The organism is Primorskyibacter marinus, assembly GCF_003313245.1.
Classification (GTDB): domain Bacteria; phylum Pseudomonadota; class Alphaproteobacteria; order Rhodobacterales; family Rhodobacteraceae; genus Primorskyibacter; species Primorskyibacter marinus.
The window spans coordinates 7,501-63,305 of the sequence record NZ_QJSD01000014.1 but is presented as its reverse complement, the minus strand read 5'-3'; the positions used below and the strand labels follow the sequence as shown (position 1 = coordinate 63,305).

Annotated in this window: 56 protein-coding genes and 1 tRNA gene (2 of these 57 only partly in view); 27 read left to right on the top strand and 30 right to left on the bottom strand. The window is 61.0% G+C overall.

All coding sequences use genetic code 11. The annotated features are described in order from the left end of the window. Window positions 1–686, top strand: the final stretch of a protein-coding gene (locus tag DMZ65_RS15025) for a chloride channel protein (protein ID WP_116599688.1). 952 nt of this gene lie to the left of the window's left edge; only the last 686 of its 1,638 coding nucleotides appear in the window; its start codon lies beyond the left edge, outside the window; it ends in the stop codon at window positions 684–686. Here DMZ65_RS15025 and DMZ65_RS15020 read toward each other — a convergent pair. Then, the gene (locus DMZ65_RS15020; protein ID WP_116599687.1) at window positions 683–1,207 is read right to left on the bottom strand and encodes a glutathione peroxidase; all 525 of its coding nucleotides are present in this window, start codon (window positions 1,205–1,207) and stop codon (window positions 683–685) included. The two genes, DMZ65_RS15025 and DMZ65_RS15020, sit on opposite strands and share 4 nt — an antisense overlap. A gap of 119 nt (window positions 1,208–1,326) precedes the next feature. Here DMZ65_RS15020 and DMZ65_RS15015 point away from each other — a divergent pair, with 119 nt between their 5' ends. Together DMZ65_RS15015 and ftsY are read left to right on the top strand one after the other, a co-directional pair. Further along, the gene (locus DMZ65_RS15015; RefSeq protein ID WP_084353382.1) at window positions 1,327–1,596 is read left to right on the top strand and encodes a DksA/TraR family C4-type zinc finger protein; all 270 of its coding nucleotides are present in this window, start codon (window positions 1,327–1,329) and stop codon (window positions 1,594–1,596) included. Window positions 1,597–1,940: 344 nt separating this feature from the next. Further along, window positions 1,941–3,326, top strand: coding sequence for a signal recognition particle-docking protein FtsY (gene ftsY / locus DMZ65_RS15010; protein ID WP_116599686.1), 1,386 nt, complete (start codon window positions 1,941–1,943; stop codon window positions 3,324–3,326). 52 nt (window positions 3,327–3,378) lie between these two features. Here the strand turns inward: ftsY and DMZ65_RS15005 are convergent, their stop codons facing one another. Next, complete coding sequence (locus DMZ65_RS15005; protein ID WP_116599727.1) at window positions 3,379–3,858, bottom strand: MgtC/SapB family protein; 480 nt, start codon at window positions 3,856–3,858, stop codon at window positions 3,379–3,381. Window positions 3,859–3,942: 84 nt separating this feature from the next. Here DMZ65_RS15005 and DMZ65_RS15000 point away from each other — a divergent pair, with 84 nt between their 5' ends. The 5 genes from DMZ65_RS15000 (at window position 3,943) to DMZ65_RS14980 (ending at window position 9,725) form a co-directional block, all read left to right on the top strand. After that, a complete protein-coding gene (locus DMZ65_RS15000; RefSeq protein WP_116599685.1) occupies window positions 3,943–4,845 on the top strand; it encodes an EamA family transporter in 903 nt (300 codons plus the stop codon). Between the two features lie 28 nt (window positions 4,846–4,873). Next, window positions 4,874–5,473 carry an inner membrane-spanning protein YciB gene (locus tag DMZ65_RS14995; protein ID WP_116599726.1) on the top strand — a complete coding sequence of 200 codons (600 nt, stop codon included), beginning with the start codon at window positions 4,874–4,876 and terminating at the stop codon, window positions 5,471–5,473. Window positions 5,474–5,692: 219 nt separating this feature from the next. Continuing rightward, window positions 5,693–7,990: a xanthine dehydrogenase family protein molybdopterin-binding subunit gene (locus tag DMZ65_RS14990; RefSeq protein ID WP_116599684.1), complete on the top strand. Its 2,298-nt coding sequence runs from the start codon at window positions 5,693–5,695 to the stop codon at window positions 7,988–7,990. Then, a complete protein-coding gene (locus tag DMZ65_RS14985; RefSeq protein WP_116599683.1) occupies window positions 7,968–9,029 on the top strand; it encodes a T6SS phospholipase effector Tle1-like catalytic domain-containing protein in 1,062 nt (353 codons plus the stop codon). The genes DMZ65_RS14990 and DMZ65_RS14985 overlap by 23 nt, the downstream gene beginning before the upstream one ends. A gap of 219 nt (window positions 9,030–9,248) precedes the next feature. Beyond that, the gene (locus tag DMZ65_RS14980; protein WP_116599682.1) at window positions 9,249–9,725 is read left to right on the top strand and encodes a CoA-binding protein; all 477 of its coding nucleotides are present in this window, start codon (window positions 9,249–9,251) and stop codon (window positions 9,723–9,725) included. A gap of 60 nt (window positions 9,726–9,785) precedes the next feature. Here DMZ65_RS14980 and DMZ65_RS14975 read toward each other — a convergent pair whose 3' ends face one another. Both DMZ65_RS14975 and hisF read right to left on the bottom strand, forming a co-directional pair. Next, window positions 9,786–10,097, bottom strand: a complete 312-nt coding sequence (locus DMZ65_RS14975; protein ID WP_116599681.1) for a phosphoribosyl-ATP diphosphatase — start codon at window positions 10,095–10,097, stop codon at window positions 9,786–9,788. Further along, window positions 10,094–10,855: an imidazole glycerol phosphate synthase subunit HisF gene (hisF, locus tag DMZ65_RS14970; protein WP_116599725.1), complete on the bottom strand. Its 762-nt coding sequence runs from the start codon at window positions 10,853–10,855 to the stop codon at window positions 10,094–10,096. Before hisF ends, DMZ65_RS14975 begins: the two co-directional genes overlap by 4 nt. A 161-nt stretch (window positions 10,856–11,016) precedes the next feature. Between hisF and DMZ65_RS14965 the strand changes: the two genes are divergently transcribed. Both DMZ65_RS14965 and DMZ65_RS14960 read left to right on the top strand, forming a co-directional pair. Then, window positions 11,017–12,126, top strand: coding sequence for a THUMP domain-containing class I SAM-dependent RNA methyltransferase (locus tag DMZ65_RS14965; protein WP_116599724.1), 1,110 nt, complete (start codon window positions 11,017–11,019; stop codon window positions 12,124–12,126). Window positions 12,127–12,225: 99 nt separating this feature from the next. Beyond that, entirely contained in the window at window positions 12,226–12,675 is a 450-nt protein-coding gene (locus DMZ65_RS14960; RefSeq protein WP_116599680.1) for a DUF302 domain-containing protein, read from the top strand. Here DMZ65_RS14960 and hisA read toward each other — a convergent pair. Further along, entirely contained in the window at window positions 12,672–13,394 is a 723-nt protein-coding gene (gene hisA / locus DMZ65_RS14955) for a 1-(5-phosphoribosyl)-5-[(5-phosphoribosylamino)methylideneamino]imidazole-4-carboxamide isomerase (RefSeq protein ID WP_116599723.1), read from the bottom strand. The genes DMZ65_RS14960 and hisA overlap by 4 nt on opposite strands. Window positions 13,395–13,531: 137 nt before the next feature. Here hisA and DMZ65_RS14950 point away from each other — a divergent pair, with 137 nt between their 5' ends. Further along, entirely contained in the window at window positions 13,532–13,918 is a 387-nt protein-coding gene (locus DMZ65_RS14950) for a DUF2147 domain-containing protein (protein WP_116599679.1), read from the top strand. Window positions 13,919–14,220: 302 nt separating this feature from the next. Here the strand turns inward: DMZ65_RS14950 and DMZ65_RS14945 are convergent. From DMZ65_RS14945 to DMZ65_RS14925, 5 genes are all read right to left on the bottom strand, one after another. Beyond that, window positions 14,221–14,297 (bottom strand) — tRNA-Met (locus tag DMZ65_RS14945). 328 nt (window positions 14,298–14,625) lie between these two features. Continuing rightward, window positions 14,626–15,585, bottom strand: a complete 960-nt coding sequence (locus DMZ65_RS14940) for a hypothetical protein (RefSeq protein ID WP_157960639.1) — start codon at window positions 15,583–15,585, stop codon at window positions 14,626–14,628. A 52-nt stretch (window positions 15,586–15,637) separates the two neighbouring features. After that, window positions 15,638–17,053 (bottom strand): FAD-binding oxidoreductase, encoded by a 1,416-nt coding sequence (locus tag DMZ65_RS14935; RefSeq protein ID WP_116599677.1) that lies wholly within the window; start codon window positions 17,051–17,053, stop codon window positions 15,638–15,640. Window positions 17,054–17,399: 346 nt separating this feature from the next. Beyond that, window positions 17,400–17,867 (bottom strand): DUF411 domain-containing protein, encoded by a 468-nt coding sequence (locus tag DMZ65_RS14930; RefSeq protein WP_116599676.1) that lies wholly within the window; start codon window positions 17,865–17,867, stop codon window positions 17,400–17,402. Further along, window positions 17,864–20,167, bottom strand: a complete 2,304-nt coding sequence (locus tag DMZ65_RS14925) for a heavy metal translocating P-type ATPase (protein ID WP_232825012.1) — start codon at window positions 20,165–20,167, stop codon at window positions 17,864–17,866. Before DMZ65_RS14925 ends, DMZ65_RS14930 begins: the two co-directional genes overlap by 4 nt. 407 nt (window positions 20,168–20,574) lie before the next feature. On the opposite strand from DMZ65_RS14925, the gene DMZ65_RS14920 reads away from it, so the two are divergent. Together DMZ65_RS14920 and DMZ65_RS14915 are read left to right on the top strand one after the other, a co-directional pair. After that, window positions 20,575–21,003 (top strand): MerR family transcriptional regulator, encoded by a 429-nt coding sequence (locus tag DMZ65_RS14920; protein ID WP_116599675.1) that lies wholly within the window; start codon window positions 20,575–20,577, stop codon window positions 21,001–21,003. Next, window positions 20,970–21,329 carry a YnfA family protein gene (locus DMZ65_RS14915; RefSeq protein ID WP_116599674.1) on the top strand — a complete coding sequence of 120 codons (360 nt, stop codon included), beginning with the start codon at window positions 20,970–20,972 and terminating at the stop codon, window positions 21,327–21,329. The genes DMZ65_RS14920 and DMZ65_RS14915 overlap by 34 nt, the downstream gene beginning before the upstream one ends. A 240-nt stretch (window positions 21,330–21,569) precedes the next feature. Here the strand turns inward: DMZ65_RS14915 and DMZ65_RS14910 are convergent, their stop codons facing one another. The 9 genes from DMZ65_RS14910 to coxB all read right to left on the bottom strand — a co-directional run bounded on the left by DMZ65_RS14910 (window position 21,570) and on the right by coxB (window position 29,055). After that, entirely contained in the window at window positions 21,570–22,154 is a 585-nt protein-coding gene (locus DMZ65_RS14910) for a GNAT family N-acetyltransferase (RefSeq protein WP_084353347.1), read from the bottom strand. Next, on the bottom strand, window positions 22,154–23,416 hold the full coding sequence (locus DMZ65_RS14905; RefSeq protein WP_116599673.1) for a M16 family metallopeptidase: 1,263 nt from the start codon (window positions 23,414–23,416) through the stop codon (window positions 22,154–22,156). The genes DMZ65_RS14910 and DMZ65_RS14905 overlap by 1 nt, the downstream gene beginning before the upstream one ends. Next, window positions 23,413–24,801 carry a threonine synthase gene (thrC, locus tag DMZ65_RS14900; RefSeq protein ID WP_116599672.1) on the bottom strand — a complete coding sequence of 463 codons (1,389 nt, stop codon included), beginning with the start codon at window positions 24,799–24,801 and terminating at the stop codon, window positions 23,413–23,415. Before thrC ends, DMZ65_RS14905 begins: the two co-directional genes overlap by 4 nt. Next, window positions 24,798–25,484 (bottom strand): SURF1 family protein, encoded by a 687-nt coding sequence (locus tag DMZ65_RS14895; RefSeq protein WP_232825011.1) that lies wholly within the window; start codon window positions 25,482–25,484, stop codon window positions 24,798–24,800. The genes thrC and DMZ65_RS14895 overlap by 4 nt, the downstream gene beginning before the upstream one ends. A 99-nt stretch (window positions 25,485–25,583) precedes the next feature. Beyond that, complete coding sequence (locus DMZ65_RS14890) at window positions 25,584–26,384, bottom strand: cytochrome c oxidase subunit 3 (RefSeq protein WP_116599671.1); 801 nt, start codon at window positions 26,382–26,384, stop codon at window positions 25,584–25,586. 22 nt (window positions 26,385–26,406) lie between these two features. Next, on the bottom strand, window positions 26,407–26,991 hold the full coding sequence (locus tag DMZ65_RS14885) for a cytochrome c oxidase assembly protein (protein WP_116599670.1): 585 nt from the start codon (window positions 26,989–26,991) through the stop codon (window positions 26,407–26,409). Further along, a complete protein-coding gene (locus DMZ65_RS19730) occupies window positions 26,991–27,152 on the bottom strand; it encodes a cytochrome c oxidase system small membrane protein (protein WP_179141489.1) in 162 nt (53 codons plus the stop codon). The genes DMZ65_RS14885 and DMZ65_RS19730 overlap by 1 nt, the downstream gene beginning before the upstream one ends. After that, window positions 27,149–28,090 carry a heme o synthase gene (cyoE, locus tag DMZ65_RS14880; RefSeq protein WP_116599669.1) on the bottom strand — a complete coding sequence of 314 codons (942 nt, stop codon included), beginning with the start codon at window positions 28,088–28,090 and terminating at the stop codon, window positions 27,149–27,151. Before cyoE ends, DMZ65_RS19730 begins: the two co-directional genes overlap by 4 nt. Window positions 28,091–28,170: 80 nt before the next feature. Then, window positions 28,171–29,055 (bottom strand): cytochrome c oxidase subunit II, encoded by an 885-nt coding sequence (gene coxB, locus DMZ65_RS14875; protein ID WP_116599668.1) that lies wholly within the window; start codon window positions 29,053–29,055, stop codon window positions 28,171–28,173. Window positions 29,056–29,234: 179 nt separating this feature from the next. On the opposite strand from coxB, the gene tldD reads away from it, so the two are divergent. From tldD to DMZ65_RS14840, 7 genes are all read left to right on the top strand, one after another. Then, window positions 29,235–30,656 carry a metalloprotease TldD gene (gene tldD / locus DMZ65_RS14870; protein ID WP_116599667.1) on the top strand — a complete coding sequence of 474 codons (1,422 nt, stop codon included), beginning with the start codon at window positions 29,235–29,237 and terminating at the stop codon, window positions 30,654–30,656. Between the two features lie 225 nt (window positions 30,657–30,881). Then, window positions 30,882–32,075: a DNA-processing protein DprA gene (gene dprA / locus DMZ65_RS14865; RefSeq protein ID WP_116599721.1), complete on the top strand. Its 1,194-nt coding sequence runs from the start codon at window positions 30,882–30,884 to the stop codon at window positions 32,073–32,075. A 157-nt stretch (window positions 32,076–32,232) separates the two neighbouring features. Beyond that, a complete protein-coding gene (topA, locus tag DMZ65_RS14860) occupies window positions 32,233–34,968 on the top strand; it encodes a type I DNA topoisomerase (RefSeq protein WP_116599666.1) in 2,736 nt (911 codons plus the stop codon). A 125-nt stretch (window positions 34,969–35,093) separates the two neighbouring features. Next, window positions 35,094–35,651, top strand: a complete 558-nt coding sequence (locus DMZ65_RS14855) for a L,D-transpeptidase (protein WP_116599665.1) — start codon at window positions 35,094–35,096, stop codon at window positions 35,649–35,651. A gap of 99 nt (window positions 35,652–35,750) precedes the next feature. Beyond that, the gene (locus tag DMZ65_RS14850) at window positions 35,751–36,455 is read left to right on the top strand and encodes a CoA transferase subunit A (RefSeq protein WP_116599664.1); all 705 of its coding nucleotides are present in this window, start codon (window positions 35,751–35,753) and stop codon (window positions 36,453–36,455) included. Next, window positions 36,455–37,081 (top strand): 3-oxoacid CoA-transferase subunit B, encoded by a 627-nt coding sequence (locus DMZ65_RS14845; protein ID WP_116599663.1) that lies wholly within the window; start codon window positions 36,455–36,457, stop codon window positions 37,079–37,081. Before DMZ65_RS14850 ends, DMZ65_RS14845 begins: the two co-directional genes overlap by 1 nt. A gap of 712 nt (window positions 37,082–37,793) precedes the next feature. Beyond that, a complete protein-coding gene (locus DMZ65_RS14840) occupies window positions 37,794–39,428 on the top strand; it encodes a SulP family inorganic anion transporter (RefSeq protein WP_116599662.1) in 1,635 nt (544 codons plus the stop codon). A 173-nt stretch (window positions 39,429–39,601) separates the two neighbouring features. Here DMZ65_RS14840 and DMZ65_RS14835 read toward each other — a convergent pair whose 3' ends face one another. Continuing rightward, window positions 39,602–40,207, bottom strand: a complete 606-nt coding sequence (locus tag DMZ65_RS14835) for a flavin reductase family protein (RefSeq protein ID WP_116599720.1) — start codon at window positions 40,205–40,207, stop codon at window positions 39,602–39,604. A 75-nt stretch (window positions 40,208–40,282) separates the two neighbouring features. On the opposite strand from DMZ65_RS14835, the gene DMZ65_RS14830 reads away from it, so the two are divergent. Together DMZ65_RS14830 and DMZ65_RS14825 are read left to right on the top strand one after the other, a co-directional pair. Next, entirely contained in the window at window positions 40,283–40,768 is a 486-nt protein-coding gene (locus DMZ65_RS14830; RefSeq protein WP_116599661.1) for a GNAT family N-acetyltransferase, read from the top strand. A gap of 49 nt (window positions 40,769–40,817) precedes the next feature. Next, complete coding sequence (locus DMZ65_RS14825; RefSeq protein WP_116599660.1) at window positions 40,818–41,558, top strand: EcsC family protein; 741 nt, start codon at window positions 40,818–40,820, stop codon at window positions 41,556–41,558. 6 nt (window positions 41,559–41,564) lie between these two features. Here DMZ65_RS14825 and ptsP read toward each other — a convergent pair whose 3' ends face one another. The 5 genes from ptsP to DMZ65_RS14800 all read right to left on the bottom strand — a co-directional run bounded on the left by ptsP (window position 41,565) and on the right by DMZ65_RS14800 (window position 47,652). Next, complete coding sequence (gene ptsP / locus DMZ65_RS14820; RefSeq protein ID WP_116599659.1) at window positions 41,565–43,805, bottom strand: phosphoenolpyruvate--protein phosphotransferase; 2,241 nt, start codon at window positions 43,803–43,805, stop codon at window positions 41,565–41,567. Window positions 43,806–43,928: 123 nt separating this feature from the next. Then, the gene (locus DMZ65_RS14815; RefSeq protein WP_116599658.1) at window positions 43,929–45,164 is read right to left on the bottom strand and encodes an aspartate kinase; all 1,236 of its coding nucleotides are present in this window, start codon (window positions 45,162–45,164) and stop codon (window positions 43,929–43,931) included. 220 nt (window positions 45,165–45,384) lie between these two features. Then, window positions 45,385–45,819, bottom strand: coding sequence for a DUF1178 family protein (locus DMZ65_RS14810; protein WP_116599657.1), 435 nt, complete (start codon window positions 45,817–45,819; stop codon window positions 45,385–45,387). A gap of 61 nt (window positions 45,820–45,880) precedes the next feature. Beyond that, window positions 45,881–46,222, bottom strand: a complete 342-nt coding sequence (locus DMZ65_RS14805) for an NUDIX hydrolase (RefSeq protein WP_438942737.1) — start codon at window positions 46,220–46,222, stop codon at window positions 45,881–45,883. A gap of 224 nt (window positions 46,223–46,446) precedes the next feature. Continuing rightward, on the bottom strand, window positions 46,447–47,652 hold the full coding sequence (locus DMZ65_RS14800) for a 3-deoxy-D-manno-octulosonic acid transferase (RefSeq protein WP_116599655.1): 1,206 nt from the start codon (window positions 47,650–47,652) through the stop codon (window positions 46,447–46,449). A 460-nt stretch (window positions 47,653–48,112) separates the two neighbouring features. Here DMZ65_RS14800 and DMZ65_RS14795 point away from each other — a divergent pair, with 460 nt between their 5' ends. Continuing rightward, the gene (locus DMZ65_RS14795; RefSeq protein ID WP_116599654.1) at window positions 48,113–48,529 is read left to right on the top strand and encodes a DUF1810 domain-containing protein; all 417 of its coding nucleotides are present in this window, start codon (window positions 48,113–48,115) and stop codon (window positions 48,527–48,529) included. A gap of 12 nt (window positions 48,530–48,541) precedes the next feature. On the opposite strand, the gene DMZ65_RS14790 is transcribed toward DMZ65_RS14795, so the two are convergent. The 4 genes from DMZ65_RS14790 to DMZ65_RS14775 all read right to left on the bottom strand — a co-directional run bounded on the left by DMZ65_RS14790 (window position 48,542) and on the right by DMZ65_RS14775 (window position 52,197). Continuing rightward, a complete protein-coding gene (locus DMZ65_RS14790; RefSeq protein ID WP_116599653.1) occupies window positions 48,542–49,675 on the bottom strand; it encodes a glycosyltransferase family 4 protein in 1,134 nt (377 codons plus the stop codon). A 191-nt stretch (window positions 49,676–49,866) separates the two neighbouring features. Then, window positions 49,867–50,940: a dihydropteroate synthase gene (locus DMZ65_RS14785; protein WP_116599652.1), complete on the bottom strand. Its 1,074-nt coding sequence runs from the start codon at window positions 50,938–50,940 to the stop codon at window positions 49,867–49,869. 10 nt (window positions 50,941–50,950) lie between these two features. Continuing rightward, window positions 50,951–51,874 carry a methylenetetrahydrofolate reductase gene (locus tag DMZ65_RS14780; RefSeq protein WP_116599651.1) on the bottom strand — a complete coding sequence of 308 codons (924 nt, stop codon included), beginning with the start codon at window positions 51,872–51,874 and terminating at the stop codon, window positions 50,951–50,953. Window positions 51,875–51,900: 26 nt separating this feature from the next. Then, complete coding sequence (locus tag DMZ65_RS14775) at window positions 51,901–52,197, bottom strand: virulence factor (protein WP_116599650.1); 297 nt, start codon at window positions 52,195–52,197, stop codon at window positions 51,901–51,903. A 283-nt stretch (window positions 52,198–52,480) separates the two neighbouring features. On the opposite strand from DMZ65_RS14775, the gene DMZ65_RS14770 reads away from it, so the two are divergent. The 3 genes from DMZ65_RS14770 (at window position 52,481) to DMZ65_RS14760 (ending at window position 55,315) form a co-directional block, all read left to right on the top strand. Next, window positions 52,481–53,140, top strand: a complete 660-nt coding sequence (locus DMZ65_RS14770) for a sulfotransferase family 2 domain-containing protein (RefSeq protein WP_116599649.1) — start codon at window positions 52,481–52,483, stop codon at window positions 53,138–53,140. Between the two features lie 75 nt (window positions 53,141–53,215). Next, window positions 53,216–54,328 (top strand): Ppx/GppA phosphatase family protein, encoded by a 1,113-nt coding sequence (locus DMZ65_RS14765; protein ID WP_116599719.1) that lies wholly within the window; start codon window positions 53,216–53,218, stop codon window positions 54,326–54,328. A gap of 273 nt (window positions 54,329–54,601) precedes the next feature. After that, entirely contained in the window at window positions 54,602–55,315 is a 714-nt protein-coding gene (locus DMZ65_RS14760) for an RlmE family RNA methyltransferase (protein ID WP_116599718.1), read from the top strand. Window positions 55,316–55,435: 120 nt separating this feature from the next. Here DMZ65_RS14760 and DMZ65_RS14755 read toward each other — a convergent pair whose 3' ends face one another. Next, window positions 55,436–55,681 (bottom strand): hypothetical protein, encoded by a 246-nt coding sequence (locus DMZ65_RS14755; RefSeq protein WP_116599648.1) that lies wholly within the window; start codon window positions 55,679–55,681, stop codon window positions 55,436–55,438. On the opposite strand from DMZ65_RS14755, the gene DMZ65_RS14750 reads away from it, so the two are divergent. Further along, a protein-coding gene (locus tag DMZ65_RS14750; protein ID WP_116599647.1) for an SGNH/GDSL hydrolase family protein crosses the window boundary here: on the top strand, window positions 55,680–55,805 show its 5' portion. 510 nt of this gene lie beyond the right edge of the window; 126 of the gene's 636 nt are visible here — the first part of the coding sequence; the start codon lies at window positions 55,680–55,682; its stop codon lies off the right edge, out of view. The genes DMZ65_RS14755 and DMZ65_RS14750 overlap by 2 nt on opposite strands.

The window sequence follows — 55,805 nt, the reverse complement described above, 5'->3', positions numbered from 1 at the left end:
TGCATGAGGCGATTGTTTTTGCCGTTCTCAAGGTCATCGCGGTGGCGGTGACATTGGCAGGCCGCATGGGGGGGGGCATCTTTTCGCCCTCGCTGATGGTTGGCGCATTGACCGGTCTGGCGTTCGGCGGGATCGCCACGGGACTTTTCCCCGACAGTTCTGGTGCCGACACGCTTTATGCGCTGGCGGGCATGGGCGCGGTGGCAGCGGCGGTGCTGGGCGCGCCAATCTCGACCACGCTGATCGTGTTCGAAATGACAGGCGACTGGCAGACGGGGCTGGCTGTGATGGTCTCGGTCTCCCTGTCAACAGCGCTCGCGTCACGTCTGGTCAACCGTTCGTTTTTCCTGACCCAACTGGAACAGCGCAACGTGCGGCTTGCAGCCGGCCCGCAGACCTATCTTCTGGCGATGTTCCGCGTCACAGGGGTCATGCGCCGGGTCACGGACGAAAACACCGCGGATGAGGAAACCTGCCAAGAGATGATCGCACAGGGCCTGTACGTTCAGGAAAGTGCGACGTTGGAGACGGCCCTGCCGGTATTTGATAAATCAGGCGTCGCCTTCCTGCCGGTGGTAAAGCTGGAGGGTGAAGCGGCGGTTCTGCAAGGCGCGCTTTACCATGTCGATGCGCTCAAGGCCTATAACCGGGCTCTGGCGGCGACTGCGGCCGAAGAACACCGCTAATAACGCAGCGCAGCTTTCACGGCGTTGGTGATGGGCGCGGATTGGGGTTTCGTCAGCGCGCCCCATGTGCCCAGAACGTCGCCCTCGGGTCCGATCAGGATCTTGTTGAAATTCCATGACGGGACAAAGCCTGTCCGGGCCTTGACCCAAGCGTAGAACGGATGCGCATCTGCCCCGCGCACATGGTTGATGGTGGTCATTGGCATGTCGAGATTGAAATTGAACTCGCAGAAATCCTTGACCTCTTCTTCCGAGGCCAGCTCTTGTTTGAAATCGTTGGAGGGCACGGCCAGAACGATCAATCCCTGGTCGCGGTAGGCGTCATAAAGCGCCTGCAACCCGTCGAATTGCGGCGTGAACCCGCAGCGCGACGCGGTATTGACCACCAGCACCGGCTGACCTTTCCACTGATCCAGCGACAGCGTGCCGCCGTCGATGGATTTGAACGTGACCCCCTGTGCAGCGATGCCGGGCAGGGCGGTGAAAGCGGCCAACAAAAGGGCGATGACAAAACGAAACATTCGGAAAATCTCCTTTGGTTTGAAACATAGCGGCAGCGGCGAAAGGTCAAGCGGCCAAACCCTTTGCAGAATGGGTGCGCATACCTATGTTCAAGGAAGGCTGATTGACGGAGGATGCCATGGCAGGCGGATGGGCGCGCGACGGCGCGGTAAGCGAACAGATCGAGGCGTCGATCAATGACGAGCTGGCACGTCTCAAGGCCCGGCGCGGGCCGACCGGCGAAAGCCTGACCCATTGTGCCGAGTGCGAGGAAGAAATCCCAGAAGCCCGCCGTATCGCCTTGCCGGGGGTGAAACTTTGCATCGACTGCCAACAGGAGCGCGACGGCGCGTTCAAGGCGCGCGGCGGCATGAACCGGCGCGGGTCGAAAGACAGTCAGTTGAAGTGAACGGGCGCGGTACGGATGCAGGTTGGTCTCGCCGGATCGCGTTGGTTTGGCCCGCGCTTCGTGGGCCTGTCGCAGCAAAGCCAAGGCAACCATGCGGCGCAGTCCCTGTCGCTTTGCCTTCAGCTTTCTGCAAATCCGATAACGGCTTCGCTATGCAATCTTCGACAAGGTGATTGACTGGCGGTTACGGGGCCGGATGACAGTGGGGCGTAGTTGAGGCGCAGCCTCATCAGCGTTGGGTCGCGGTCAGTGGCTCAACTAATTCAGCATTCGCCTGGACAACTGGGACTTTCATCTCAGCCTGTGTGGTATTAGGTGATAAGCATCACAAGCTGAGGTTGGGTATGTCTTTTTTCGGCAAGATGAAGAACCGGTTGTTCAAGTCGTCGTCAAAGCTGGACGAGGGGCTGGAAGCGATCGTTGGCGAGGGCGGCGAAGAAGACGAAGCGCCTTCCGAGCCTCCGCGCAGCGCGGAACAGGAGCGGGCGGTACAAACCGCGCCTGAATCTCCGGGCGAGACGCCCGCGCCCACCCCGCCCGCGCCAGACACGCCCGCGCCAGACACGCCCACCGAAGTGCCGCCCGCACCGGAACCTGATCTGCCGCAAGAGCCGCAGCCGGTGCCGGAGCCAGATTTGCCGCCGCGGACCCCGCCAGAGCCGGAAGTGCCGCCAAACCCCGCGCCCGAACCCACGCCGGGCCCGGATATTCCCGGCAACAGCCCGGTCGAAATGCCACAGCAGGCACCGCAGGAAATGCCTGCGCGCAACCCTGACCCGATGCCCACGCCCGCGCCGCTGGAAATCCCGGTTGAGGCACCCCAGGAGGTTCCCGCCCGCAGCACCGGCTTGCTCAACCGGCTGCTTGGACGGCGCGAGGATCGCATTGTGGTGCGGCGCGCGCTTGATGATGACATGCTCGAAAGCCTCGAAGAACTGTTGATTGCCTCGGATATGGGCGTTGATACGTCGCTTCGGGTCACCGCCAATATGGCCGAGGGGCGCATGGGGCGAAAGCTGTCGGTGCCGGAAATCAAACAATTGCTGTCGGATGAGATCACCCGGATCATGGATCCGGTGGCCCGCCCGATGCCGCTTTACCCGTCCAAGCCGCAGGTGGTGCTGGTGGTCGGCGTCAACGGTTCCGGCAAGACCACGACGATCGGCAAACTGGCCAGCCAGTTTCGGGCGGCGGGCAAATCGGTCGTGATCGCGGCGGGCGACACGTTCCGCGCAGCCGCGGTAGAGCAGTTGCAGGTCTGGGGGGACCGCGCGGGTGTTCCGGTGCTGACCGCGCCCGAAGGCTCTGATCCGGCCAGCCTTGCCTTTGACGCCATGACCAAGGCGCAGGCGGATGGTGCGGACCTTCTGATGATCGACACGGCGGGGCGCCTGCAAAACCGCGCCGACCTGATGGAAGAGCTGTCAAAGATCGTCCGGGTGATCCGCAAGAAAGACCCCGACGCGCCACATAACACGCTGCTGGTGCTGGATGCGACGACCGGCCAGAACGCGCTAAGCCAGGTCGAGACCTTCCGGAAGCTTGCCGATGTGTCGGGGCTGGTGATGACAAAACTTGACGGGACCGCAAAAGGCGGCGTTTTGGTTGCTTTGGCCGATAAGTTCGGCCTGCCGATCCATGCCATCGGTGTCGGCGAGCAGATCGACGATCTGGCCCCGTTTGACCCAGAGGATTTTGCCGCGGCTCTTACAGGTCTAGACCGGGCGTGACCAAGCGCGGACAGATCTTGCCTTGCGAACGCTTCGCACTTGCGGCGTGGCGCTATCGCGTGCCCATCCAGCGCTCGACCTCACGCAATAGCAGCAGCACGGCCAGAACGATTACTGTCGCCATCGCGGCCAGCGGCAGTTGTCCTGATCCGCAGGCCAGACCCACAGCCCCCGCCAGCCACATAGATGCGCCTGTCGTGGTGTTGCGGACCTTGTCGCCAGAGGTGAAGATGATGCCGGCGGCAAGGAATGCGACACCTGCGGTCACCGCCTCGATCAGGCGCAGGGGATCAACGCGCAGGCCGTCGGTCTCGGCGAACATTGCAGCAAGCTGCTGGCTGACGACGATGAACAGACAGGCGGCCATCGACACCAGCATATGTGTCCGCAGCCCGGCCGGTTTTTCGCGGCGTTCACGCTCTAACCCGATCATACCGCCGAGCAGGATCGCGGCCAGCAGTCGGATTGCGGCAACCTCTGCCGGTATGGCGGCAAAGCTGCCCTGCATTTCCCTGACGATTGTGTCGAGCATGTCTCCCCCCGCATTGCGATCCGGCCGGATCATGGACAGTCAACTCGGTTGCGTTGCCTGTGGTTCCGAAAGGTCGGGTATTGCATGAGCGCCTGGCTGATCTCTTTGGAAGGCACCGAAGCGGGGCATCAGCTTGCGCTTGTGCTGGCCTTGCTCGCCGCGTTTCTGCATGCCGTGTTCGGCGCATTGCAAAAAGGTCGGCACGACCCGTGGCTCAGCCGCGCGGCGATTGACGGCAGCTATGGGTTGATGGCAGCGCCCTTTGCGCTGTTCGTCGTGCCCTGGCCCGAACCGCATATGTGGCCGATCCTTGCGGGCGCTTTCGTGATTCACACCGGCTACAAGCTGTTGCAGGCGCAGGCCTATACCAAGGGTGCCTATACGGTGGTTTATCCGGTCGTGCGCGGGACCGGGCCGCTTTTTGCAGTCATCGGGGCCTATCTGATCTTTGGCGAGGTGTTTTCGGTCACGCAGTGGCTGGGTGTCGGTGTCCTGCTGGCGGGCATCTTCGGACTTGCGGTCTACAATCTGATCTTTCTGACCCAGGCGCGTGATACCTTGTGGGCGGCGCTGATGCTGGCCTTTCTCACCGGGATCTTCGTGGCGCTTTACACGACCTACGATGCCTATGGCATCCGGGCCACCGCCGATCCGTTTACCTTTCTGGCGTGGTTTTTCATGATCGATGGGCTGGCATTTCCGGTGCTGGGCGTGATGCGCTGGCGAAAACTGTCCGAGCGTCCGACGCTGCCGCCGCTTCTGATGCGTGGTGTGGTCGGCGGCGTTATTGCGTTCTTCAGCTTCGGGTCGATCATGCTGGCCACCCGGCTTGACAAGGTTGGCGAGGCAGCGGTCCTGCGCGAAACCTCGACGGTGTTTGCGGCGCTGATCGGCTGGCTGGTGCTGAAAGAAACGGTCGGACCGCGCCGGATTGCGTTGATGACCTTGATTGCCGCAGGCGCGGTCATAGTTGAATTTGGCGGCTGAGCCCGCATCACCCGAATGGAGGCCTGTTTTGGCAGAGCGCAAGATCAACCCGATACTGAAACTGGCGCTGGAGCTTGGCCCCGTCGTCGTGTTCTTCGTGGCGTTTCTACGGCTGAAGGATAACAGCTATGAGATCGGCGGAACCATGTATGACGGGTTCATCCTGGCAACGGCGGGTTTTGTGCCGCTGATGGTCGTCTCGACCCTCGCGCTGTGGAAGCTGACGGGCAAGCTGTCGCGGATGCAGGTGGCCACACTGGTTCTGGTGGTGGTGTTCGGCGGGCTGAGCGTCTGGTTCAACGATGATCAGTTTTTCAAGATGAAGCCGACGATGATCTACCTGCTGTTTGGCGGTGCGCTTGGCATCGGCTTGCTGCGCGGCGAAAGCTATCTCAAATTCGTGATGGAAGAGGTCATGCCGCTGCAACAAGAGGGCTGGATGATCCTGACCCGGCGGCTGACGGCGTTTTTCCTGACGCTGGCCGTTCTGAACGAGGTGATCTGGCGCACGATGAGCACCGAGACCTGGGTCTATTTCAAGACATTCGGGCTGACGGCTGCGATCTTTGTATTTTTCATGACCCAAAGCGGCGTGTTCAACCGCTACGCCATTGACGACGACACCTGAAAGCAAGGGTGCCCATTGGCCCAATGGTGCCCCTATGCATAAGCGATTGCCAGCCCGCTTCGTGGTAGATCACTGATATATGCCGGGGCACCTCACGATCTTTGCATCCCTGCGCGCAGGTGCCCGGAACCGCCTTCCCGCGGTGCGGGGCTGGACAGTTTGCGCGCAGTGATTAGTCTCGCCCACAAACAGTAACGGACGCCATCGGGAGAATGGGATATGGATAAATTTGGCAAGAGTCAGCCAGTCAAACGTGTCGAGGACGTCCGGTTCCTGACAGGGCAGGGCCGCTATGTCGATGATATAGCCCCGGAAGGGGCGCTGTTTGCGCATGTCTTTCGGTCGCCCGTCGCGCATGCCACAATCACCACGTTGAATGTGGATGAGGCGCGCAATGCGGATGGTGTGCATGCGGTGCTGACCGTTCAGGATCTGCTGGATGGTGGGCTGGATGTTCACATTCCCGGTGCCACGCAGCCCAATCGCGATGGTACGGACGGTGCCGCACCCGAACGTCCGGTGCTGGCGCGTGGCAAGCTGCGCCATGTCGGCGAGGCCGTGGCGATGGTGGTCGCCGATACGCTTGAACAGGCCAAGGACGCGGCAGAGCTGATCGAATTGGACTATGACGAATTGCCCGCCCAGATGGCCTGTGCGCCGGGCGAGGTGGCGATCCATGACGAGACACCGGACAACCGGGCGCTGGATTACGGGCTGGGCGATGAAGACGCCTGCAACGCGGCGTTTGAGGCTGCCGCCCATGTCGTCAGTCTTGAGGTGCCCGACAACCGGATCATGGTCTGCTCGATGGAGCCGCGCGGATGTTTCGCCGAATGGGACGATGACAAGCTCCATGTCTCGGTCAACGGGCAGGGCGTCTGGGGGCAGAAGGACCTGCTGTCCAAGGCGTTTGGCCTGCCCGAGGACAAGGTGCGCGTGACCAACCCGGATGTCGGCGGTGGCTTCGGGATGAAGGGGTTTGCCTATCCCGAATATCATGTCGTGGCCTTTGCCGCCAAGACGCTGGGCCGCCCGGTGCGCTGGATGTCGGACCGGACAGAGGCGATGCTGTCGGATAATGGCGGTCGCGATCTGGTCAGCCTGGGCGAGCTGGCCTTTGACGAGAATCTCAAGATCACCGCCTACCGGGTGCATAGCAAATTCAACCTCGGTGCTTACAATTCGCAATTCGCCCAGGCTATCCAGACCTTTCTGTTCGGCCGCGTGTTGATGGGCACCTATGACGTTCAGAACACTTGGCTGCGCGCCGAAGGCTATTTCACCAATACCGCGCCGGTTGACGCCTATCGCGGTGCCGGACGGCCCGAGGCGATCTACCTGCTGGAGCGTCTGATGGACCGCGCCGCGCGCGAGCTGGATATTGACCCGATAGAGTTGCGCAGACGCAATTTCATTCCCGAGGCATCGTTTCCCTACAAGACCGCCACCGGCGAACTTTATGACGTCGGCGAGTTTGCCAAGCTTCTGGACAGAGCCGTGGAAGAGGCCGATCAGGCGGGGTTTGCCGCGCGCCGGGCCGCGTCCGAAGCCAAGGGGCGGCTGCGCGGGATGGGCATCTGTTACTATATCGAAAGTATTTTGGGGGATCCTTCCGAAGGCGCCAGAGTGGAATTCGAGGAGGATGGCAGCGTGACCCTGTTTGTCGGAACCCAGTCGAACGGTCAGGGGCATGAAACTGTCTATGCGCAGTTTCTGTCAGACCAGTCTGGCATTCCGGCCGATCAGATCCGCGTTGTGCAAGGTGACAGTGATCTGATTGCCAAGGGCGGCGGCACGGGCGGGTCACGCTCTGTCACCACGCAGGCGAACGTGACGCTGACCGCAGTTGCAAAGATCGTGACGGAGTTTTCCGCGTTTCTGGCCGAAAAGCTGGGCGTCGATGCGGAGGATGTCAGCTTTGACGATATGCAGTTCCGCGCCGAAGGCTCAAACGTGACGCCGACCATGCTGGAAGTGGCCCGGATGGCGCGCGATGCGGGGCGCGATGATCTGCTGCGGCATGACGCGCGCGACGAATTGCCGGGACGGTCCTATCCGAATGGCGCGCATATTGCCGAGGTCGAAATTGACCCCGAAACCGGTGATGTGCAGGTGGATCACTACACCGTGGTCGATGATTTCGGCAATCTGATCAACCCGATGCTGGCCGAAGGGCAAGTGCATGGCGGGGTGGCTCAGGGGCTTGGTCAGGCGATCACGGAGCGCGTCGTTTACGACGAGGATGGGCAACTGCTCACGGCGACGTTCATGGACTATGCGGTGCCACGGGCCGACAATGTCCCGATGATTTCCTTCTCGACACGTCCGGTGCCATCGACGGCCAACCCGATGGGGATGAAAGGATGTGGAGAGGCGGGAACCGTCGGTGCAATGGCCGCTGTGGCCAATGCGGTGCAGGATGCATTGTGGCAGCGCGGGGTACGTCAGGCCGACATGCCCTTCACGCCGCACAGAGTATGGGAAATGTTGAACGATGTGGCCATCGCGGCTGAGTGACAGATTCGTAACCTGGCTACGCCGGACGTTCCGGGCCGATCATTCGGCGTTGAGCGCCCGGCGTGGGATTCGCACGCATGTGATCGTTCTGGACGGTACGATGTCGTCCTTGGTTCCCGGCGCAGAAACCAATGCCGGCATCACCTACCGTCTATTGGAAGAGATGAACGGCCAGCTGTCGCTTTACTACGAGGCAGGCATTCAGTGGCAGGAATGGCGCAGCACTGCGGATGTTCTGACCGGGCGCGGCATAAACCGCCAGATCCGAAGGGCTTACGGGTTTCTGGCGTCGCGCTACAGACCGGGAGACAGGATCTTTCTGTTCGGCTATTCGCGCGGTGCCTATGCGGTGCGGTCTTTGGCGGGTCTGATCGACCGCGTTGGTTTGCTGCGCGCCGAAGAGGCGACAGTCCGGAACATCCGCACGATCTACAGGCTTTACGAAAGCGATCCGGCAGGCCCGGTCACCCGGTCGTTCGGTCAGGCCCATTGCCATCCGCAAGCCCCGATCGAGATGATCGGCGTGTGGGATACGGTCAAGGCGCTTGGCCTGAGGTTGCCGGTGTTGTGGCGCTGGATCGAGGATAAGAACGGGTTCCACAATCATGAACTGGGCACGAGTATCCGGCATGGCTATCACGCGCTGGCGCTGAACGAGACCCGTCATGCCTATGCGCCGGTTTTGTGGACAAGTCCGCCGGATTGGCCGGGCAAGGTCGAACAGGTCTGGTTTCGCGGCACCCATGGCGATGTCGGCGGACAATTGAATGGGCATATCGCGTCACGGCCTTTGTCGAATATTCCGCTGGTTTGGATGTTGGGCCGGGCCGAAGCGTGCGGTCTGCCATTACCGGAAGGTTGGCGCGCGCGTTTTCCATGCGATGCTTCGGCACCCTCTGTCGGGACATGGAACGGGACGGGAAAGCTGTTTTGGTTCCGCAGGGCGCGCAAGGTCGGACGGGACGCTTCGGAGCGTCTGCACGAGTCGGTGGGGGCACCAGGTGATCCTGCGCATCCGGGCGAAGCGCAGGCCATCTGATCGTTCGCGAAGTGCCGGGATTCAGGTGTCAATCACATTTCCTTGAATGGTCCTTATAATTTTCAGCCTGTTGCCTATCTACTGTATCAAGAGCACGGGCCGGAACCCCGAAGCTCTTTTACACTGTCCCTCGTTCCGCTACTGGCGCTCAAGACTGGTTCTTGAGCGCCTTTTCTTTTTCGACTTTTGTCGGCACGATGATGACGGTAGCTTGGGCGTATGAGTGAAACATATTCCGACGCCTTTCTGAAAGAGATACTGACCCGGACGAAAACCATCGCGGTGGTCGGGGTGTCGCCCAATCCGGTGCGGCCCAGCCACTATGTTGCACGCTATCTGGCGCTGAAGGGATTTCAGGTGATTCCCGTGAATCCCGGCCATGTTGGTAAACAGCTTTTTGGTGCAACGGTGCGGGCATCGCTGTCAGAGATCAAAGAACCAGTCGATATGTTTGATATATTTCGTCGTTCAGAGGCGGTGCCCGACATCGTTGAAGAGGCGCTTCAGGTGTTGCCCGCGCTGCGCACGGTCTGGATGCAGATCGGTGTGCAGCATGCGGAGGCTGCAACTGCCGCCCGAGCGGCCGGGTGTGATGTGATCATGAACCGTTGTCCGAAAATCGAATACCAGCGATTGTTCGGTGAGTTGCGTATGGGCGGGTTCAATACCGGGATTTTGTCGTCAAAACTGACGTGACGTCGTGCGCCGCTGTTCCGGCAAAGCCGGAAGGCGCCCCGCCCGCCGTCCCGTCTTGTGTTACTTGGACCGCGACGCTTTTTCGGTAATACCGGAAGTGCTTTGCCGCCGCTCCAGTTCTGCCATGACATCCGCGAGCGGCACGTCGCGCGACTGAAGCATGACCAGGAGATGAAAGAGGACATCCGCGGCTTCGGATGTGAGGCGCAGTTTGTCGTCCTTGGTGGCTTCGATGATGGCCTCTATCGCCTCTTCGCCGAATTTCTCGGCGCATTTTTCAGGCCCTTTGGCGAGCAGTCTGGCCGTCCAGGAGCTTTCCGGATCCGCTTGGGCGCGTGCCGCGATTATCGTGGCCAGATCGTCGAGGGTCATGGCAGCCTCATTGGTATACCGGCTGCGGCCATATGGGCCTTGGCCTCGGCGATCGTGTAGTCGCCGAAATGGAAGATCGAGGCGGCCAGAACGGCGGAAGCTCCGCCCAATGTGACGCCTTCGACAAGGTGGTCGAGCGAGCCGACGCCGCCCGAGGCGATCACCGGGACAGACACGGCATCCGAGATGGCGCGCGTCAGGGGTAGGTTGAAACCCGAACGGGTGCCGTCACGGTCCATCGAGGTGAGCAGAATCTCACCCGCGCCTTTTTCGGTGACGGTGCGGGCGAAATCCACGGCATCTATGCCGGTGGGGCGGCGGCCGCCATGGGTGAAAATCTCCCATTTGCCGGGGGCCACCGTCTTGGCGTCGATGGCCACGACGATGCACTGGCTGCCGAACTGGTCCGCCGCGCGGGCCACGACATCCGGATCGGCCACGGCAGCGGAGTTGAAGCTGACCTTGTCGGCACCGGCGAGCAGCAGCGCGCGCACATCGGCAGCGGTCCTGACGCCACCGCCGACCGTCAGGGGGATGAAGCAGTGTTCTGCCGTGCGGGTAACCACGTCGAACATCGTGCCGCGGTTTTCATGGGTGGCGTGGATGTCAAGAAAGCAGATCTCGTCGGCTCCGGCCGCGTCATAGGCGCGGGCGGCATCGACCGGATCTCCGGCGTCGCGCAGGTCGACGAAGTTGACGCCTTTGACCACACGGCCGTCGGCCACGTCAAGGCAGGGAATGATGCGTGTCTTCAACATGGGCGTTGTCATACGCGGGGGCAGGGCGGGCGGCAAGCGCGGAAAACACGCCGATTGCCCGGCTTGCCCCACGATCTGCTGCGGCCTTGCAGGCGGCTGGTGTTGGTTCGCCGCGTGAAAAACCTGTCGCGGGGGCAGGGCGATTGATCTATGGCAGCGATATGGAAAACACGTTCGAGATTTTTCTGGCCGCAGCGCCGGGTTTGGAAGAGGTGCTGGCTGAGGAAGCTGGCGCGCTGGGATTTGGTCCGCTGGAGGCCGTGCCGGGGGGCGTGAGCTTTCAGGGTGGCTGGGCCGATGTCTGGCGGGCCAATCTTGCGCTGCGGGGTGCCGGGCGGGTGCTGGCACGGATTGGCGGGTTTCCGGTCTTCCATCTGGCACAACTGGACAAGCGGGCGCGCAAATTTCCTTGGGGGGATGTCTTGCGCGCGGATGTGCCCGTGAAGGTCGAGGTCACCTGCCGCCGGTCGAAGATCTATCATGCAGGGGCGGCCAGCGAACGGATCGTGCGGGCGATCACCGAAGAGCTTGGCGCGCCGGTGACGGAAGATGCGCCGGTGCGGGTGCTCGCCCGGATCGAGGATAATTTCTGTGGCTTTTCCGTCGATACCTCTGGCGATGCCCTGCACAAGCGTGGCCATAAGGAGGCTGTCGGCAAGGCACCGATGCGCGAGACATTGGCGGCGCTGTTTCTGCGGCAATGCGGCTATGACGGGACAGAGCCAGTGGTTGATCCGATGTGCGGATCGGGCACGTTTCCGATTGAGGCGGCAGAATGGTCCGCTGGTCTGCTGCCTGGCCGTTCGCGGGCGTTTGCCTTCGAGAAGTTCGCAGGCTTTGACGCCGAGGCATTTGCTGCAATGCGCGGGCCTTGCGACGTCGCTGACGGGCCGGTGCGGTATTTCGGCTTCGACCGGGATGCAGGCGCGATCCGGATGAGCGAGGCCAATGCAGCACGGGCCGGGGTCTCTGTCTTGACGCAGTTCAAGTGCCAGCCAATCAGCGCGCTGGAGCCGCCCGAGGGGGCAAAGGGGCTGGTGATGGTCAATCCGCCCTATGGTGGACGTATTGGCAATAAAAAGCTGCTTTACGGGCTTTACGGTTCCTTGGGACAGGTGCTGAAAGAGAGGTTCGCGGGCTGGCGCGTCGGTATCGTGACCAGCGAAGCCGGGTTGGCGAAAGCGACCGGACTGCCATTCGCACCGCAGGGTGCGCCGGTGTCGTTCGGAGGGCTGAAGGTGAGGCTGTTTCGGACGGGGCCGTTGCGTTAGCGGCAATCCGCTTAAACGCCGTCTCACGAGATTGTTGCTGTGCAGGTGTCTGCGGTTACACGACGATAGGGACAAGTTTTACAGCCATCGGAGTGCTTTATGAAACACATGCTTGCTGCCGCCTTCTGCCTTGTCGCATTTCCCGCCCTCGCCAGTGATGACGATATTATCAAAGTGCAGGCGGCCGGGGATGTCGCCACAACGATGGACCGGCTGGAAGAGGCGGTGACGGGGGCTGGGGCCACCGTCTTTGCGCGGGTGGATCATGCGGCGGGGGCGGCCTCGGTCGACATGGCACTGGAAGACGAGCAACTGCTGATCTTCGGCAATCCCAAGCTTGGTACGCCTGCCATGCAGGATGACGCGTTGGCGGGACTGTATCTGCCGCTGCGGGTGTTGGTCTACAAGGACGGCGAAGGCCAGGTCTGGCTGGCCTATGAAGATCCCGACGAAATGCTGGACGATTTGTCCATTCCCGACGGTGCCGAATATGTGAAGATGATGACCGGCGCGCTGGCCAAGCTGACATCAGCCGCCGCTGGCAACTAGGCCTTCAGCGCCGTGAGGGCTGCTTTCAGGTCAAGCGCCCCGTCATAAAGTGCACGGCCCGAAATTGCGCCGTTCAGATCGGCCCCGCAGTCGCGCAGCGCGATAAGATCTTCCAATGACGACACGCCGCCGCTGGCGATCACCGGGATGGATACGGCGCGGGCCAGTGCCGCAGTGGCCTCGATATTCGGGCCCTGCATTGCACCGTCGCGATTGATGTCGGTGTAGATGATCGCGGCGACGCCGGCGTCCTCGAAACTGCGCGCGAGGTCGGTGACCATGACATCGGTTTCCTCGGCCCAGCCCTTGGTGGCGACACGTCCGTTGCGCGCATCAATGCCCACGGCGACCTTGCCGGGGAAGGCGGCGGCTGCCTCGCGCACCAGCGCGGGGTTTTCCACGGCGACCGTCCCAAGGATGACGCGGGCAAGGCCACGTTCCAGCCAACGCTCGATCGTGGCCATGTCGCGAATCCCGCCACCCAGCTGTGCTGGCACCTTGGTGCGCGCGAGAATCGCCTCGACCGCTGCGGCATTCACCGGCTCGCCCGCGAAGGCACCGTTCAGATCCACCAGATGCAGCCATTCACAGCCAGCCTCGACAAATTCCATCGCCTGCGCGGCGGGGTCGTCGTTGAAAACGGTGGATTTCTCCATATCCCCGCGCAAAAGCCGCACGGCCTGGCCGTCCTTGAGGTCGATGGCGGGATAAAGGATCATCTGCGTCTTCCTGTCTGTCTGTTCCGGTTCGGCTTTTGCACCGGGGACGGACAGAATGCAACGCGACCTGACGTCAGACTTGATCAACGCCGCTTTGCCACGTCAGGATTGTCCCATCACTCAGGGAGGATCACGAGATGAGAACGATGGCATTGGCCGCTGCACTTGCACTGGTCGCGGGGACGGCATTGGCAGATCCGGTCGAGGGCACCTGGAAAACCCAGCCCGACGACAACGGTAATTTCGGTCTGGTCAAGATCAGCACCTGCGGCACCGAGATTTGCGGCGTGTTGGGGCAGGGCTATGACAAATCGGGCAAGAAAGTCAGTTCGCCCAATATCGGCAAGCGGATGATCTGGGCGATGCAGGCCAAGGGCAACGGCAAATATGCCGGTGGTAAGATCTGGGCACCTGACCGTGACAAGACCTACAACTCCAGAATGCAGCTGAATGGCAGTTCGCTCAAGGTAGAGGGCTGCGTTCTGGGCATCTGCCGGGGGCAAACCTGGAGCCGGGTGAACTGAGCCGACGTAATTCTATTCAGACAAGACCCCTGTACGCGGTGCCAAAAGATCGCCCTGTCCATTGCAATGGACAGGGCGTCGTCAGGCATTGAGAGGCTGAGCGGGGGCGATTGGTGACAGCATCATGGGGCTGGGTCCGGGATTCGATTCCCGAACCGAACCTCGTGCGCCGTCCACCGGGTAGGGCAGAGGCCAGCGAAAGTGGTAACCGCCATGTCTGGCAGGGATAAATAGGATGATCGTCCTTGTAAGTGTGTCCCACCCGCAAGCTTTGCAGTTAACATCCATGATGTAGAATGAAATGGTAGCGGAGGAGGGACTTGAACCCCCGACACGCGGATTATGATTCCGCTGCTCTAACCGGCTGAGCTACTCCGCCACGGTGGACGCTAGGTAGTGCAGCACTCGGAGGGCGTCAAGCGTCTTTTTGGCCCTGCAAGACGGGTTTTTCTGCCCGAGCAAAAGACAGCCAAATTGCGACGCAGGTGACAAAGAACGGGGCATCAATGCGATGCCCGGTTCGCACCAAGCTCGGGCTGCCTGACAAACAAGGATGCCTTTCCGGTTTTTCCGCATTAGCTCGATGGCGGTGTTCGGAAATCAGGACTTGTCCACCAGAATAAACAGGCGCTGTTACATGGCACCAGGCATCTACCGGATATTCTGTTGGGCAGATCGGTGGATCGCAGCCGGAGATGGGGCTGCGGCTACCTGGACCGGAACAATTCACCTTTGGTGTCATTGGTGACGACCTGCGAAAAGTCATCGGGATAGAGATGATGCGCCAGCTCGCTTGTATAGGGCAGTTTCTGAAGCACCGTTTTCGGGAACCTGCGCTCTACCTGATTGCGACGGAACTTCACGTCTTCCGGGGGCTGCTCGGTATCGAGATCCTGGTCATTATTGACGTAATGGCTCTCTCTGATTTCGTCGAATTTGGGATGGGCGGAGAAATTCGTGACCTCCAGCCCAAGGCTCCGTTCAATGTCGTTCAAGCCATCGTTCAGGGATACTTCGTCCAGGTTCAACGTAATTGTCCGGCCAAATGGCATGTCCCATATCGGATGGATCTGAGAGCAAAGATGAGTATCCACCTGTCGCGCCGCCCGCGTCAGATCCACTGTTTTCAGGATCCCGCCGAATTCTCGCAAAGACAGGCCGTCACGCTTGATATTGATCCCGTGCTGCAATGCAATTTCGTCCGCAATGGGATATCTGACAGCATGTCTTAGAATCGCGACAAGACGCTTTACCGGGTCGCGCGTGACCTTGATCAAGGTCCAGTCCTGTTGCCCGTTGGCCAGAAGTGCATTGCGCCGCCGTCTAAATTGCGCACTGTCATAATAGACCTTGGTGCGGAAATTATGCGGCCAGGGATGATAGTAGTTCGCAGCCGCCAACAGGCGCTCTTTCAGAAAGAACCACGTCACCACATGCGAGCATGCCGATTTTGGGGAGAAGGAAACGACGACCCGCTGCTTGCTGAAAATCAAGGCCCGAGGATTGACTTGAAAGGCGTCGAACCATTCGTCATTCGGCTCTTCTGTCGTAACGCTCTTTTTCAAGCCTAAACGCGCTAACATGACCATGTTCCTTACGATTGAACCGACTGTTAATCGGTTCCTAAATCCACGCCCAACCTTATACAAGGCGAACAGAGCGAACAACCGTCCTGCTAGCCGTGCGTGTGGTGGCAAAGCTGCTGGAAGGATGCGCGTCTCATGTCTTTGGCAGTACCGCGCCGGGGTTCAGAATACCTGCCGGGTCCAGCGCGGATTTTATGGCGCGCATCGCCGACAGTTTCGCCGGGTCGCCGTAGCAGGCCAGATCATCGACCTTCAGACGCCCGATGCCATGCTCGGCACTGACCGAGCCTTCCATGTCATGCACAAGGTCATGGACGGCGCGGGTCAAGGCTTGTTTCCGATGGGCAAATTCGGCCTTGTTTCGGCCTTTTGGCGGGAAGATGTTGAAATGCAGATTGCCGTCTCCGACATGGCCAAAGCAATTCACCCGGAAATCGCCCATGGCGGCAATGGCTTTGCGGCCGCGGGTGATAAATTCAGGCAAAGCGCCCAAAGGGACAGAGATGTCGTGGCTGGCAATCGCGCCGATCTGCCGGTTGGCCAGCGGAATGGATTCGCGCATCGTCCAGAACTCGGCACGTTGTGTATCCGACTGCGCGACCAGCCCATCGGTGACCAGATCGGCCTCGAATGCGGCCACGAACAGCTCTTCCAGCGCTTCCGAGGGGACCAATCCGCGCGGCAGGCCCACTTCTATCAGGACCATCCATGCGGGCATCGGGTCAAAGGGCAGGCGGACATCCGGCATCTTTTCGGCAAGGAAATCGGTGCCGGTGCGGTCGATCAGCTCAAAGGCGCTGACGGCTTCGCCGATCTGGTCACGAGCCAGCGACAGCAACGCCAATGCGGATGCGGGATCGCGCACCGCCATGATCGCGGTTCCGCGCCCGGCAGGGACGGGCGACAGTTTCAGCGCGGCGGCGGTGATGATGCCCAACGTGCCTTCGGCCCCGATCAGAAGATGGCGCAGATCATAGCCGGTGTTGTCTTTGCGCAGCCGCCGGAGCCCGTGCCAGATTTGACCGTCGGGCAGGACCGCCTCCAGCCCCAGGCAGAGATCGCGGGCATTGCCATAGCGCAGCACGTTCACGCCGCCCGCATTGGTCGACAGATTTCCGCCAATCCGCGCGGTGCCTTCTGACGCCAGCGACAGCGGAAACAACCGCGACCCGGACTCTGCGGCGGCTTGCACATCGGCCAAGGTCGCGCCAGCTTCGGCGATCAGGACGTTTTCCTGTGGGTGGACGGCGCGGATCGCGGACATGCGTTCCAGTGACAGGACCAGCGTTTGCGGACCGTCACCGGACACCTGTCCACCGACGAGCCCGGTGCCGCCGCCGTATGGCACAATGCCCACCCGTGCGGCCTGACAGGCGCGCAGGATCGTCGCGACCTCTTCGACGGTGCGGGGCAGGGCGACCCATTCGGACGTGCCCACCCAAGCACCGCGCGGCTCTTCCAGATAGCGCGGCTCTGCGGGGCGCAGGGTGCCCTCAGGCAAGCCCTGCGCAAGCTGGTCGACAAATTCCGCATCGGCCGCGTTCAGCATGATAGTCCCCCGGTGTTTGCTGGGTCATCTTTACCAAACCGCCCGAGTGCTACAAGCAGAGTCGATGCGCTTGCCACCGCTGGGTTGGACATCCGCCTACACGGTCGTCAGCAGGAAAACAGGAACTGTGCGGCAAATCCCGGAACGTCCTGCGTGCAGATTGATGTGGGGCCGGAAATGCACCGTACCCCTCCGCATGACCGTCTACCGGGGGTGAAGGCCAAAGGCACCGAGGCGGATGTGGACATTAACAGGGCCAGCGGCAGTGATGCGGAACCTCCCAGTCTTTCGCCGCAATTGTACGCAATCAAAACGGCCTGGCATCCTAACGGTGACAGCCGTTTTCTCACGCGGCCTCGTAGTGGGTGAACACCTCGGTGCTGCCGTCTTTGCGGATCAGGAAAACATCATAGGCTTCGCGCGCATCCTCTGGTCCCATGCCCGGCGATCCGTAGGGCATGCCCGGCACTGCAAGACCGACGGCTTCGGGGCGCTCTGCAAGAAGCCTGCGAATGTCGGCCGTCGGGACGTGCCCTTCGATCATGTAGCCCTCGATTTCGCCGGTATGGCAGGACGTCATCTTCTGGGGGATGCCGCTATCGAGCTTGTGCCGGATCAGGAGGGTGCCGAAGCTGCGCTCGGTGGTGACTGTGAAGCCATCTTCGCGCAAGATCTTGATCCATGCCGTGCAGCAGCCGCAATTCGGGTCCTTCATGACGTGAATCGACAGCGCGTCCTGTGCCAGCCCGGCAGTTGCTGTCGCGGCGGCAAAGCTCGCAGCGCTGGCCATCATGGCGCGACGGGTAAGGGTCATGTGTTTTTCCTTTCAAGTGGAGTGGTTACGGATGCAGTCTTGTGATCTGTATCCGGTGTCTGTTTTGTGGCTGACCCTACCATATCTCTCGGGTCCGAAGGTCGAAAAAACAAAAGTCGCAGGGCGTTCATCGTCACCAGAACCGTAGCGCCGGTATCGGCGAGGATCGCGATCCAGAGGCCCGTTATACCAAGCACGGTGGTCACGAGGAAGACCGCCTTCAGCCCAAGGGCTATGGCGATGTTCTGGCGGATGTTCGACATGGTGGCACGGGCAAGCCGGATCTTTCCCGGCACGTCCGTCACGCGGTTGCGCAGGATCGCGCCATCGGCCGTTTCCAGCGCCACGTCGGTGCCCGACCCCATGGCGACCCCGACATGGGCGGCGGCCAGCGCAGGCGCGTCGTTGATCCCGTCGCCGATCATCATCACCCTTGCGTCGGACGTCAGCTCGCGGATGGCTGTGACCTTGTCCTCTGGCATGAGTTCCGAGCGCTGTTCGATGCCAAGCCCCTCGGCGATGGCCTGGGCGGTGCGGGAATTGTCCCCGGTCAGCATGACAGACGAGATGCCGAGCCTGCGAAGCTGCGCCACCGCGTCCGCCGCATCGGCGCGCGGTTCATCCCTCAGCGCGATCAGGCCCTGGGGCACGTTGTCCCGCAGCACGATCACCACTGTCTTGCCCTCGGCTTCCAGCGCCGCAACGCGACGCCGAAGGATGTCATCTATCGCAGCGCGCTCCTCTGCAAGCCGCGGCGACCCCACGCAGACGGTCACGCCGTCGATCGACGCTTCCGCGCCCTTTCCGGGCAGTGCCCGGCTGTCGGTGGTCGCGGCCACGTCGATGCCTCGTCGCTCCGCCTCTGCGCAGATCGCTTGGCCCAGCGGATGGCTCGCGCCGGCCTCGACACTGGCCGCAAGGGCCATCAGGTCGTCTTCGCCCCCGGTCAGAACGGACACATCCGTCACCCGAGGCTTGCCATGCGTCAACGTTCCGGTCTTGTCAAAGGCGACATGGGTGATCCGCGCAGCCGCTTCGATCACCGCGCCGCCCTTCATCAGAAGGCCATTGCGTGCCCCGGTGGACAGCGCCGAGGTGATAGAAGCCGGCACTGATATTACCAGCGCGCAGGGGCAGCCAATCAGCAGAAGCGCAAGTGCGCGGTAAATCCACTCGCCCCACTCTTGCCCGAAAGCCAGCGGCGGGACGATCGCGACCAATAGCGCGGCCCCGACAACGGCCGGCATGTAAACCCGGCTGAAGCGGTCGATGAAACGCTCGGTCGGCGCACGGGCGCTCTCGGCCTCCTCGACCAGCCGCACGATGCGGGCGATGGTATTGTCTTCGGCCGCTTTTGTAACCCGCACACGCAGCAGCGCCTCGGCATTGATCGACCCGGCATAGACCTCGGCACCCGGCTCCTTGAGGATCGGGACGCTCTCCCCCGTCACCGGGCTTTCGTCGACGCCTGATGTTCCGTTGATGACCTCACCGTCGCAGGGCACGCGGTCGCCGGGGCGCACCTGAACGATCTGGCCCACTTGAAGCCTTTCTGCCGATACCTCCCGCGTCTTGCCGCCCACCTCAAGCCGCGCTGTCTTTGGCACAAGCTTCGACAAGGCGCGGATGCTGTCGCGTGCCTTGCCGGCCGAGACGCCTTCCAGGAGTTCCCCGACAGCGAAGAGAAAGACGACGAGCGCGGCTTCTTCCGGCTCGCCGATCACCAGCGCACCACCGGCGGCGATCGTCATCAGCATCTCGATGGTGAAAGGCATACCGGCCCGCGTCATGGCAAAGGCCCGCTGCGCCACGGGGACAAGCCCGATCAGCGTGGCAAGAACGAAGGCCCAATGCGCGATTTCGGCAGGCACCACGAGACGCGACGCCCAAGCCGCCGCGAGCAATGCGCCGGTGCCAAGCACCAGGCGGCCCTTGGATGTCTGATACCACGACGGTGTCGGGACGGTCTCGGTTCCTGCCGTGTTGTCATCCTCCGGCTCCGGGTCTTCTTCCGCACCGGGGAACGCCCCGTCCGGCAGGACAAAGCCTCCCTTTGGTTTCTCCGGCCGCGCACCCTTGGGCGCGATGCCGAATCCCACATCACGCACCGCCTTCTCAATTCGTTCGGGGGAGGTCTGATCGGCATCCAGTGTCAGACGAAGCCGTTCGGCCATAAGCGCGACATCGACACCTTCGACGCCCGGCAGACGCTCGACCGCGCCCCGGACCTTTGCGGCGCAGGCCCCGCAATCCATGCCCGTCACCCGCCATTCGCGCTGTGCTGCCCCGCCGTCCGACATTGTATCTCTCCATCGTGATTCCCGTCGGAACCCGATATACGATCTACAGCAACTATAGGTTCAAGGCAGAATTCCAGTTTCTTGATAAATAACCTGACCCGTCCTCTCCCGAAGATCGATCGGTGCCGCCCTGCTGCGTATCCATCGCCCCACTCGTTCGGGTAGAGGGCGGCCAGTCCCGCCGCGTCTGGCGCGGCGACAGCGACGGCCGCACATAAACCTTTCTGAAGTCTCGTCATCTGCTCAGAATGCTTTGCGGTTTCTCATTTTGACGCTTGCATAGAAGCTACAGCAGCCTGAGGTTCAGGCTCTTTTCTGATCGCAAACATGCAAATAACCTGTTCGTGAAACCCTTGCCTGTCCGAGCGACGAAATCTACAATGGCTGTAGCAATCAGGAGGCTTCCCATGTTGTCGATCGGCACACTTGCCAAGCGGACCGGCGCGAAAGTACAGACGATCCGTTACTACGAACAAATCGGCTTGATGCCGGAGCCGGGGCGGACCGAAGGCGGTCAGCGCCGGTACGGCAACGCGGGGCTTGATCGTCTCGCGTTCATCCGCCACTCCCGCGAACTCGGATTTTCTCTTGAGGCAATTCGGGAGTTGCTGGACCTTTCGGACAGCCCTGAACGATCCTGCGCGCAGATCGACGCGGTCGCCCAGAGACAATTGCAGGAGGTCGAGGCCCGCATCACCCGGCTGAAGGCGCTTCGGATCGAGCTGCAACGGATGCTCAGCGAATGCAGTGCTGACCGGGTTGCCGATTGCCGCATTCTCGAGGTGCTGCGCGATCATGAGGAATGCCTGTCCAATCACGACGGGACTGGCATCTGACGTTGGCGGCGCTCATCTACCCGCTCGCTGCGCTGGCCGAAATCGCCGGTTGCTTCGCCATCTGGGCTTGGTGGCGGAGCGGTGCATCCGTGCTTTGGCTTCTTCCGGGCATTGCGAGCCTCGCGCTGTTCGGCTGGTTGCTTGCGCAGGTCGAGACTGGCTTCGCAGGGCGCGCCTTCGCGGCCTATGGGGGTGTCTATATCGCCGCCTCGCTCCTCTGGATGTGGGGTGCGGAAGGGCAACGGCCGGATTTCTGGGATTTTGCAGGCGCAGCCCTGTGCCTGATTGGTGCCAGCTTGATCCTCGTCGCCCCGCGTGCAGGGTGACAAAGCCCAAAAATCTACCGAGTTTCATAGCGCTGCAATCACGGCTTCCGCCCTGGCCAAAACGGCACTTTTGGGCGCTCGGGTGATCAGGGATGACCGCTTCCATGCCGTGAGGATCCGCTGAACCGCTAATGGAAGTCTGCTGAACTTATTTGTGACGAACGACACGTCAGAGGGTGGGCGGTATCGCGGATGCCAAAGAGCCAGAGCTTATTGGCAAATGCATCGGGAAGAAAGATGTCAGCCGGTTTCGGTGCGGCCGCGCCGATCCATGCGCAGCGCGGAATAAAGAACATGCGTCCGCCAGCGTCCGTTGATCTGAAGATAGCTTTGCGCCACGCCTTCATATTTGAAACCGCAGCCTTCCAGCACCGCCCGCGACGCAAGGTTTTCCGGGAGGCAGGCGGCCTCCAACCGGCTAAGGTCCATCCGGGTGAAGGCGTGATGCTCGATCGCCCGGATCGCCTCTCGCATATAACCGTGCCGTGCAAATGGTGCGCCGATCCAATAGCCAAGCGTGCCCGATTGCGACGGGCCGCGGCGGATATTGTCCAGTGTTATGGCACCCAGCAGCATGTCATCCTCGCGCCGGATCAGGAACATCGGCAGTGCCGTGCCGCCGGAAACAGAGCGGGACGCCCAGTAGACACGGTTCGTGAATGCCTTGCGGCTGAGATGGTCATTGGACCAGGTGGGTTCCCAGGGCGTCAGGAAATCGGCGCTGTCATGGCGCAGGGATGTCCAGGCATTGAAATCCGAATGCTGCGGCGGGCGCAGGGTCAGTCTTTCGGTCTCTATCCTGACCTTGCGCCGGGACAGCAGCATCAGGCCACCCGGCGGGCCTGCAAGTCATCGATCGTCGGCGCGGTGCCGATCGGCCCGTAAAGCGCCAGCGCGGTAGGGGCAGAGCTGGCGATGGCACCTGCAAAGTCGCGCACATTCGGCAGGGTCACGGCCTCTATCCGCGCCACGGTTTCTTCCAGCGGGGGGATGCGCCCCCAGATCTGGATCATCCGTGCATGACGTTCGGCGCGTGAGGACGGGCTTTCCAGCCCCATCAACATGCCGGCCTTCATCTGCGCGCGGGCACGTTCGACCTCGGCCTGCGTCATGTCGTCCGCGGCGCGCTTCAATTCGTCAATCGTCAGCCCGATCAATTCGCCCAACTGTTCGCCACTGGTGCCGGCATAGATCGTGGTCATGCCGGTATCGGCATAGGCACCGGTCTGCGCAAAGATCGTGTAGCACAGCCCGCGCTTTTCGCGGATTTCCTGAAACAGGCGCGAGGACATGCCGCCGCCAAGCGCCACAGACCAGATCTGCGCGGTATAGATGCTGTCATCGCGGTAGCCGGGCGATTCGAATGCCAGTGCGAAATGCGCCTGTTCCAGATCCTTGTCGCGGCGGAAATCCCCCCCCGAGAAGCGTGCAGGCACCGCGACGGCCGCATTGCGCGGCTTGAGATCGCCAAAAAGATCCTCGGCCATGGCAACGATGGCGTCATGGTCCACGGCACCGGCGGCGGACAGGATCATCTGGTCGGGGCCGTAATGTTCGTTCACGAAGCCCGCCAGATCGTCCCGGCTGAACCCGCTGACGCGGTCAACCTCGCCCAGAATGGTGCGGCCCATCGGCTGATCGGGGTAGGCCCGTTCCTGCAACCAGTCAAAGATCACATCGTCCGGCGTGTCATGCGACTGGCCGATTTCCTGCAAGATCACGCCACGCTCGATCTCGATTTCCTTGGCATCGAAAACCGGGTTGAGCAGAATATCCGCGATCACATCCATCGCCAGTGGCACATCGGCCTTCAGCACACGCGCGTAATAGGCGGTAACCTCGCGGCTGGTATAGGCGTTGATATAGCCGCCCACATCCTCGATTTCCTCGGCGATCTTCAAGGCGCTGCGCGTCTTGGTCCCCTTGAAAGCCATATGTTCAAGGAAATGCGCGATACCGTTCTGTTCCGGTCGCTCATGCCGTCCGCCAGCTGTCACCCAGATACCGATAGCCGCGGATTGCAGGCTGGGCATGTGTTCGGTGACGATACGGAAGCCATTGGCAAGCGTGGTGGTTCTGACGGTCAATTGGCAAGTCTTTCGCGGATAAGGGTTTCGAGGGCCCCAAGATCGTTTTCAATCCGGGTGACGCGTTCGGGCCGGTCATACAGGTCCGCCATGCGTTCGGGAAGCCCCGGACGCATACCGCTGGCCTTTTCGACCGCATCAGGGAATTTAGCCGGATGCGCGGTGGCCAGTGTGATCATCGGCGTGGACGGGTCGCGCTGTGCTTCGGCAACCTTGACGCCCACGGCAGAATGCGGGCATAGCAGTTCGCCCATGCTGGCATGGGCGGTTTTGATCGTGGCCAAGGTTTCTTCTTCGGACACGCGACCGGAATCGAAGTTTTCCGCGAGCGCCTGAAGCGCGCCCTGGCTGACTTTGAACCCGCCCGATTTCAGTTCGTCCATCAGTTGCGCCACGGCCTTGCCATCGCGCCCATATGCATCAAACAGCGCGCGTTCAAAGTTGGAGGATACCTGAATATCCATCGACGGGCTGATAGAGGGGCGCACCTCGGAGGTGTGGTAATCGCCCCCCGTCAGACACCGATGCAGAATGTCGTTCTGGTTGGTCGCGACCACCAGCCGGTCGATGGGCAGACCCATGCGCTTGGCAATGTAGCCCGCGAAGATGTCGCCGAAATTGCCGGTCGGCACGGTAAAGCTGATCTTGCGATCAGGCGCGCCAAGGCTGACAGCGGAAGAGAAGTAGTAGACAACCTGCGCCAGAACCCGCGCCCAGTTGATCGAGTTCACACCGGCCAGCCGAACCTCGTCCCTAAAGTCGAAATCGTTGAACATATCCTTGAGCCGCGCCTGACAGTCATCGAAATGCCCGTCCATCGCCAGCGCATGCACGTTGGATTCGGCCGGTGTGGTCATCTGGCGGCGCTGCACCTCGGACACGCGGCCATGCGGGAACAGGATGAAAACGTCGACCGCATCCAAGCCACGGAACGCTTCGATCGCCGCCGATCCGGTATCGCCGGAGGTGGCACCGACAATGGTCACACGCTCGCCGCGCCGGGTCAGCGCCTCTTCGAACAACTGCCCGATCAATTGCATGGCAAAGTCCTTGAAGGCCAGTGTCGGCCCGTGGAACAGTTCCAGCAGGAAATGATTGGGTGCCAACTGCACCAGCGGCGCGCGGGCGTTATGCCCGAACCCGGCATAGGCCTTGGCGATCAGATCGGCGAACGTCTCGTCGCTGAACGTGTCGCCCACGAAAGGACGCATGACGCGAAAGGCGATTTCCTCGTAAGGCAGGCCGTTCAGGGCGCGAATATCTGCGGCGCTCATCTGTGGGATGCTCTCGGGCACATATAGCCCGCCGTCACGGGCCAACCCGCTCAGCATCGCCTCTTCGAATGTCAAAGCGGGGGCGCTGCCCCGTGTCGAGATATATTTCACGTTCTTCGGCCTTCCTTGCCTTTGCGCAGCCGCAGCACATAGGCGGCAGACATGATGAGCCAGATCGCGGCCAGCGAAAACCACGTTATGGCATATTGCAAGTGATCGTTCGGAATCCCGCTGATGTCCACCGGCAGCGGCGTCAAACCGGGCGCTTCGGGGGTTTCGCTGCGCGCGATCACCAGAAACGGTTCGGTGTCCAGTTGTTGTGCCATCGCGTCGATGTCCCGCGCGAACCAGATATTACCGGGGATGTCATTGTCGGGCGTTGCGCTGTTGCGGTCGTCGGGCCAGTGCAGGTTCCCGATGATATGAGTCTTGCCGGTGCGGTGGGTCTGATCCTTCTCCTCGACCGGAACAAAACCGCGATCCAACAGGATGGTGCGGCCCGCATCCGTGGTGAAGGGCGCAATGATCCGGTAGCCCGCACCAACGCGTTTGACCGATACCAGCACATGCAATTCGCCCGCGCCGATACTGCCGCGCAGATCGACCGGGCGGTACTTTTGCGCCTTGGGGTCGGGGGTGACGGGCAGGGGGATGGGATCGCCCGCAATGGTGGATTCAATCCGGGACAGCACGCCACGTTTCCAGTCCAGACGCTGCATCTGCCAGACGCCAAGCGACAGCAGGATCGCGGCACAGACCGCAGCGAAAATCAGGGTCAGATAAAGGCGCTTCACTAAAGACGGGTCCGTTCCATGAAAAAAGGCGCGCCCGGATGGACGCGCCTTGGTTTATGCCTTTGCGGTGCCTGAATTCAACCGCAATCGGCGAGACGCTCAGCCGGCCCAGATGTAGACGACGGCGAAGAGGAACAGCCAGACCACGTCAACGAAGTGCCAGTACCAGGCCGCCATTTCGAAGCCGAGATGCTTTTCCTGGGTGAAATGCCCCTTCAACAAGCGTATCAGACAGATGAACAGGAAGATGGTGCCGATCACCACATGCGCGCCGTGAAAACCCGTCGCCATGAAGAAGTTCGCGCCATAGATGTTGCCCGAGAAGCCGAAGGCCGCGTGGCTGTACTCGTACGCCTGGAAGATTGTGAACAGCACGCCCAGAACGATGGCAATGACGAGGCCCCATTTCATGTCCTCGCGGTTGTTCTCATGCACAAGCGCGTGGTGGGCCCATGTCGCCGCGGCACCCGAACACAGCAGGATCAGCGTGTTGATCAGCGGCAGGTGCCAAGGGTCGAATGTCTCGATCCCGGCGGGAGGCCAGATACCGTCCACGGCAGGGCTGAGCGGACCCATCGGGTACATGGCGTGTTTGAAGATCGACCAGAACCAAGCGGCGAAGAACATCACTTCGGAGGTGATGAAGAAAATGAAACCGTAGCGCAGGCCGATGGCAACAACCGGCGTGTGGTCGCCAACATGGCTTTCGACCACGACATCCGACCACCAGCCGAACATGACGTAAAGTGTGGCAACGACGCCAATCACAAAGACCCAAGGGCCATTGTCGTGGAACATCAGCACCGCCCCGAAGAGCATGACAAATCCCGCGACGGCGCCCAGAAGGGGCCAGATCGAGGGGTTCAGGATGTGGTAGTCGTGGTTTTTGACATGGGCCATTGCGTTTCCCTCGTGGCTTGGCTCAGTTTACGTTTTTTTCGTTGGCGGGACCGTCTTCCAGCGCGGCCTGCGCCTGTTCGGGCAGGTCGATCTGGTGGAAGGTATAGGAAAGGGTGATGTGGTTCGTATGCTTCGCGTCGCGATCATCGACGATTTCGGGATCGACGTAGAAATTGACCGGCATCTCGACGCGTTCGCCGGGTTGCAGGACCTGCTCGGTGAAGCAGAAACACTCGATCTTGTAGAAGAAGTTACCAGCGGAATAGGGGGCCACGTTATAGCTGGCCTGACCGGCGATGGGCTTGTCGGTGGGGTTGTAGGCCTCATAGAAAGCCAGACCTTCTTCGCCGATGCGCAGCGTCATCGTGCGTTGCATTGGCTTGAATTCCCACGGCATGTCACGGTCGGTGCTGGCGTCAAACCGGATCTTGATCGTCTGATCGAGAATGTCGGCCCCTGCGACAGTGGCGACATTGGTCACCCCGCCAAAGCCGGTGACGCGACAGAACCAGTTATAAAAGGGCACAGATGCCCAAGCCAGCGCGCCCATCACGACGACGACGCCGACCAGCTGTGCAGCGGTCTTGTTTTGTCGATTCATGGTCATCAGTTTTGTACTTCCGAACGAGGCGCTTCGTAGTCGCCGCGCGTCACCTTGACCACGGTCAGGCCGAAAACGATGGCGATCACTGCGACCAGCACCAGACCCACACCAAGGTTGCGGCCAAAGCGGCGCTTGTGGATTTCATGTTGTTGACCAAAGCTCATGCCCAACCTCCAAGGCCAAACCGGGACAGCCCGGCTTCGATCAGAATGGCGCCGAAATGCGCGAAAAGATACAGCAGGGACAGCTTGAAGAATTTCCGCTCGGCCGCAAAGTTGTCGGCCTCGCTCATATCTTCGTCGCGGCGCCAGATGTCCACCGCGCCCTTCAGGAAGAGCGCGTTCAGCACCACGGCCACGGACAGATAGACGGGCCCGCCGACAGAGGTGAACCCGGTGCCGATGGCAAGCGCCGCCAGCAGGATCGTATAGCCAAGAATGTGGTTGCGGGTGGCGCGGCGGCCGTGGGTCACGGTCAGCATCGGCACGCCGGCATCGTCATAATCGGACCGCATGAACAGTGCCAGCGCCCAGAAATGCGGTGGGGTCCACATGAAGATCAGGGTGAACATCAGGATTGATTCGGGCGCAATGCCGCCGGTCGCAACAGCCCAGCCGATCATCGGAGGGAATGCGCCGGCCGCGCCACCGATCACGATGTTCTGGGGGGTCCAACGCTTCAGCCAGATGGAATAGATGACGACGTAGAAGAAAATGGTGAAGGCCAGAAGGCCCGCCGCGACCCAGTTTGACGCGAGGCCAAGGAAGATGACGCCAAAAGCGGCCAAAGCAACCCCGATGGCCAGCGCCGTGTCGCCGCTGACGCGGCCAGCGGGGATCGGACGGTTGCGCGTACGTTTCATAACCGCGTCGATATCGGCATCCCACCACATGTTGAGCGCGCCAGACGCGCCGCCGCCGATGGCGATGAAAAGGATCGACACAAACCCGATGAACGGATGCACCGGAACGGGGGCGGCCAGCAGGCCGACAAATGCGGTGAACACCACCAGCGACATCACGCGCGGCTTCAGCAAGGCGAAGTAATCGCCAAACTGTGCTTCGTTCTCATAGGCGTGGTTGTCGATGCTCGTATCGGTCATCTCGGTCTCCGGTGCGGCGGGGGCAGGCCCGTCCGCAAAGCAGGGGCGGGACGGCGGAATGTCCGCCGCCCGTGTCAGGCTTAGTTCGCGGCTGCCACGTCATAAGACAGTGGCTTGCCTGCATATTCTTCGATAGCGCCCTGAAGCCACTGTTCGTAGGCTTCTTCGCTGACGACCTTCACGGTGATCGGCATATAGGCGTGGTCCTTGCCGCAAAGCTCGGAACACTGGCCGAAATAGACGCCTTCCTTCTCGGCGGTGAACCACAGTTCGGCCAAACGGCCGGGAACGGCGTCCTGCTTTACCCCAAAGGCCGGGATGGTCCAGGAATGGATCACGTCACCGCCGGTGACCTGCATGACGATGGTCTTGCCAACCGGTACGACCACCGCAGTATCCGTCGCGAGCAGGAATTCATCCGCGCTATAGCCTGCTTCTTCCAGCATCGCCACGACCTCGGGGGTTTTGACGTAATTGCCGCCGGTCGCGGGCTGGCCGATCATGTAGCTGTCAAAGCCGAACTCGTGATCGACATATTCATAACCCCAGTACCACTGGTAGCCGGTCACCTTGATGGTGACGTCGCCTTCGGGGATTTCCTGCTGCTTGAACAGCACCGGCAGCGAGAACGCGCCGATGAAAACCAGAATGACGATTGGCACAACGGTCCAGGCGATCTCCAGCGGGGAGTTATGGGTAAACTTCGCCGGGGTCGGGTTGGATTTTTCGTTGTAGCGGAAAATGATGTAGAACAGCAGGCCGGTTACAAGGACCACGATGGCGGTGATGATAATCAGAATCATCCCGTCCAGCCAAAACAGGTCGCGGGCCAGTTCGGTCGCCGCGGGCTGAAAGCCCATTTGACCGGGCAATGGTTTGCCAATGATCTCTAGGCCGTCCTGCGCGGCGGCAGGCATTGCGTAAAAGGCCGCCATGAGGCCAGTCAGCGTGGATTTCAGTCGCATGTGTCACCCTGATCGGTTGCGTGTCTTAGTCGGTCAGGGCGATACCACGAACATCTGTCGCGGGGCACCCCATTGTGTTGTCGCTGCTTAAAACCATATTCTGTGGGACAGATAAAGAAAGTTGCTTGCGGCAAACAGACGCTTTCGTTGATTTAGATCAAGTTTCCCCAGAGGTTTCCATGTCCGATACACCATTTCGCCCTTTTGATACACTGCTGGATGAGGGGCGTTCGCTGGCGCAACTGCGGACAGCGCTTGATGGCGCCGAGGACGGAGAGCTGTTTCTGGAGCGTTGCAGATCCGAAATGCTGATGTTCGACGATGGCCGGGTCAAAACCGCCAGCTATGATGCGTCCGAAGGGTTCGGCCTGCGCGCAGTGCGTGGCGAAGTGGCCGGATACGCCCATTCGACAGAGATTTCCGAATCCGCCATTGCGCGGGCATCGGAAACTGCTCGGCTGGCTGTGGGCGATGGCGGCGGCACTTTGGCCGAACCGCCCCAACACACCAACCGCAGGCTTTATACTGATGCCGACCCGATAGCGGGCGCGTCGTTTCCTGTGAAGCTGGACACGCTGCGCGAGATCGATGCCTTCGCCCGCGAACTTGATCCGCGCGTGGTGCAGGTTACGGCCTCGATCGCGGCATCCCTGCAAGAGATCACCATTCTGCGCCCCGATGGGGGGACAGTGTCCGACACGCGTCCGATGACCCGCGTGAACGTATCCGTGATCGTCGAGGATGCCGGCCGACGCGAGGCCGGTACCGCAGGCGGCGGTGGGCGGCTTGGTCTGGACGGAATGCTCGATCCGGCGGACTGGCAGGCCAAAACCCGCGAGGCCCTGCGCATCGCCACCGTCAACCTGTCGGCAGAGCCTGCACCTGCTGGGGTCATGGACATCGTGCTGGGGCCGGGCTGGCCGGGTATTTTGCTGCACGAGGCCATCGGGCACGGGCTGGAGGGCGATTTCAACCGCAAGGGCAGCTCTGCCTTCGCCGGGTTGATGGGCCAACGGATCGCCTCGCCGGGGGTGACGGTGCTGGATGACGGCACGATCCCTGACCGGCGCGGGTCCATCACGGTTGACGATGAAGGCACACCGTCCGCCAAGAATGTGCTGATCGAGGACGGCATCCTTGTGGGCTATATGCAGGACCGGCAGAATGCGCGCCTGATGGGCGTGGCTCCCACCGGGAACGGTCGCCGTGAAAGCTATGCCCATGCGCCGATGCCGCGGATGACCAACACATATATGCTGGGGGGCGAGGCCGATCCTTCGGCCATCGTCGGCGATCTGAAAGACGGGATCTGGGCCGTGGGCTTTGGCGGTGGGCAGGTGGACATCACCAACGGCAAGTTCGTCTTCTCCTGCACCGAGGCCTACCGCGTCAAGAACGGCAAGGTCGGTGCCCCGGTCAAGGGCGCGACGCTGATCGGCGACGGGGCCACGGCCCTGATGAACATCCGGGCGCTTGGCAACGACATGGCGCTGGATCCGGGCATGGGCAATTGCGGCAAGGCCGGGCAGTGGGTGCCGGTAGGTGTGGGGCAGCCGACGGTCATGATCGGTGGGCTGACAGTCGGTGGCGCTGCGGCCTAGGACGATCTGAAAGATCGAGGCGTGGCGATTCGCGGTGCCTGGACGGGGGGCCGTGTGTCTATGGGCTGTGGCAGGTGTCTGCTCCTCACCATAGGTCAGTTGACTATCCTTTGTTTTCAATCGGTTGCATTTAAGTTTGAAGATTGGGGGCTGAGACGGCCAACCGTTCACGCCCCATTAACCACCCGTGCGTACCAATTGGATCAGCAAGAAGACGGGGACATGATGACCAAGGACGCACCTTCCACTCACCCCCCACTCCCACCCACCACGGAAGCCGAAAGGCTGTCATGTCTCCGTCTCTTGCGATCACGCCGGGTTGGCGCGACCACATTCCACCGGCTGATGCAGGAACATGGCTCTGCCGCCGCGTCACTGGAAGCACTGCCGAGAATCGCGGCCGCCGCTGGTGTGACGGATTACGCAATCTGTCCCGAAGGCGTGGTCATGGCCGAATATCGCGCAGGCAAGGCGGCTGGTGCGCATCTGCTGTGCTGGGGCGATGCTGCCTATCCCGAAGCGCTCCGCGATCTGCCTGATGCGCCGCCATTGCTATGGGCGATGGGCGATTCGGCTTTGCTTACGCGTCCGATGGTGGCGCTTGTCGGCGCGCGCAACGCTTCGTCTTTGGGGACACGCATGGCACGCAAGCTGGCCGGCGATCTGTCCGATCTGGGCTATGTCGTGGTGTCCGGCCTGGCGCGGGGCGTGGATACTGCGGCGCATCTGGCCAGCCTTCAGGGTGGCACCGTCGCGGTTCAGGCCGGGGGCGTGGATGTCATGTATCCGGCGGAAAATACGCGTCTGGCCGAAGATATCTTGGCCAATGGCGGGGTGCGCCTGTCCGAAATGGCGATGGGCCTGCAACCGCAGGCGCGGCATTTCCCGGCGCGCAACCGGATCATTTCCGGGCTGGTTCGCGCGGTTGTCGTGGTCGAGGCTGCGGCCCGATCCGGATCTCTTATCACCGCGCGGTGCGCGCTCGATCAGGGGCGAGAGGTGCTGGCGGTGCCGGGCCATCCTTTCGATGCGCGTGCAGGCGGGTGTAATATGCTGATCCGCGATGGTGCGACGCTGGTACGCTCTGCCGAGGATATCGTCGAGGCGCTGCCGCAGATTGACGCAGCGCCGCAGCAGGCTGAACTTGACTTGCAGCCTGCCGCCCCGGCGTCAATGCCGAAAGCGCCCCGCCCACGGCGAGTGCCGCCAAGCGACATGCCAAAACCCAAACGCAGCCTGAAACAGATCGCGGCGCTGCACCAAATGATCCTTGACCGCCTGGGGCCGTCCCCGGTGGCGGAAGACCAGCTTATCCGTGATCTCGGCGCGCCGGTCCAGTCCGTGACGCCAGTGCTGATTGATCTGGAGCTTGACGGAAAGCTCCGGCGTCAACCCGGCGGGTTGCTGTCGCGGGGATAAACCGCCTGTCGTGTCGGCGGGATGGTGCCATTTCAGGGAGAGTTTAAAGCCCCCCACGATGCGACGCGCGGACCGACGCATTGACTTTTTCTTCTTGCAGGACACATGTTGCGCCGCCATATGCCCCCAGTAACCAATCAGTGAGGTTGTCCGCAACATGCCCGTCGTCGTCGTCGAATCCCCGGCCAAGGCCAAGACAATCAACAAGTATCTGGGGTCCGACTACACGGTTCTTGCCTCTTACGGACACGTCCGCGATCTGCCGGCAAAGAACGGATCGGTCGACACGGACCATGATTTCGAAATGAAATGGGAGGTCGGCACCGATAGCCGCAAGCACGTCAAGGCAATTGCCGACGCGCTTGCCAAGGACAACGCCCTGATCCTCGCAACCGACCCTGACCGAGAAGGCGAGGCGATCAGCTGGCACCTTGAAGAGACGCTGCGCAAGCGCCGTGCCGTCAAGAAGGACACGCCGGTCAGCCGGGTCGTGTTCAACGCCATCACCAAAACGGCCGTGACAGAGGCAATGAAGAACCCCCGGCAGGTCGATGCGCCGCTGGTTGAGGCCTATCTCGCCCGCCGCGCGCTGGACTATCTGGTCGGGTTCAACCTGTCGCCAGTGTTGTGGCGCAAGCTGCCCGGCGCGCGCTCTGCCGGGCGGGTGCAATCGGTCTGCCTGCGGCTCATTGTCGAACGCGAAATGGAGATCGAGGCGTTCCGCCCGCGTGAATACTGGTCCGTCAAGGCGCTTCTGACCACGCCGCGCGGGCAGGAATACGAGGCGCGGCTGACAACCCTCGCCGGCAAAAAGCTTGACCGTTACGATATCGAGAACGAAACGCAGGCCGAACTGGCCGTGCAGGCCGTGACCAGCCGCGACCTGTCGGTCGCCTCGGTTGAGGCCAAGCCTGCCAGCCGCAACCCATCGGCCCCATTCATGACCTCGACCCTCCAGCAGGAGGCCAGCCGCAAGTTCGGCATGGGTGCGCGGCAATGCATGAACGCGGCGCAGCGTCTGTATGAGGCCGGGCACATCACCTATATGCGGACCGACGGTATTGATATGGCACCGGAGGCCGTGACCGAGGCGCGCGACGCCATCAAGGATCGTTACGGCGCGGAATATGTGCCCTCCAGCCCGCGGGTCTATAAAAACAAGGCCAAGAACGCGCAGGAAGCGCATGAATGTATCCGCCCGACCGAGATGACCAAGGACGCGGCGGCGCTGAAATTGACCGACTCCGATCAGCGCAAGCTGTATGATCTGATCTGGAAACGCACGCTGGCCTGTCAGATGGAAAGCGCCCGGATGGAGCGCACGACCGTGATCGTCGCCAGCAAGGATGGTCAGGTCGAACTGCGCGCCACCGGACAAGTGGTCCTGTTTGACGGCTTTCTGCGCGTCTATGAGGAAGGCCGCGACGATGTGGCCGCCGATGATGACGACAAGCGGCTGCCGCAGGTCCATCAGGGCGAACCTGCCAAATTCGGCACCGGCGACGCGCTTCGGACGCAATATGACAAGGGCGACGACAGCGTGGTCGACACCTCTGCGGGGATGCTCAAGAACGGTGCCGCCGTGCTGGCCGAAAATCAGGCTGTTCTGGCGCTGCAATCGCATACCCAACCGCCGCCGCGCTATACCGAGGCGACACTGGTCAAGAAGATGGAAGAGCTGGGCATCGGGCGTCCCTCGACCTATGCCAGCATTGTCACCACGATTCAGGAACGCGAATATGTTCGCAAGGAACAGAACCGCCTGATCCCCGAAGACAAGGGCCGGATCGTCACGATCTTCCTGCTGAATTTTTTCAAACGCTATGTGGAATACGACTTCACCGCGGCACTTGAGGGCGAACTGGATGACGTGAGCGCAGGCGAAAAGGACTACAAGGAACTGCTGGCGCGATTCTGGCGCGATTTCTCGGCGGCAATTTCCGAGACGTCGGATTTGCGCATTGCCGAGGTGTTGGACGTGTTGGACGACGCATTGGCACCGCAACTATATCCGCCGCGCGAGGATGGAACCGATCCGCGTATCTGTCCCAAATGCGGGCAGGGGCAGTTGCACCTTAAATCGTCGCGTACCGGTGGCTTTGTCGGATGTGGCAACTATCCCGAATGTACCTATACCCGTCCGATTTCAGGCGAAGGTGCCGATGGCGAAGAAAAGCTGCTGGGCGAGGATGCGGGTGACGAGATCTGGCTGAAATCCGGCCGCTACGGTCCCTATGTCCAGCGCGGAGAAGTCACGCCGGAAAACAAAAAGCCCAAGCGGTCTTCGCTGCCGCGCGGCTGGAACAAGGACGAGATGACGCTGGAAAAGGCGGTGACGCTGCTGTCCTTGCCACGCCCTATCGGCATGCATCCCGAGGGCGGCGAGATCAGGACGAATTTCGGCCGTTTCGGTCCGTATATTCAGCATCAGTTGCCCGATGAAGCAAAGCCGGTTTACGCAAATCTCAAGGATCCGGCGGATGTATTTGAAATCGGCATGAACCGTGCGGTCGAATTGCTGGCCGAAAAGCGCGCGAATCCGGGGCGTCGTGGCACAGCCGCCAAGGCATTGCGCGAAATGGGTGATCACCCAGATGGCGGAAAAATCTCTGTCATGGAGGGACGTTACGGCCCTTATGTGAAGTGGGAAAAGGTCAATGCGACCCTTCCCAAAGGGACAGAGCCAGAGCAGCTGACGATGGAAACCGCGCTGGAACTGATCGCTGCAAAGGCGAAGGGCAAGAAAAAACCTGCTGCCAAGAAGCCTGCTGCCAAGAAGACCACCGCCAAAAAGCCTGCCGCCAAGAAAACGACCAGCAAGACAGGCGCTGCAAAGAAACCCGCTGCAAAGAAACCCGCAGCCAAGAAGCCTGCGGCAAAAACGGACGACTGAGGGTCGCAAATGCCCCTGTTTCGGCGGGGGCACGCAACATAACACATTTCAAGAATATGTTACTGGCCAAATGCCGGGACTGGCCTCAGAAGAGGCTGGAGACGAGCAAAGAATGAGGCCAGAAAATGTCACGAAGCCCGATAAACCGCCGAACCCTGATGATCAGCGCCGCCGCGAGCCTGTGCATGCCCGCCGTGCTGCGTGCAGCACCGGAAGTCGCGCGTTCCAACATCTCCGGTTTCACGGGGCAGGATTGGCGCGAGCATTTTGAAACCCTTGGCAAGGGGGCCATCGTTTGCGACACCGCCTCGCGGGCGCTGCATTACTGGAACGCGGATGGCAGCGATTACCGTGTCTATCCGACCTCTGTGCCCAAGACCGACGAGTTGACCAAGCGCGGCTACACGAAAATCGTGCGCAAGAAGGTTGGTCCGTCCTGGACGCCGACGCCCTCGCAGATGGAACGTTTCCCGGATTGGAGACCAGTGGCTGGCGGAGCGCCAGACAATCCCCTTGGCACACATGCCTTGTATTTCGACTGGCCCGCCTATCTGATCCACGGCACGCAAGACACGCGCAAGATCGGTCGGCGGTCCTCTGATGGGTGCATCGGTCTTTACAACGCCAAGGTCGAAGAACTTTTTGCGATCACGCCGATTGGCACGCAGGTCCGCTTGATCTGACCCAGACTCCGGCCGAAAACTCCGACGTCGCAGTGCGGCTCGCGTTGACTCTCTGCGGGTTGCGGGCGACAACTCACGCGATCAGTCAAGGAGCGTCTTATGAAGAAAGTCTACGGATCGGCGGCAGAGGCCCTTGACGGGCTGCTGTTCGACGGCATGTTCATTTCGGCCGGAGGATTCGGTCTTTGTGGCATTCCCGAGCTGTTGTTGCAGGCGATCAAGGAGGCCGGCACGAAAGATCTGACATTCGCGTCCAACAACGCGGGTGTCGATGACTTCGGGATCGGTATTTTGCTGCAAACCCGTCAGGTGAAGAAGATGATCTCGTCCTATGTGGGCGAGAATGCCGAATTCATGCGCCAGTATCTGAGCGGCGAACTGGAACTGGAATTCAACCCGCAGGGCACGTTGGCCGAACGCATGCGTGCCGGCGGCAGCGGCATTCCGGGGTTCTACACCAAGACAGGTGTCGGCACGCAGATCGCCGAGGGCAAGGAACACAAGGATTTCGACGGCGAAACCTACATCCTTGAGCGTGGTATTTTCGCGGATCTGTCCATCGTGAAGGCGTGGAAGGCTGATGACACGGGCAATCTGGTGTTCCGCAAGACGGCGCGCAACTTCAATCCGCCGGCCGCCATGAGCGGCAAGGTCTGCGTGGCCGAGGTTGAAGAGATTGTGCCGCGTGGCAGCCTTGACCCCGATCACATTCATCTGCCGGGGATCTACGTTCATCGTCTGGTACAGGGTGAGCATGAAAAACGCATCGAACAGCGCACCACGCGCAAGCGGGAGGACGCATAATGCCTTGGGATCGCAACCAGATGGCCGCACGGGCGGCAGAAGAGCTTGAAGACGGCATGTATGTGAACCTTGGCATCGGGATTCCGACGTTGGTGGCCAATTATGTCGGCGACAAGGATATCACGCTACAGTCGGAAAACGGCATGCTGGGCATGGGGCCGTTTCCGGTTGAGGGTGAGGAGGATCCTGACCTGATCAATGCGGGCAAGCAGACGATCACAGAACTGGCCCGGACTTCTTATTTCGACAGTGCGACTTCGTTCGGGATGATCCGGGGTGGCAAGATCGCCGCAGCCATTCTGGGTGCCATGGAAGTGGCCGAGAATGGCGATCTGGCGAACTGGATGATTCCCGGCAAGCTGGTCAAGGGTATGGGCGGTGCCATGGATCTGGTGGCCGGCGTCAAGAAGGTCGTCGTGGTGATGGATCACACCAACAAGCATGGCGACAGCAAGCTGTTGAAAGCCTGCACTCTGCCGCTGACCGGCAAAAACGTGGTGAACCGGATCATCACCAATCTGGGCGTGCTGGACGTTGTCGAGGGTGGTCTGAAGATCGTCGAGACCGCCGACGGTGTGACCGAAGACGAGCTGCGCGCCGCGACAGAGGCCACGATCGTCAACTGATCTTGCAGGCGTGAACTGGCGGGGTGCGCGTTGCGCGCACGCCGTTTCAGTTTTGCGTACACGCAGATGGGGGCGCTGCCCCCGTCTGCCTTGCGGCAGACTCCCCCGGAGTATTTTTGACCAAGAAGAAATGGTGTCAGAGCCGGGCGAAAGCGCCGAGGGCATGGACATTCATGCGGATTGCTTTCAAAAGATTGCGTCCACAAGGCCGGATAACCCGAAGATAGCGATGTCGCTGTGCAGCGGCTCTAGTACGAAGATAACGGCTTCTGTCAAGCCAACGGCCTTCATCAGATTGCCGAGGATGGGCATGGGGTCGACATGTGTGCCGCGCTTTCAGTTGAAACCCGCCCGCCACCGCGTCGTGGTTGACCGGCAGGGGGCTGTTCCGGCCTTTGAGGGGTGTCAGGATGGGACGTCCAACGCTTGGCCACTGCCATGAGGCCGGGTGTTTGCTTTGTCGTGAAACGCGGCCATTTCGCGATCTGCTTGCGCGCATTGTTGGCATTTTCCTGCCATGTTGGCGACAATGTCAGGGATTCCACCTCGCCGTGATCCGGATACCACCTGCCATAATCCGTTAGCAGTCTTGGCGGACAACTGACATGCGCGCGCCACGCCGCCGGTTTTTTTGAGGGTGCGGAGGTAGCCAATCGCACAGGATTGCAGTAAGAGCGCGCGATAGCGCCAACATCTTCCCGAAGGATTGTCCATGCCCCGAGCCATGCTGGCTTCGTTTGCCCGTCGTATTGCTGCCTCTGATCTGAATTTGTTGCCAGAGGAAAAACTGACGCCGACGCGGATGCGGATAGAGCTTCTGTCCGGTCTGACGGTGGCGCTGGCACTGGTGCCCGAAGCCGTGGCCTTTGCCTTTGTCGCAGGGGTGCATCCGCTGGTCGGGCTGTACGCGGCCTTTCTGGTCGGGTTGATCACGGCACTGATCGGTGGGCGTCCGGGCATGATCTCTGGCGCGACCGGCGCGCTGGCGGTGGTGATGGTGGCGCTGGTGGCGCAGCACGGCGTTGAATATCTGTTCGCCACGGTGGTTCTGATGGGGCTGTTGCAGATTTTCGCGGGCGTGATGCAATGGGGCAAGTTCATCCGGCTGGTGCCGCATCCGGTGATGCTGGGCTTTGTGAATGGTCTGGCGATCGTCATTTTCCTTGCGCAACTGACGCAGTTCAAGGTGCCCGGCTCGGTTGTCAGCAATGGTCACGGCATGAGCGGGGGCGAGTGGCTGTCGGGCATGCAACTGGCGATGATGCTGGGCCTGGTGGCGCTGACCATGGCGATTATCTGGGGCACGCCCAAGATCACCAAGGCGCTGCCGGCGCCGCTGGCAGGTATCGGCATCGTTGCGATCATCGTGATCGTGCTGGGGCTGGATGTGCCGCGGGTTGGCGATCTGGCCTCGATCCAGGGCGGGTTGCCCACGTTCCACATCCCGATGGTGCCGCTGACCTATGAGACGTTCCAGATCATCCTGCCCTATGCGGTGATCCTGGCCGCGATTGGCCTGATCGAATCCTTGCTGACGCTGAACCTTGTGGGCGAGATGACCGGCAAGCGCGGCGGCGCCAGTCAGGAATGCGTGGCGCAGGGGCTTGCCAATACGGTGACAGGCTTTTTCGGCGGCATGGGCGGCTGCGCGATGATCGGTCAGTCGATGATCAACGTGAAATCGGGTGGCCGGACCCGCGTTGCCGGCATCGCTGCCGCGCTGTTTCTGCTGATCTTTATCCTCTTCGCCTCGCCGATCATCGAAGTGATCCCGCTGGCGGCGCTGGTTGGTGTGATGTTCATGGTGGTGATCGGGACGTTCGCTTGGAACTCGTTGAAAATCCTCGCCAAAGTGCCGATGATGGATGCGTTCGTGATCGTGTTGGTCACGGTCGTGACGGTGTATTCCGACCTTGCCGTTGCGGTTGTCGTGGGCGTCATCGTCTCGGCGCTGGCCTATGCCTGGAACAACGCGCGCCGGATCCACGCCAAAACCCGCGAATCCGTCACGGATCACGGCGCGAAAGTCTACGAAATCCAGGGCCCGCTGTTTTTTGGGTCTGCTGACGGCTTTGCCGAGCTTTTCGATGTCGAGGGCGACCCGGAGGTGGTGATCGTCGATTTTACTGACAGCCGCGTTGTTGACCAATCCGCGCTACAGGCGATCGAGGCCATGGCGGGCAAATATGAGGCCGCAGGCAAGATCATCAAGCTGCGCCATCTCAGCCGCGATTGCCACCGCCTTCTGAAAAAGGCCGGGCATCTGGTGGTCGATAGCGACGATGATCCCGATTACGAAATCGCGGTGGATTACAACGTGCGCACCGGCATTTTGGGCGGTCACTGATACGGCTCGTCAGTGGTAGGGTGCCCCTGCGGGCACCCTTGCATGTGCGTTGCAAGATCAGGCCCGATGGGGCTGCCTGAACCCAAAGTTGCAGTGCTAAAACACCGCTAGCGATACGAGCCAAATGGCAAGGCCGCGCCTTTTGAGATGATTGACGATGCCCCGGCGAGGGGCTAGTCGCCGGGCCGCTTCAGGCTGAACTTTTCGCGGACCACCGAATAATCCCGGTATCCCATACGCGTCAGCGGATTGAACCTGAGCACGTCAAACTCTCCGTCTATCAGGCAATCATCGCGCAGATGGATGCCGGTTACCTCTCCGAACACGGTGAAGTTCGCCTCGCCGGGAAGCTGGACGATCTGTGTCAGCTTGCATTCAAGGTTGGCGGGTGCTGCGGCCACGCGCGCGCAATCAATGGTATCGCAGGTCGCTTTTTCGATCCCGGCCAGTTCGAATTCATCAATTTCACGGTCCCACGGGCCGGAGGTCTGGTTCATCATGTCTTTCATGGCGAATTCGACAATATTTACGCAGAATACGCCGGTCTCACGGATATTGGAAACGCTGTCCTTGGTGCCGTCCCGGTCGGGCTTGGCGGAGGTGGAGGCGAACATCACCTGTGGCGGCTCATACGCCACGGCGTTGAAGAAGGAATACGGGGCGAGATTATCGCTTCCGTCCGCCCCGCGGGTCGAGATCCAGCCGATGGGTCTGGGCGTAACAATGGCATTGAACGGGTTGTGAGGCAGACCGTGGCCATCCTGGGGGCGATAGAACATATGTGTTTTCTCCTGTTTGAACGAGACCTTGGACCGTGCTAGGCCAATGTCAACCGCGAAGTCCAAAGGCCGCCCGTGTACCATCTTGAGAAAGAGAAGCCAGACGACTGGTGGGAAGTCGAGGCGCTGTATGATCTGTGCTTTGCGCCCGGTCGCACGGCGCTGTCGTCGTACCGTTTGCGCGAGGATGTGGATCCGGTCGCTTCGCTGTCGCGGACGGCGAGGGACGAACAGGGTGTTCTGGGCGGGGCGTTGCGCTACTGGCCGGTTCGGGTCGCGGGGAAACGCGTGTTGTTGCTTGGACCGGTGGCCGTTCATCCGACTACACAAGGCGAAGGGCTGGCGGCAGCGATGATCCGTGATAGCCTGGCGGCGGCCGCCGAGGAAGGCTGGGAGCGCGTGCTGTTGGTGGGGGATTTGCCCTATTACCGCCGGTTCGGGTTCGAGCACGGGCAGGGCGTCGAGATGCCACAGCCCACCAATCCGGACAGGGTGCTGCTGCTGTCCTTGGTGCCGGATGCCTGGCAAGGTGTCGCCGGCATGGTCGAAAAGGACGCTTGAAACAGGACGCCCGAGGGCCAATGTTATCCCGAGATGTCAGGAGGGCAGGATGACCGGAACCGCGTTGATTTCCGCAGATGTGGGTGCCGAACTTGACGGGCTTGCACGGCGGCACAAGGCCGCTGGCGGCATGGGCATGCAAGTGCTTAACCTTCTGGGTGGGCAGGCGGAAAACCTGCTGGAACGCTTGCCTGACAGCGTCAAGGATCGGTTGGAGGACACGACAACGCGCGCGTTGACCGTCGCAATGGGCGCGGCTGCAAGGTCGCGTGGCGTGGTGCCGGACCAGCGCGGCTGGCTGAACACGGCGGTGACGACGGCCATGGGCGCTGCGGGGGGCTTTGGCGGCCTGCCCACGGCCCTGACAGAGCTTCCGGTGACGACGACCGTGCTGCTGCGGGTGATCCAGGGCATCGCGGCCGAACATGGTCTGGACCCGAATGATCCCGACATACGCAAGCTGTGCCTGACGGTTTTTTCCAGCGCGGGCCCGTTGGAACGCGATGACGGGGCCGATCTGGCCTTTCTGTCGGCGCGGGTCACGCTGACCGGGGCGACGATGCATTCGGTGATCGCCCGTGTGGCACCAAGGCTGGCCACCGTGCTGGGCCAGAAGCTGGCCGCGCAGACCATACCGGTGCTGGGCGCGGTGGCCGGGGCCGCGACAAATTACGCCTATACCAGCTATTATCAGGAAATGGCGCATGTTCAGTTTGGACTGGAATCGCTTGCACGGCGCAGCGGGCGTGCGCCGGTAGAGTTGATCGAGGATTTGCGCAGGCGTTTGTAACGCGCATCACGCAGAGCGCAGATAGTCCATCACCGCGCCGCGCACCGATTGATCGCCGCGTTCTCGTGCCTCGTCTATGGCAGCCTTGACAGCATTGAGGTCCGACCGTCTCAGCAAATGTTTGACTGGCCCGATAGAGGCGGGGCGCATCGACAGGGAGTGCAGACCGATGGCGGCGAGGCACAACGCCTCGACCGGGCGACCTGCGTCTTCACCGCAGAAAGAAAGTTGGGTATTCGTATTCTTGCAGCGCGCCACGATCTGTTCGAGAAAGGTCAAAAAGCTGACATTCAGCGTGTCGTAACGCCGCCGCACACGTTCGTTCTCGCGATCTGCGGCAAAGAAGAACTGTTTAAGATCGTTGCCGCCGATCGACAGGAACTCGACCTCGTCAAAAAACTGGTCGGGTGCGTAGGCAAGCGACGGCGTTTCAAGCATCGCGCCGATTTCCAGCCGTTCCGGCAGGATATGGCCCAGTTTCTCTTCGCGGGCGATGGCCTTGTCCATCTCGGCGCGCGCGGCGCGAAACTCTTCGAATTGGGCGACGAACGGGAACATCACGGATAGGGGCCGCCCGTTGGCGGCGCGCAAAAGTGCCTGAAGCTGCATCCGCATCATGCCGGGCTTGTCCAGTCCGACCCGGATCGCGCGCCAGCCAAGCGCCGGGTTGGGTTCGTCATTGGGTTTCATATAGGGCAGAACCTTGTCCGACCCGATATCGAGCGTGCGGAACACCACACGCTGACCCTGCGCAGCATCCAGCACACGAGCATAGAGCGCCGACAGCTCTGATCGTTTGGGCATCTTGTTGCGCACCAGAAATTGCAGCTCTGTCCGGAACAGTCCCACGCCCTGGGCACCGGACCCCTGAAGCGATGGCAGGTCCGCCATCAGCCCTGCATTCATCATCAATGAAATGGTCTTGCCGCATAAGGTCTCTGCGGGTTTGTCGCGGATCGAAGCGTAGCGTTCTTGCGCTTCGGCCTGCATCGCCATCTTGTCACGAAAGGCGGTGACGACGGTGTCGTCGGGACGCAAGTGCACCAGACCCTGATCGCCATCGACCATGATGTGATCGCCGTTCAAGGCCTCGGTCGTGATGCGGCCTGCATGGACCACCAGTGGAATCGCCAGTGCGCGCGCCACGATGGCCGCATGGCTGCCGACAGACCCTTCCTCCAGCACCACCCCTTTGAGCGACCGGCCGTAGTCCAACAGTTCCGCCGGACCGATATTGCGCGCGACCAGAATCGGGTCGTCCGGCAGGTCAGCGCCAGTCTCGCTGCCTTGTCCCGACAGCAGGCGCAACAGGCGATTGGACAGGTCATCAAGGTCGCTCAGACGTTCGCGCAGGTAGTTGTCCGTCACCTGTGCCATGCGCGACCGGGCAGTGGATTGTTCTTTCTCGACAGCGGCTTCGGCGGAAAGGCCGCGCTGGATGTCCTCTTCCATCCGCCGCATCCAGCTTTTGGAATTGGCGAACATGCGGTAGGCTTCGAGCACCTGAAGCTGATCATTGTCGCCGCCGACCGCGCCTTCCAGCATCTGATCGACCCCGACGCGCAGCCGTTCGACGGCTTCGTGCAGGCGTTCCAATTCGCGTTCCGGATCGTCGGAGACCAGATTTGTGACAACGACGCGCGGTTCGTGCAGCCAGACATGGCCCTCGGCCGAGCCCTCCTGCCCGGTGGTGCCCCGCACGACAACCTGATGCTGGTGGCGAGCAGACAGTGCTGCACCCTCGCCAGCAAAGGCACCCAGCTCTGTCATCTCGGCCAGCACCATGGCGACGACTTCCAGTGCGTAGGTCTCGTCGGCGGTGAACTGCCGCGCCTGTTTCGACTGGACGACCAGAACGCCCAGAGTTTCCCCCAACCGTTGGATCGGAACGCCGAGAAAGCTGGAATAGATTTCCTCGCCGGTTTCCGGCATGAAGCGGAAACCCTTTTCAGAAGGCGCATCGGCCGCATTGATGGCGTTGCTGGTGCGTGCCACGCGTCCGACCAGACCTTCGCCAAGGCGCATGCGGGTCTGATGAACGGCTTCTGGTTTCAATCCTTCGGTCGCACAAAGCTCCAACGTGTCTTCGTCGCGGAACAGGTAGACAGAGCAGACCTCTGTCTTCATCGAATCGGCTGTCAGATGCGTGATCTTGTCGAGGCGCGCCTGCCCGGCGGCGTCCTCGGCCATGGTGTCTCGCAAACGGCCAAGCAGTTTGCGGCTTTCGGATTCAGTCGTTTGCACCATCGTGTGGTTGGCGTTCCCAATCTCTTCGGTCGCTCGACCTTAGACCACATGAACCCCGGAAGAGAAACGTGTAATGCAACGGTGTTACACGAAATTCACGTTATGCGGGTGCAGGCCCTCCGGTCAGGCTTTCTCCAACTCGAACGCATCATGCAGGGCCTGAACGGCCAGTTCCATGTATTTGCGATCAATCAGCACAGAGATCTTGATCTCAGACGTTGCGATGACCTTTATGTTGATGCCCTCGTTCGACAACGTCTTGAACATCTTGGCAGCAACGCCGGACTGGCTGCGCATCCCGATGCCCACGGCCGAGATCTTGGCAGTATCCTTGTCGGCGATCAGCTCATTAAAGTTGATCTCGCCGCGTGTCTTGGCTTCGCTCAACGCCTTTTCCGCGCGCATCACCTGATCGGTGGGGCAGGAAAAGGTCATATCGGTGCGGCCTTCCTCGGCGATATTCTGGATGATCATATCCACATTGACGCCGGCCTCTGACAGCGGTCCGAAGATCGCCGCAGCAATGCCAGGACGATCAGCGACAGAGACAAGGGTCATCTTCGCCTCATCCCGAGAGAAGGCGATACCAGAGACAGGGCAATTTTCCATAATTTCCTCCTCGTCGCAGACCAATGTTCCTGCGTCATCAGATTGTTCTCCGAAAGAGCTGAGCACACGCAGTTTCACGTTGTACCGCATGGCAAGCTCGACAGAGCGGGTTTGAAGCACCTTGGCCCCCAGAGAGGCCAGTTCCAGCATCTCCTCGAAGGCGATCTTGTCAAGCTTGCGCGCCTTCGGGCTGACGCGCGGATCCGTGGTATAGACCCCGTCGACATCGGTGTAGATGTCGCAGCGTTCTGCACCAAACGCGGCGGCAAAGGCCACGGCGGTGGTGTCAGACCCGCCACGCCCCAGCGTGGTGATGCGGCCCTCGTGGCTGAGGCCCTGAAATCCCGCGACCACGGCCACGCGCATGCCTTCGGCAAATTTCGCGTTGATATTGTCGGTGGGAATTTCTTCGATGCGCGCGGCGGAATGGGCCGATGTGGTGCGTACCGGGACTTGCCAGCCCTGCCAGCTGCGCGCGGGCACGTCCATTTCCTGAAGCGTCAGCGCCATCAGGCCTGCGGTGACATTTTCGCCAGAGCTGACGACGGCATCATATTCGCGGGCGTCAAACAGCGGCGAGGTTTCGTTGACAAACCCTACCAGCTTGTTGGTTTCGCCCGACATGGCCGAGACGATGACGATCACATCATAGCCTTTGGCAACCTCGACGCCCACGCGTTTCGCGACGCGCCGAATACGGTCCAGCGTGGCGACGGACGTGCCGCCGAATTTCATCACAAGAACTGGCATGTTGTGCCCTCGGGATCAGCTTCTGGGGCCATTTACGCAAGCAATGCGCCATAGGCAAGGCCAACCCGCGCGCACAGACGCGCCAAAGCGCCGCTTTCGTACGCATTATGTTGTGTAAGGCTATGTCCGACCGGGCATGACGCACATAAAGGTGGAAACCAAACGCGCAAGCCCGTCGCCCGGCTTGCGCGGTGGGATTCTTGCTGGGACCGGGCTGCGATCAGTTGGTCTTGCGCGTGGGCATGAAGGGCAGGGGGGCAACCAGAACGCCGTCATCCAACAGCTTCCTGGCGTCCTCGCCCCTGGCTTCGCCCCAGATCGGGCGGGCTGGCGCATCGCCATCGTGCATCGCGCGGGCCTGAGTCGCGAAATCGCGGCCCACATAGGTCGCGTTTTCTTCGACATGTTGGCGCAGTTTCGCCAGCGCCTGTTCGGCAGGGTTTGCCGGTTTGGAAAGTGGGCGGTCATTGGAAGACTGTGCGGTCTCGCGCGATTGGCTGACACGCGGTGCCATGATCGCCTTTTCCACCTTGGACGAGCCGCAGACGGCACAAACGATCATGCCCGCCGCCTTGAGTTTTTCAAAGGCGGACGCGGACTGAAACCAGCTGTCAAAGCGGTGATCGTCGGTGCATTTGAGTGTGTACTGGATCATGTGAAACCAAAAAATCGTTGCCCGTCAAAGATAAGCACTGGCCCGACAAGATCAAGCTGGACTAGAGCCGCAACGCTTTGGGGTCGAATTGCAACAACAACTGTGCCAGATCGGCCTCGCGCACGGCGGCGGCGGCTTTCTTGCGGCCGAACCACTTGCGCCTGCGCTGCCCCGCCTCTGGATAGGTTTGCTTCAGGGTTTTGACCTTCAGGGGGTGAACCATGGCGACGCAGGTCATCCCGGCCTTCGAATAGGTGAAGATACCGATACACGCATCGTGCAGATCACCCCGAACACCGGCTTCTTCCCAGGCTTCCTGCTGGGCGGTTTCACCCGGCGTGTGCCCGCGAATCGGCCAGCCCTTGGGCAGGATCCAGCGATTGGACCCAAGTGTTGTGATCAACAGGATCTGAGGCTTGCCTTTCCGGATCCGATAACAAAGCGCCGCGCATTGTGTATGCAGTCCGCCGGGACCGACAATGTGGAGCGGCGTTGTCTGAGGCTTTCCGATCAGCGTCATCCGGGAACCATCGTATCAGCATTTGAAAGAAGGGTAGAGGTCAAATTCCGACTTGACCAGACCAGAGATTTGCCGCGCCCGATATTTGGCGAAACCCGCGTTTTGGCTCAGCCCGTCAACAAGCGCCCGAGAACCGCTTTCACTTGCTTCAAAGCGTCGCCCTGCATCAGGGCAGCCTGAGCGGCCGCGCCGAATTCGGCCTGTGAGGCGGTCGTGTCCAAATCGCAAAGCGCCTTTGCCAGCTCCTCGGCATTGGCGATGCAGATCGAGGCCCGTGCGCGTTGCAGCCGACCGAAGGCCGACGAAAAGTTGTCAACATCCGGTCCGTGGATCAGTGCCGCGCCAAAGGCTGAGGGTTCGTATGGCGTGTGTCCACCGCGATCGCTGAGCGTGCCGCCGATGAAAACCGTGCCTGCAACCGCATACCACAGTGCCATTTCGCCCATCGTATCGGCAAGCAAGACCTCTTTGTCGCTTGCGTCAGACCGGCTGCGCTGCGCGAATTTCAGGCCCGCCGCTGTCAGGGTTTCGGCAATCCCGGCACCGCGCGCGGGATGTCGTGGTGCTATGATCAGACGCAGACCGGGCCGGGCCGCGCGGGCCGCGAGATGGGCTGCGATCACCACCGCCTCGTCGCCCGGATGGGTAGAGGCTGCCAGCCAGGTCTGCGCGCGCGGAAAGCTGGCGCGCAGGGTGGCGTCGGGTGTCAGATCCTGCGGTGGGGTGTAGCTGGCCTTGAGATCCAGCACCGGACCCACGGCAGAGGCTTGCAACCCCAACGCCCGGAGCCGTGCCAGGGACCGGCTGTCCTGCGCGGAAAGGTAGCTGATACGCCCCAGCACCTTGCGGGCCAATCTCCCGAACCGTGCCCAGCCCCGCGCGGTGCGTTTTGTCAGGCGCGCGCCGAAGATCGCCACTGGTATGCCTGCGGCAGCGCAGCGCATCACCCTGTCGGGCCAAAGCTCTGATTCCATTGTAATATGCAACTGAACGTCCCATCGCCGCAGCATGCGCCGGTTGATGTGGCCAAGATCAAGAGGGGCAAGGCGGACGTGAAGCCTGCTGATCCCCCAGGACCGTGCGAGCGTGACTGCGGTGGCGGTGTTGCATGTGACCACCACGCCCATATCGGGCCGTACGGTCAGAGCATGTTCGATCAAGCCGCGCGCTGATGCCAGTTCTCCGTTAGAGGCGGCGTGCAACCACAGGTGCGGGCCGGACGTGGCCGGGCCGCGCCCCAGACGGTCGGACACAAGTGCCCAATCGCCCCGCAGACACGGGCGGACCAACAGCGCAACGGACGCAAGAGCCATGAGGATACGGTACAAAAACACAGAGGATCAAACCGCTTCTAAGGTGAGGGACGCGACTGTTCTGGACCTATGGCGCGGGCTTGCGCTTGGCAAGCCTTTGGCGCGCCCACGGTGAAGCGTGGCTGTAGGCCAGATGCGCCGGGGGCGTTGCGCAAACGTCGAAAGATGCGGGTCTGCCGTTTTCCTGACGGCCGATCTGCCGCGAACTTCCGCCCGCACCGAATGCTCAAAGCCGATCTGACATGGTCTCGCGCGCTATTTATCCTGCATTCTAATCCGATTGGTCGGAATCCGCCGATGCGTGTTCGTCAATATCGCCAATTTACCTTTAAAATTCACTGCACTCGTGGTGTTTTCTAATGCTAATGGTCAGCATCTGCCAAATGTCGCGATTTTTTCCATTCACAGCGGTGCCAATCGCGCTACTCTACCGGTGATTGTGGAATAGTGGAAGACGTCAATGTCGCTGGACAGGTTCCTGAAAGTACAGGCACAGACTTACCCCGTCGCGCTGGCCGAGGTTCGCAACGGCAAGAAGACGACGCATTGGATGTGGTTTATCTTTCCTCAGCTTGCTTCCTTGGGCCGGTCGCAAACTTCGGAAATTTTCGGGATTCGCGACGGTGCCGAAGCTGCGGCCTATCTGGCCCATCCGGTGTTGAGCGCCCGGCTGATAGAGATTTCACGCGCGATGTTGCAGCACGAAGGCACCCCGCCGATCCAGATCCTGGGAAAGGTGGACGCTCTGAAACTTCGGTCCTCGGCGACGCTCTTTGCAGCGCAAGGCAAAGAGCACGCAGTATTCGATGACATCCTTCGTGCATTCTACGACGGGACACCTTGTCCCCTGACGTTGAACATCCTGTCGCGCGAATAGGGCACTGACCTTTCAGGCCAGTGTTGCGCGAATCCTGGTTTCCAGTTTCTTGAGCAGCACATCATTGTCAAAGCGCTGCTCGGCCACTTGGCGGGCGCGGGTTGCCATCTGTGGCAGGTCGGGGGCTTGCATTGCGCGGCGAATGGCGGCGGTAAAACCTGCCGCGTCGTGTTCCTCCACCAGCCAGCCGGTGCTGCCCTCGTCAATCGCTTCCGGAATCCCGGCATGGCGGGTTGAAACAGTGACGCATCCACAGGCCATCGCCTCTTGGATCGCGGTCGGCAGGCCTTCGGTGTTGCCATTGGCCGCCGTGATCGAATGTTGCAGGAAAAACTGCGCGGTGGCCAGTTTGCCCCGCACAAACGCATGCGGCTGGCTGCCGTGAAAGCTGACGCGGGGCGTTGCGTCCAGATCGTTGGCCAGCTTTTTTGCATCGTCCAGAAGGGGGCCGTCGCCGATGAAATCCAGATGCGCATCTGGCAGATCATGCGTCGCCTCGGCAAAGCTGCGCAGCGTCGTCAGCGGTGCCTTTTTCTCGACAAAGCGCCCGACGGCCAGACAGCTAAACGGTTGCTTCTGCCCCGGCACGAATTGCCTGACATCGACGCCTGATGGGATCACCGTGGAATTGAGGTGGCGAATGTTGTGTTTTGCCAGATTATCCAACAGAAATTGCGAGACCGAAAACACGCCATCAAGGCGCGGCATCATCCGGCGGTAAGCCTCTCGCATGCGTTCGGTCTGGATCGCCTTGGACGCATCCGTGCCGCGGAAATAAGTGAAGACCGGCAGGCCCAGCTCATTGGCGATCGGCGCCATTGCAAGCGCCTGAGTGCCAAATTCTGCAAGGATAAGCTCGACCTTCTGCGCACGCAGAAAATCCGCCAGATCACGCTTGGCCTTGCCGAAGGGCAGGCGCGATGTGTTGTGCACGATCCGGTTGTGCAGCATCCAGTATGGCGCTGTCAGCAGGTCCGCGGTCGTGGGTTTTTCGCGCCGCGCAAACCATGCCTTGTCATAGGGGTTTTCACCGTGAAAACGCCCGCAGACGACCACGGTATCGCCGCCGAACAGGTGCTGGATGTGGCGGTTTATGAAGGTTTCGCCGCCGATATAATATTCGCCTGTGACAATTGCCGTGCGCATGCGCCATTTTCTCCGGCTGAACGTGTTCTGCTCAGGTCCGTAGCAGCGCGGGCGGCTGCGGGCAATGTCGGGTGCGCGTCAGAAGGGACGGATTTCCGTCCAATAGGCGCAGGATGTCGGTTTGGTATGTGATGGCAAAAGGCCCGCGAGACGACACCCGCAGACCCTTTGATTGCGACCCTGACTGCCGATCAGGCGCGGCGGCGGCGCCCACCGCGACGACCCGAGGTTGCCTCGCCTGCGCTGGCGCCGACCTTGTTGAACTGGATCCACGATCCGCCATGCGCATCATTGTTGGTCAACAGGTTGGCGGCGCGGATTGCCTCCATCTCCTTGCCCGGACGGGGCAGGGTGGAGCCGAGGCCGAAAAGCGTCACGAAGGTTTCGTCGTCAATATCGTCGGGCAGAATGATGCCTGCGGCCATGACCTGCGCCTTTTTCTCGGCGATCTTGGTTTGGTTCACCGCCACGGCCACCGGGTTCATGATCGCGGAGGTCATGCCTGCGCCCATCGCCATCGGCAAAAAGGCGTTGTTGATCCCGTGGCGGTTGGGCAAGCCAAAGCTGACATTGGAGGCACCGCATGTGGTGTTTACGCCCAGCTCATCACGCAGGCGCCGCACCAGCGCAAAGACCTGAAGGCCCGCGGTGGCCATCGCGCCGATCGGCATGACCAGCGGATCGACCACGATGTCATGCGCAGGGATGCCGAAATCCGCAGCGCGTTCGACGATCTTCTTGGCCACGGCAAAGCGCACGTCGGGATCTTCGGAAATGCCGGTGTCGTCGTTAGAGATCGCGACCACGGGCACATTGTATTGCTTGACCAGAGGCAGCACCATTTCCAGGCGCTCTTCCTCGCCGGTGACAGAGTTGAGAAGCGGGCGCCCCTCGCAGGCCTCAAGCCCGGCTTTCAATGCACCGGGCACCGAGCTGTCGATGCAGAGCGGCGTATCGGTCACGGCCTGAATGCGGCGGATCATTTCCGGCATCAGCATCGGCTCGACAAAGTTGTTGTCGGCATAGCGCGGATCGTCGGCCATCTTGTTGGAAAAGACGGCCCCCGAGTTCACGTCCAGGATGTTGGCACCCGCAGCGGCCTGTGCAATCGCATCGGCCTCGACGCGGGAAAAGTCATCGCGCTCAAGCTCTTCGGACAGGATCTTGCGGCCCGTGGGATTGATCCGCTCGCCGATCACGCAGAACGGTTCGTCAAATCCTATGACGGCGGTTTTTGTTTTGGATTCAACGATGGTACGAGTCATTCTTAACCTTTCAGCTATTGGCTGGTTTGGTGGCGTCGCCACCGTTTTGGGTGGCCCAGTCGGCATTTGCCTTGATCCCGCCCAGCGGGAAGAAATGCACTTGCTCGATATTGAAATCGGGATGTGCGGCCTTGTGCGCGGCCAGCTTGGCGATCACGTCGGTCGGCTCGTAGGGAAGAAGCAATTTCGTCACGTCCATGGCGCGTTTCTGAAGAACCTTCAGGGACGGCCCGACACCGCAGGCAATGGCGAATTTGATGAGGGTCTGAAGCTTTGCAGGACCGGCAATGCCGATATGGATGGGCAGGTCGATGCCCGCCTCCTTCAGCCCGTCGGCCCAGGCGATGATCGGGTCGGGGTCAAAGGCGAATTGCGTGGAGAGAGCCATCTTTGCATCTGTCCGTTCGCTAAATTTCTGTTTCCAGACAAGCGCTTCGGAAACGTTACTCATGCTGCCATCGGGATCGATGTCGCGGTTGCCTTCGGGGTGGCCGGCCACATGCAGACGGGTAAAGCCTGCCTTGTCGAACAGCCCGGTTTCCAAAAGCTGCATGGAGCTGTCAAACGATCCCACAGGCTGCGAGACACCGCCAGCCAGTAGCAACGCCTGTGTGACGCCCGCCTCGCCCTGATAGCGCGCGATCCAGTCTGCAAGCGTTGCCTGATCCTTGATGATCCGGGCCGGAAAATGCGGCATGACGTTATAGCCATCGCGCGCCAGCCGTGCGGCCGTCGCAACCATGTCGGCAATATCCGTGCCGTCGATATGGGCGATATAGACGCGCGTGCCTTCCGGCAAATGATCGCGGAAATTCTCGACCTTTTCGGCGGTGCGCGGCATCACCTCGATCGAATAGCCTTGCAGAAACGCCTGAACCTCGGGCGAGGCTCCGGGCGGTGCGTCAGCCTTCTTGCGGAAATTCAATAGCGCCATTGCGGCCTCCCAAAGCTTGGCTGGGCTCATGCCCGACCATTATTGTCGATCAGTTGCTTGATGCGGTCCCGGTCATATTCGGCATCCAGACGCGCGACCTCTGCGGCCAGCACCTCTTCCGATGCGCCCTCGACAGGATAGGGGGCCGCCTTGCGCCATTCCGCAAGGTAGTCATCCGTTCCTGCTGCGCCGGATTTCATCGCCGCACGGTCAATGGCTTGTTCGAACCGTTCGGGTAGTTGCGCCTTCGCCCCGCGACGGCCCTTGCCAACGATGACTTGCGCAGGAATGTCGCGCCAGTAGACGATAGTGACATCGGGCATTTTCGAATCCTCGGACCAGTTAGGCATCTGTAATTCACCGGCGCAGCATCCCGGCGACGTTTTTCGACATTTGTGACGCTTTGAGCGACGCCGCCACCTTACGGCTGGGGGCGGGCAGGGGCCAGTGGCGGGGCGATGAAATAACCGGGGGCAAATGATGAGCGTTGCTCATGTTAGGCGGTCAGGCACCGCTTGACCCTGCACCGCGATATGCGGATAGTGCCGCGCGAAGAGCCACAGTCGGGAAACGGCGTGGCGTCAGGCAGCATGCAGGAACACCCCTTTGGTCATCGCCATTCCAGCGCACAAGATCGCCTATATGGCTGTGCCCAAGGCGGGGTGCTCTTCGGTCAAGGCAGCACTTGCGCATCTTGATCCCGGCGTCACGATCCCGCCCGAGGACGAGATCACGGTGATGACATGGCATGCGATCTATCCGACGGTGCGTTATCGGCGGCGAACATGGCACAATCTGTCGGACCACTGGCGCTTTACCGTGGTGCGCGATCCGGTCCGACGGCTGCTGTCGGTCTACACCAATCGGGTGGTGCAGCTGCGCGACCTTCATATGAGCCGCAAGTTGCGCGACCGTCCCGAATTTGCCCATCTCAGCCGCGATCCGGACCCGGATTATTTCTTTCAGCACCTGCCCGAATACATGAAAGGGTCATCGGTCATCAAGCATCACTGTCTGGCAACCGAACTGTTCATCGGTCCGCGGCCGCTGCAATATGACCGCGTCTACAAGACCGAAGAGATGGGCCAACTGGCGCGTGATCTGTCGGATCGCACCGGGCAGCCGGTCGAGATGCGGCGCGAAAACCCGTCCGAGATGAAGCTGACACTGGATGATCTGGCACCGCGAACCATCGACGCGATCCGGCCCCTGCTGGAGGATGAATACAGACATCTGTCCGACTATTTCGAGAATCCACTGAAGTAGCGCCACGACAATCTTGCAGGTCATGCGCTTGCTGCGTATCGTGACAGCAAGTTGAAAATCGGAAAGGCGCATCACATGGCGCCAAAGCGTCCCAAAGGTGCGGGCGCATTCCCTAAACCGGTTGAATGGTCCGCGCCCAAACCGCCAGATCCATCCGAGCTTTACGCCGCGCTGGATCTCGGCACGAACAGTTGTCGAATGCTGATTGCCCAGCCCAAGGGCAGCCAGTTTCACGTTGTAGACAGTTTTTCCAAGTCGGTTCAGCTCGGCTCTGGGTTGGAAAGATCTGGGCGGCTTAGCCGTGCGTCCATGAACCGGACCATACAGGCGTTGCGCGTCTGCCACCAGAAGCTGTCCCGCCACGAGGTGCGCCACATGCGGCTTGTGGCGACAGAAGCATGTCGGCGGGCCGCCAACGCCCGCGACTTTATCCGGCAAGTCAAACGTGAGACGGGCTTGGATCTTGAAGTCATTCAGCCGGAAGAAGAGGCGCGTCTGGCGGTGATTTCCTGTGCGCCGCTGGTGTCCACCAAGACCGAACAGTTGCTGGTGGTCGATATCGGGGGCGGCTCGACAGAACTGGTGTGGATTGACCTGTCCTCTGTGCCGAACCGCGAACGGCCCCGCGCCATCATGCGGCTTCATGCCGGGTTTCACACCAGTGTCAGCCCGTTTACGGCCGCCAAGGTCGTGGACTGGATATCCGTGCCGCTTGGCGTGGCCACCCTGCGCGACCAATTTTCGGACGTCGAGGATGATGCCGCGCGTTACGCCTTGATGAGTTGGTTCTTCGAGGAAAACCTTGCCGAATTTGCCCCCTACAAAGATGAACAGGCGCGTGAGGGGTTTCAGATCGTGGGCACCTCTGGCACCGTCACCACGGTTGCCGCCTCTCATCTGGGGCTGAAACGCTATGACCGGACAAAGGTTGACGGGCTGCGCATGACATCTGACCAGATCGAGAAGGTGATCAACCGCTATCTGGAGCTTGGCCCCGCCGGGCGCTACCGCGATCCAAGGATCGGTCAGGACAGGCAGGCTCTGATCATGTCCGGCTCTGCGATCTTGCAAGCCTTGCTGCGGTGTTGGCCGACCGACAGGCTGTCGGTCGCGGACCGAGGTCTGCGTGAAGGGCTTCTATACGCGCAGATGTGCAGTCATGGTGTGCTTGAAGACGCACCTTACTGACGGCCACTGACACGGCGTGGTTGGACTCTTATATGTCTTGTATAAGCTTGACGGAAATCCGTTCCCGGTCCGGAACGCCGGGCGCAAGTCGGACGGACATGGCTGGGGGGAGGTTATGTGCGTGCTAAACCCTTGAACGATGGGGGCATGTTGATCCAAAGTCTAAGCGTATTGCGCCGGATTGAAATCCGCCCCCAACCCTCTTAAAGTATGTCACCGGATGCCGGAGCCTCTTACGGGCGCCGCCCGCAGCAACGGCACGAAACGGATCCCATGGCAAAGAACACCTCCGGGCGCGGACAGCGCGATCTGAAAGTCCAAGTCAAAAGCGCGCGCGGCCGCAAGCTGTCCTCGACGCGCTGGCTTCAGCGGCAGTTGAACGATCCTTATGTCAAGCGAGCGACCGCCGAAGGATACCGGGGCCGGGCCGCGTTCAAGATCCTTGAGCTTGATGAAAAGTACCGCTTTCTGGTGCCCGGCGCGCGGGTCGTCGATCTGGGCTGTGCCCCCGGCGGCTGGTGTCAGGTGGCCGTCAAGCGGGTGAACGCGCTGGGTGAGAAATCCGGCAAGGCGGTTGGCACGGTGTTGGGCGTCGACCTTCAAGAGGTCGAGCCGATCCCGGGTGCGGAAATTCACGTCATCGACTTTCTTGATGAAAATGCCGACACACAGGTGCGCGAGTGGCTGGGCGGTTCGGCCGATGTGGTCATGTCGGATATGGCGGCGTCTTCCTCTGGTCACAAGCAGACCGATCATTTGCGGATCATACACCTGTGCGAAGCTGCGGCGTATTTCGCTTTTGATGTGCTGTCGCCGGGCGGCACGTTTGTCGCCAAGGTTCTGGCTGGCGGGGCAGAGGGCGACCTTCAGAAGCTGCTCAAGCAGCGCTTCACCAAAGTCGCGAACGTCAAGCCACCATCTTCACGCTCGGATAGCTCGGAAAAATTCGTGGTTGCGACGGGGTTTCGAGGCAGCGAACAGAACTGATCCGGTGCCCGTCGCAGCGTTGCAGGTGCCGCCGCCTGAAACCTGCGTGCAAAATGCGGCGAAATGCATGCAAAGTCATATTTCGTCATGTCCTGCTTGGGTACGGCTTGCGTGCAACATTCACGCATCCGCAGCCACGTCTTGCCGCGCCATAAGACTGTTGTGACGTTTCAGGCCGACCCCCTTTGAACGCATGGTGGCGGTCAATCCTTGGGATTTGCCTAAAACTTCAGACTGCCGCAGATTTGCGACAAGATCGCTTTTAGTATGCAGCGGCTTCAGATCTGGATGAAATTGCTGACTGGACAGGACGCGCTTCGCCGCCAATGCTGCACGCGGCAGACAAAGCAAGAGAGGCAAGCGCATGACCACCGTCCTCGTCTATGGCGACAGCAACAGTCACGGCACCAAGCCATTGCACCAGTTGGGGCACGCCGCGCGGTTTGCGCCCAACCATCGCTGGCCCGCCGTCATGGCCGACAAATTGGGC

Bases quoted from the DNA above. Each gene is read 5' to 3' on its own strand.
- DMZ65_RS15020 (WP_116599687.1), bottom strand. From the start codon at position 1,207: ATGTTTCGTTTTGTCATCGCCCTTTTGTTGGCCGCTTTCACCGCCCTG.
- DMZ65_RS15015 (WP_084353382.1), top strand. From the start codon at position 1,327: ATGGCAGGCGGATGGGCGCGCGACGGCGCGGTAAGCGAACAGATCGAG.
- ftsY (WP_116599686.1), top strand. From the start codon at position 1,941: ATGTCTTTTTTCGGCAAGATGAAGAACCGGTTGTTCAAGTCGTCGTCA.
- DMZ65_RS15005 (WP_116599727.1), bottom strand. From the start codon at position 3,858: ATGCTCGACACAATCGTCAGGGAAATGCAGGGCAGCTTTGCCGCCATA.
- DMZ65_RS15000 (WP_116599685.1), top strand. From the start codon at position 3,943: ATGAGCGCCTGGCTGATCTCTTTGGAAGGCACCGAAGCGGGGCATCAG.
- DMZ65_RS14990 (WP_116599684.1), top strand. From the start codon at position 5,693: ATGGATAAATTTGGCAAGAGTCAGCCAGTCAAACGTGTCGAGGACGTC.
- DMZ65_RS14985 (WP_116599683.1), top strand. From the start codon at position 7,968: ATGTGGCCATCGCGGCTGAGTGACAGATTCGTAACCTGGCTACGCCGG.
- DMZ65_RS14980 (WP_116599682.1), top strand. From the start codon at position 9,249: ATGAGTGAAACATATTCCGACGCCTTTCTGAAAGAGATACTGACCCGG.
- DMZ65_RS14975 (WP_116599681.1), bottom strand. From the start codon at position 10,097: ATGACCCTCGACGATCTGGCCACGATAATCGCGGCACGCGCCCAAGCG.
- hisF (WP_116599725.1), bottom strand. From the start codon at position 10,855: ATGTTGAAGACACGCATCATTCCCTGCCTTGACGTGGCCGACGGCCGT.
- DMZ65_RS14965 (WP_116599724.1), top strand. From the start codon at position 11,017: ATGGAAAACACGTTCGAGATTTTTCTGGCCGCAGCGCCGGGTTTGGAA.
- DMZ65_RS14960 (WP_116599680.1), top strand. From the start codon at position 12,226: ATGAAACACATGCTTGCTGCCGCCTTCTGCCTTGTCGCATTTCCCGCC.
- hisA (WP_116599723.1), bottom strand. From the start codon at position 13,394: ATGATCCTTTATCCCGCCATCGACCTCAAGGACGGCCAGGCCGTGCGG.
- DMZ65_RS14950 (WP_116599679.1), top strand. From the start codon at position 13,532: ATGAGAACGATGGCATTGGCCGCTGCACTTGCACTGGTCGCGGGGACG.
- DMZ65_RS14935 (WP_116599677.1), bottom strand. From the start codon at position 17,053: ATGCTGAACGCGGCCGATGCGGAATTTGTCGACCAGCTTGCGCAGGGC.
- DMZ65_RS14930 (WP_116599676.1), bottom strand. From the start codon at position 17,867: ATGACCCTTACCCGTCGCGCCATGATGGCCAGCGCTGCGAGCTTTGCC.
- DMZ65_RS14925 (WP_232825012.1), bottom strand. From the start codon at position 20,167: ATGTCGGACGGCGGGGCAGCACAGCGCGAATGGCGGGTGACGGGCATG.
- DMZ65_RS14920 (WP_116599675.1), top strand. From the start codon at position 20,575: ATGTTGTCGATCGGCACACTTGCCAAGCGGACCGGCGCGAAAGTACAG.
- DMZ65_RS14915 (WP_116599674.1), top strand. From the start codon at position 20,970: ATGCCTGTCCAATCACGACGGGACTGGCATCTGACGTTGGCGGCGCTC.
- DMZ65_RS14910 (WP_084353347.1), bottom strand. From the start codon at position 22,154: ATGCTGCTGTCCCGGCGCAAGGTCAGGATAGAGACCGAAAGACTGACC.
- DMZ65_RS14890 (WP_116599671.1), bottom strand. From the start codon at position 26,384: ATGGCCCATGTCAAAAACCACGACTACCACATCCTGAACCCCTCGATC.
- DMZ65_RS14885 (WP_116599670.1), bottom strand. From the start codon at position 26,991: ATGACCATGAATCGACAAAACAAGACCGCTGCACAGCTGGTCGGCGTC.
- DMZ65_RS19730 (WP_179141489.1), bottom strand. From the start codon at position 27,152: ATGAGCTTTGGTCAACAACATGAAATCCACAAGCGCCGCTTTGGCCGC.
- cyoE (WP_116599669.1), bottom strand. From the start codon at position 28,090: ATGACCGATACGAGCATCGACAACCACGCCTATGAGAACGAAGCACAG.
- coxB (WP_116599668.1), bottom strand. From the start codon at position 29,055: ATGCGACTGAAATCCACGCTGACTGGCCTCATGGCGGCCTTTTACGCA.
- tldD (WP_116599667.1), top strand. From the start codon at position 29,235: ATGTCCGATACACCATTTCGCCCTTTTGATACACTGCTGGATGAGGGG.
- dprA (WP_116599721.1), top strand. From the start codon at position 30,882: ATGACCAAGGACGCACCTTCCACTCACCCCCCACTCCCACCCACCACG.
- topA (WP_116599666.1), top strand. From the start codon at position 32,233: ATGCCCGTCGTCGTCGTCGAATCCCCGGCCAAGGCCAAGACAATCAAC.
- DMZ65_RS14855 (WP_116599665.1), top strand. From the start codon at position 35,094: ATGTCACGAAGCCCGATAAACCGCCGAACCCTGATGATCAGCGCCGCC.
- DMZ65_RS14850 (WP_116599664.1), top strand. From the start codon at position 35,751: ATGAAGAAAGTCTACGGATCGGCGGCAGAGGCCCTTGACGGGCTGCTG.
- DMZ65_RS14845 (WP_116599663.1), top strand. From the start codon at position 36,455: ATGCCTTGGGATCGCAACCAGATGGCCGCACGGGCGGCAGAAGAGCTT.
- DMZ65_RS14840 (WP_116599662.1), top strand. From the start codon at position 37,794: ATGCCCCGAGCCATGCTGGCTTCGTTTGCCCGTCGTATTGCTGCCTCT.
- DMZ65_RS14835 (WP_116599720.1), bottom strand. From the start codon at position 40,207: ATGTTCTATCGCCCCCAGGATGGCCACGGTCTGCCTCACAACCCGTTC.
- DMZ65_RS14825 (WP_116599660.1), top strand. From the start codon at position 40,818: ATGACCGGAACCGCGTTGATTTCCGCAGATGTGGGTGCCGAACTTGAC.
- ptsP (WP_116599659.1), bottom strand. From the start codon at position 43,805: ATGGTGCAAACGACTGAATCCGAAAGCCGCAAACTGCTTGGCCGTTTG.
- DMZ65_RS14815 (WP_116599658.1), bottom strand. From the start codon at position 45,164: ATGCCAGTTCTTGTGATGAAATTCGGCGGCACGTCCGTCGCCACGCTG.
- DMZ65_RS14810 (WP_116599657.1), bottom strand. From the start codon at position 45,819: ATGATCCAGTACACACTCAAATGCACCGACGATCACCGCTTTGACAGC.
- DMZ65_RS14800 (WP_116599655.1), bottom strand. From the start codon at position 47,652: ATGGCTCTTGCGTCCGTTGCGCTGTTGGTCCGCCCGTGTCTGCGGGGC.
- DMZ65_RS14795 (WP_116599654.1), top strand. From the start codon at position 48,113: ATGTCGCTGGACAGGTTCCTGAAAGTACAGGCACAGACTTACCCCGTC.
- DMZ65_RS14790 (WP_116599653.1), bottom strand. From the start codon at position 49,675: ATGCGCACGGCAATTGTCACAGGCGAATATTATATCGGCGGCGAAACC.
- DMZ65_RS14785 (WP_116599652.1), bottom strand. From the start codon at position 50,940: ATGACTCGTACCATCGTTGAATCCAAAACAAAAACCGCCGTCATAGGA.
- DMZ65_RS14780 (WP_116599651.1), bottom strand. From the start codon at position 51,874: ATGGCGCTATTGAATTTCCGCAAGAAGGCTGACGCACCGCCCGGAGCC.
- DMZ65_RS14775 (WP_116599650.1), bottom strand. From the start codon at position 52,197: ATGCCCGATGTCACTATCGTCTACTGGCGCGACATTCCTGCGCAAGTC.
- DMZ65_RS14765 (WP_116599719.1), top strand. From the start codon at position 53,216: ATGGCGCCAAAGCGTCCCAAAGGTGCGGGCGCATTCCCTAAACCGGTT.
- DMZ65_RS14760 (WP_116599718.1), top strand. From the start codon at position 54,602: ATGGCAAAGAACACCTCCGGGCGCGGACAGCGCGATCTGAAAGTCCAA.
- DMZ65_RS14755 (WP_116599648.1), bottom strand. From the start codon at position 55,681: ATGCGCTTGCCTCTCTTGCTTTGTCTGCCGCGTGCAGCATTGGCGGCG.